The following is a 57,671-nucleotide window of genomic DNA, read 5'->3' on the forward strand; positions in this document are numbered from 1 at the left end:
CCGGCGGCAGTGGCCGCGATTCGCCGATCAGCGCCACCTCGTGCGGCGGTTTCGACGGCGCGTCCACCGGAGGCAATTGCGCCGCGGCGGCGCTGCCGGTGGCGAGCAGCAGGGTGGCGATGAGGGGAGCAAGGCGCATGGCGGGGGTTCCATGGTGAAGACGGGGAAGCTGAGAGAGTAGCAACGCACCGCTACCGTTGCAGCCGCCTGACTTTCGGCAGGGTTGGCGCGTGCGGTCGACGTGCTCGGCTATGCTGGCCTTTTTGCCCGGGAGGAATCCATGCGTCGACTGCTGCTTGCCGCCCTCGTTGCCTTCACCGTCGCACCGCTGGCGGCGGCCGCCGCGCCAGCATCGACGCCGCTCGACCTGGAAACCGTGATGGCCAACCCCGACTGGATCGGGCAGGCGGTGGAGTCGCCGTACTGGAGCGTGGACGGCCGCCACGTGTACTACTCGCTGAAGCGCGACGGCAGCCCGCTGCGCGACCTGTACCGGGTCGATCCGGCGACGGGCCAGGGCGTGAAGCTGGACCCGGCCGCGCTGGCGCAGGCCGACGGCCCGGCCGTGTTCGATCGCGCACACAAGCACGCCGCCTTCATCCTGCACGGCGACGTGTTCGTGGTGGAGCTGGCCAGCGGCCGACGCACCCAGGTCACCAGCACGCCGCAGCAAGAGTCCGCGCCGCGCTTTTCCGCCGATGGCCGCGCGCTGCAGTTCCGCGCCGGCATCGACTGGTACAGCCACGACCTGGCCAGCGGCGTCACCGCGCCGGCGGCGGTACTGAAGTTCGCCGACGATCCGCAGACGCAGCAGCCCGATGCGCTGGGCGAGCGGCAGCTGGCGCTGTTCAAGACGCTGCGTCAGCTCAAGGCCGACAAGCAGGCCAGGCGCGACGAGGAACAGGCGCTGGCTGCCGCCGATCCGGGCCGCGCGCCGCTGCCGTTCTTCCTCGGCGACAAGATCACCGCGGTCGACAGCGAGCTGTCGCCGGACGGCCGCTGGCTGCTGCTGGTCACCGCGCCGAAAGGCTACGAAGCGGGCAAGGCGCCCGAGGTTACCCACTACGTCACCGACTCCGGCTACGCCGAGCAGAAGGAAACGCGCGTGTACGTGGGCCGCAAGGACCCGGCGCCGCAGTCGCTGCTGCTGCTGGACCTGGCCGACCACCAGTCCTATCCGCTGGCCACCGATACGCTGCCCGGCATCAAGGACGATCCGCTGAAGGAGCTGCGCGCGCGCGCTATCGCCGCGCTCGAGAAGGCCGGCAAGGCCGACCAGGCCAAGGCGCTGAAGGCGCCCGAGCAGCGCGCCGTGCGCATCGTCGGCAGCGACGACGATGGCGGTGGCGGCGGCATCGCGTGGAGCGACGACGGCCGCCAGCTTGCCATCCAGCTGCGCGCGATCGACAACAAGGATCGCTGGATCGCCAGCGTGGACTTCGCGAAGCATGCGCTGGTGCCGCAACACCGGCTCACCGACAGCGCCTGGATCAACTGGAACTTCAACGATTTCGGCTGGCTCAAGGACGGCCGCACGCTGTGGTACCTGAGCGAGCAGACCGGCTGGTCGCAGCTCTACGTCAAGCCGCTCGACGGCAAGGCGAAGGCGCTCACCCGCGGCCAGTTCGAGGTGAGCCACCCGCAGCTCAGCGCCGACGGCCAGTGGTTCTACCTGCGCACCAACCAGGTCGCGCCGTACAGCTACGACGTCTATCGCGTGCCGTCCGCCGGTGGCGAGCTGGCGCGCGTGACGAACTACCAGGGCATGGACGCGTTCGCGCTATCGCCCGACGGCACGCAGCTCGCCGTGCTGCATTCCTCGCCGTACGTGCTGCCGCAATTGGCCGTCCAGCCGTCCGCCGGCGGCACGCCGCGCGAGCTGACCAACACGATGAGGGCGGCGTTCAGCGCGCACGACTGGATCGCGCCGCAGATCGTCGCGGTGCCGTCCAGCCATGGCGCCGGCACGATCTGGGCGAAGTACTACGGCCCGGCGGACGAGGACGCATCGCCGAAGCCCGCGGTGATCTTCGTGCACGGCGCGGGTTACCTGCAGAACGTCACGCTGTCGTGGTCGAACTATTTCCGCGAGCAGCTGTTCCACAACCTGCTGGTGAGCCAAGGCTATGTGGTGCTGGACATGGACTACCGCGCTTCGGAAGGCTACGGCCGTGACTGGCGCACCGCGATCTACCGCCAGATGGGCCACCCGGAACTGGAAGACCTGCTCGACGGCAAGGCGTGGCTGGTGAAGAACCACCACGTCGATCCGCAGCGCGTGGGCATCTACGGCGGCAGCTACGGCGGCTTCATGACCGAGATGGCGCTGCTGCGCGCGCCCGGCGAATTCGCCGCCGGCGCCGCGCTGCGCCCGGTCAGCGACTGGACGCTGTACAACCACGAATACACCTCGAACATCCTCAACGACCCGCAGCTCGACCCCGAGGCGTACCGCATCAGCTCGCCGATCGAGTACGCCGACCAGTTGCGCGACCCGCTGCTGATCCAGCACGGCCTGATCGACGACAACGTGCTGGCCGAGGATTCGATCCGCCTGTACCAGCGCTTCATCGAGCTGCACAAGAAGAACTTCTGGATGTCGCTGTACCCGCTGGAACGCCATGGCTTCGTGCACGCCGATTCGTGGTACGACGAGTACCGGCGCATCGACGAGCTGTTCGAGACTCATGTGAAGCCGGTGAAGAGCGCCCCGGCCGGGCACTGATGCCTGCGCGACGCGCGACGGGCCGGCGGCATTCCGATGCCGGCGGCCTTGTTGCATGATGGCCGTGTCGCCCGGACGCCACGTTGGTCGGCACATCCTCGGCCCGCGGAGCTGCTACTTTTGCCGACGCCGGTTGCCCGGCGCCCGGCACCGACGTGGCCGATAGCCACGCCGACTCGCCGTGGCGCCGCCGTTTCGCCGTTCATTCGGGCATCGGGTCATTCGCGATGCCGCTGAGGAGGAGGGTGCGGTCATGCAGGGCAAGTACGCGCGGGTGTCGGGTGTCGTCTTCGGCGTAGTCGCGGTGGTCCAGGCGTTGCGGCTCTTCAACCGGTGGCCGGTGCAGGTGGGGCCGTTTGCGGTGCCGGTGTGGTTTTCATGGATCGCGCTGCTGGTTGCGGGCGGTCTCTGCATCTGGGCGTTCCGGTCGGGGCGCCGGTAGCATGGCCGGGCATGCGGGCTCGGCGGTGAAGGTGTCGGTCTTTGTCGGCACCAGTCTCGACGGCTTCATCGCGCGCGTTGACGGAGCCCTCGACTTCCTTCCCCCGGGCGGCGGCGAGCCGCACGGCTATGAGGAGTTCATGGCCACGGTGGACGCGCTGGTGATCGGCCGCAAGACCTACGAGACCGTGCTGGCTTTCGATGCGTGGCCTTACGGCGCCAAGCCCGTCTGCGTGCTCAGCACCCACCTGCTCGCGCCGGCTCCCGCCGGGGCGGCGATCGAGCGCATGTCGGGTCCGCCGGTGGAGATCGTGTCGCGGTTGGCCGGGCGCGGCATCCGGCATGTCTACGTGGACGGCGGCATCACCATCCAGGGCTTTCTGCGGGCCGGGCTGGTCCAGCGCCTCGTCATCACGCGCGTGCCCGTGCTCATCGGCAGCGGGATCCCGCTGTTTGGCGCCGTCCCGCACGACATCGCACTCCGGCATGTCGCGACGCGGACATACGCCAGCGGCCTCGTGCAAAGTGAGTACGAGGTGGTGACCCAGCCTGATCCCGGTCGCTGAGCTCGCGTACTGTCGGGCGGGCGCGGCGGCCGTCGAGGTGTTGTTCGGGGTTTGTGCCGATACGGCGGGCAGGTCGAGTCCGTTTTTCGATTGCCGAGGGGAAAAACATGCGCAAGATGCTGTGGATGTTCGCGGTGTGCGGCCTGTTGCTGGCCGCTTGCGCCAAGCCGTTGCCGCCGGAGAAGGTGGCGTATGCCGGGCAGTGGCGATCGCCGACGATGTCGCTGCTGATCACCGAGAGCGGCAACGTGAACTACAAGCGGGCGGACGGCGGCATGAGCAAGTCCATCAACGGCCCGCTGCAGGCGTTCGAGGGCGACAATTTCGTGGTGGGCATCGGCCCGGTCAGGACCACCTTCGTGGTCTCGATGCCGCCGCATCAGGACGGCAGCGACTGGAAGATGACCGTCGACGGGGTGGAGCTGACCAAGGTGCCGCCGGGCGAGTGAGCCGGCAAAAAAACGGCCGCAGCGGGATCGCTTCGATCCAGCGCTGCGACCGGGGGACCGGCTGCATGCAAGCTCGCGGTAGGGCGACCTTGCAACCTCGAGGGGAGAGAGTTGCTGCCGGGTTACTTGGCGACCAGCGTGCCGGTCATGCCGGGGTGGAACTTGCAGAAGAACGCGAACGAACCGGCCTTGGCCGTGGTGCGCACGGTGGCGCCCGGTTTCAGGTCGATGTCGAAGCTGCCGTCGCGCGCGGTGGCGCTGTGTTCGAAGATGTCGTGATTGACCCACTCGATGATGTCACCGGCGCGTACGCCGGTGGGCATCGGGCCGAACACCATCTTGTCGAGCACGATCACGTGCACGGCCTTTGCTTGCGTGGTCGCTGACGCCGTGGCCGGGGTGGCCGCGAAGAGCGGCGCGAGGCTGCAGCCCAGGGCCAGCAAGCCGACAGCCAGAATCGTGCTGCGGAACATGGTGCGCTCCTTACTTCAGGCTGGCCGCCAGGTGTTCGGCGTGCATCTCGTGCTCGTGGAACAGCTTCGAGCCGGTTTCCAGCAGCGACTTCAGTTCCGCGTTCTGGGTGGACGGGATCAGCGTGCCATCGAGTGCGGCCAGCACCGCCTTGTGGAAGGCCACTTCGTTCTCCGCATAGGCCTTGTCGTAGGCCGCGCCGCTCAGCGCGGCCAGCTTGGTCTGTTCGGCGGCGGCGCCCTTGGCCAGCGACTGGCTGGTGGCGTTGTCGGCCGGGGTGACGCCGAGCTTCTTGGCCAGCGCCAGGGCCTGGTCGTTCACGGCGGCGTGGTCGCGCGCCATCTCCTCGGCGAACTGGCGCACCGCCTGGTTGTGCGACTTGTTCAGCGCCTGCTTGGCGGCGGTGACGTCGATCGCGCCGGCGGTGTAGGCGATGTGGGCGATCTGCGCATCGTTGATGGCCGGCGCCGGCGTGGCGGCCTGTGCACAGGCGAGCGAGCCGAGGCCGAGCGTGAGGGCAAGGGCAATCAGGGGCTTGTTCATGAACGGTGTCTCCTTGGGATGGGCGAGAGGCAAGCGGGGCCTGCCGGTGCCCATCTGATGCAGCAGCGGCGTACAGGTTCCGGCGCGTGCGCAAAGCATCGCGGGAACCTCGGCGGCGGTGCCCGCATCGGATCAGCCGTCACTCCCACGAAGCCGCCCGCATGCTCGAACTCGACCAGCTCATCCACCCCGCCGGCGCACCGGCGCCGGTCGCGGAAACCCCTCGTCCTACCCGTGCCGAGGCGGAAGCTGCCGTGCGCACGCTGATCCGCTGGGCCGGCGACGAGCCGGCGCGCGAGGGCCTGCAGGACACCCCGGCGCGGGTGGTGCGCGCCTACGAGGAATGGTTCGCCGGCTACCGGCAGGATCCGGCCGGCCTGCTCAGCCGCACTTTCGGCGAAGTCGGCGGCTACGACGAGCTGGTCGTGCTGCGCGATATCCCGCTGCAGTCGACTTGCGAGCACCACCTGGCGGCGATCCGCGGCGTGGTGCACATCGCCTACCTGCCGAACCGGCGCGTGGTGGGCATCTCCAAGCTGGCGCGGCTGGTCGAGGCATTCGGCCGGCGCCTGCAGATCCAGGAGCGGCTGACCGTGGAGATCGCCGACACGCTGGCGCGGGTGCTGCAGCCGCGCGGCGTGGCGGTGATCGTGCAGGCCAGCCACGAATGCCTGTCCTCGCGCGGGGTGCGCCTGCACGGCGTGGCGATGCAGACCCGGCGCCTGCTCGGCGAATTCGCGCAGGAGCCGCGGCGGGCCGAGATCCTGGCCACGCTGGCCGGCTGAGCCGGGAACCTCGGGCCGCCCCGATGCATCCGATCAGGTGTAAAAGGAGAAAGCCATGTCTGCCCATGCCCATGTCGAATCCGTCGATTACGCCGCGCTAGATGACCACGCGCTGGTGGCGCAGGTCCGCGCCGGCCATCGCGAGGCGTTCCGCCACATCATGCAGCGCTGCAACCAGCGTCTGTTCCGCGTGGCGCGCGCGGTGCTCGGCGAGGACTCCGAAGCGGAAGACGTGCTGCAGGAATCGTATATGCGTGCCTACCACAAGCTGGATTCGTTCCGCGGCGACTCGACCCTGTTGACCTGGCTGACCAGCATCGTGCTGAACGAGGCGCGCGGCCGCCTGCGCAAGCGCCATACCATGGTCGGGCTGGAACAGGTCGACGCGGCGCCGGACGACACCCACCAGATCGTGCAGTTCCCCTCGAAGTTCGGCAGCGAGGATCCGGCGATCTCGGCCGCGCGCACGCAGATTCGCCACCTGCTCGAACACGCCATCGACGAACTGCCGCCGGCGTTTCGCACCGTCTACATGATGCGTGAGGTGGAGGAGTGCTCGGTCGAGGAAACCGCCAGCCTGCTGGCGATCAAGCCGGAGACGGTGAAGACCCGCCTGCACCGTGCGCGCCGGCTGCTGCGCAGCTCGCTGCAGGGCACCCTGGCCGAAACCATGAGCGGGGCGTTCCCGTTCATGGGCCAGCGCTGCGCCCGCGTCGCCGATGCGGTGATGGCGCGGCTGGAGGCCGAACGATCGGCCTGACCCGTGCGGTTGGGTTGGGCGGGCACCGCCCGCCCTACGCCTGTGTTGTAGGAGCGCACTCTGTGCGCGATGCTCTTCGTCACGTGACGGAAAGCAACGCGCACAGAGTGCGCTCCTACGTAACTTCGGTCAGTGCGCGCCGGCGGGCGTAGTGATCCGCTGCAGCCGCTCGGCCAGCGTGGCGCGCGACAGCTCGCCCATGTGCAGGTCGCGCAGGCGGCCGTCGGCGTCGAGGAACAAGGTGGTCGGGTAGCCGCGCACGTTGTAGTGGTTCGACAGCTGCAGGTTGCCGTCGATCAGCACGTGCTGCAGCGCCAGCCGCTGCGCCTGCATGAACTGCTGCACCGCCGCCGCCGATTCGCCCTGGTCGGCGAACACGAAGCGCACCTGCGGCAGCGTGCGCTGCGCCTCGGCCAGCACCGGCATCTCGCGCCGGCATGGCCCGCACCAGGTGGCCCACAGGTTGATCACGGTGGGCTGGCCGCGCAGCGTTTCCAGCGGTACCTCGCGGCCGTCCAGGTCGCTCAGCACAAGGGCCGGCAAGCCGGGATGGCTAGCCGTGGCCAGTCGGTATGCGAGCAGTCCGGCGAAGGCCCAGGCCGCGACGCCGACCACGACGCCGGCGGCCAGCGGCCGGCGCAGTGGCGGCCGGCGCCAGCCGATCAACACCGCCGCCGCGAGCAGCCCGAGCAGGCCGGCGACCGCGTCGAAGCCCTGGTCGCGGATGTTCAGGATGCTCCACGGCTGCTGCGCATACTGCGGCCACCAGCCGGCCACGTAGGCGATACGTGCGGCCAGCAGGCCGAAGCCGAGCGCCAGGTACAACGCATTGCCGGCGTCGGCATGGCCGCGTCGGTGCAGGAAGCCGGCGGTGGCGAGCGCGGCGATGACGCCGAACAGCAGCGCCAGCACGGCTGACGAAAGTGCCAGGGGTCCGAGATTCAACGTGAGGGTTCCTTGCCCGGGCCGCCCCGGGATCGGCGAGCGCATGCAGGAAACCACCTTACCCGCTATCGCGCGCGGGCGGGTTCAGCGCAACGCCGCGGCCTCGCGCGCCAGCCGTTCGATGCCGGCCCAGTCGCCGGCGGCGAGCCGGTCGGCGGGGGTGAGCCAGGAGCCGCCGACGCACAGCACGTTCGGCAGCGCGAGGAACTCCGGCGCGCTGGCCAGGGCGATGCCGCCGGTGGGGCAGAAGCGCAGCTGCGGCAGCGGGCTGGCCCAGGCGGCCAGGAGTTTCGCGCCGCCAACGGGCACGGCGGGGAACAGCTTGAGATGCCGATAGCCGCGTTCGAGCAGAGCCATCGCCTCGCTGGCGGTGGCCACGCCGGGCAAGAGCGGCAGTTCGCTGTCGTCGGCGGCGTCGAGCAGGTGCGGCGAGCTGCCGGGTGACACCGCGAAGCGGGCGCCGGCCTGCGTTGCGGCGGCAAGATCGCGTGCGGTCAGCGCAGTGCCGCAGCCGACCACCGCGCCTTCGACTTCCGCGGCGATCGCGCGGATGGCGTCGAGTGCCGCAGTCGTGCGCAGGGTGACCTCGATGGTCGGGATGCCGCCGGCGACCAGCGCGCGCGCCATCGTCACCGCGGCCTTCACGTCGTCGATGATCACCACCGGGATCACCGGGGCCAACCGCATCAGGGCTTCGACTTGCTGCTGCTTTGCTTCGATGGCGTGGGTCACGTGAGACTCCATTTTCTTGGCCCCTCCCCCTGCGGAGCAGGGGGAGGCTGGGAGGGGGTTGTCCGGGGTGGCGGGGAAGGTCAAGAGCGAACCCCACCCCAACCCCTCCCCTGCGCTGCAGGGGAGGGGCAAAAGCTGCGGGCTTCGATGGCGTGGCTCACGTGAGACTCCATTTTCTTGGCTCCTCCCCCTGTGGAGCAGGGGGAGGCTGGGAGGGGGTTGTCCGGGGTGGCGGGGAAGGTCAAGAGCGAACCCCACCCCAACCCCTCCCCTGCGCTGCAGGGGAGGGGCAAAAGCTGCGGGCTTCGATGGCGTGGCTCACGTGAGGCTCCATTTTCTTGGCCCCTCCCCCTGCGGAGCGGGGGGAGGCTGGGAGGGGGTTGTCCGGGGTGGCGGGGAAGGTCAAGAGCGAACCCCACCCCAACCCCTCCCCTGCGCTGCAGGGGAGGGGCAAAAGCTGCGGGCTTCGATGGCGTGGCTCACGTGAGACTCCATTTTCTTGGCTCCTCCCCCTGCAAGGCAGGGGGAGGCTGGGAGGGGGTTGCTCAGGGTGGCGGGGAAGGTCAAGAGCGAACCCCACCCCAGCCCTCCCCTGCAAAGCAGGGGAGGGAGCAAAGGCTCATAGCACGCCGGCGCCGAGGTCGGCGCTGGCGGCGGCCTGGCGGAACAGGCCGAACAGCTCGCGGCCCATGCCGCTGTGTTCGTGCGACAGGTCGGCCATGTGCGGCAGGCGCGCGTCAAGCTCGTGCGCTTCCAGCAGGACGTCCAGACGTCCATTTGCCGCGTCCAGCCGGATCATGTCGCCGTCGCGGATCTTCGCGATGTTGCCGCCGGCCACCGCCTCGGGCGTCACGTGGATCGCCGCCGGCACGCGGCCCGAAGCGCCGGACATGCGCCCGTCGGTGAGCAGCGCGATGCGGTGGCCGCGGTCCTGCAGCAGCGCCAGCGTGGGGGTGAGCTTGTGCAGCTCGGGCATGCCGTTGGCGCGCGGGCCCTGGAAGCGCACCACCGCCACGAAGTCGCGATTCAGCTCGCCGCGCTGGTAGGCGCCGGCCACCTCGTCCTGGTCGTTGAACACGATCGCCGGCGCCTCGATCTGCAGCCGGTCCTCCGGCACCGAGGAGACCTTGATCACGGCGCGGCCGAGGTTGCCGTCGAGCAGGCGCAGGCCGCCGTCGGCGCGGAACGGCTCGTCCACGCCGCGCAGCACGCCGCGGTTGCCGCTCTGCTTCGCCACCGGCTTCCAGCGCAGCGTGCCGGCCTCGTCCAGGTACGGCACCTGCGCATAGCCCTCCAGGCCGGTGCCGAAGATGGTGCTGACGTCGCCGTGCAGCAGGCCGGCGCCGAGCAGCTGGTCGATCAGGAAGGCCATGCCGCCGGCGTCATGGAACTGGTTCACGTCGGCGTAGCCGTTCGGGTAGACGCGCGCCAGCAGCGGAATCACGCCGGACAACGCGTCGAAGTCGTCCCAGCGCAGTGCGATGCCGGCGGCCTGCGCGATCGCCACCAGGTGCAGCAGGTGGTTGGTCGAGCCGCCGGTGGCGTGCAGGCCGATCACGCCGTTGATGATGGCGCGCTCGTCGATGTGGTGGCCGAGCGGCAGGTAGTGCCCGCCCAGCGCGCTGTTGGCGGCGACCCGGCGCACCACCTCGGCGGTGAGCGCATCGCGCAGCGGCGTGTCCGGCGCGGTGAAGCTGGCGCCGGGCAGGTGCAGGCCCATGATCTCCATCAGCATCTGGTTGGAGTTGGCGGTGCCGTAGAAGGTGCAGGTGCCCGGAGCGTGGTACGAGGCCGCTTCCGCTTCCAGCAGTTCGGCCCTGCTCGCCTTGCCGTCGGCGAACGCCTGGCGCACTTTCGATTTCTGCTCGTTGGGGATGCCGCTGGGCATTGGCCCCGACGGCACGAAGGCGGCGCTCAGGTGGCCGAAGCTCAGCGCGGCGATCAGCAGGCCCGGCACGATCTTGTCGCAGATACCGAGGAACAGCGCGCCGTCGAACATGTCGTGCGACAGCGCCACCGCGGTGGCCAGCGCGATCACGTCGCGCGAGAACAGCGACAGCTGCATGCCGGCGCGGCCCTGCGTGATGCCGTCGCACATCGCCGGCACGCCGCCGGCGACCTGCGCGGTGAAGCCGGATTCGCGGGCGATCCGGCGGATCAGCGCGGGATAGCGCTCGTACGGCTGGTGCGCCGAGAGCATGTCGTTGTAGGCGGTGACGATGGCGAGGTTGGCGCGCTGGCCGCTGCGCAGCGCGGCCTTGTCCTCCGCGCCGCAGGCGGCGAAGCCATGCGCCAGGTTGCCGCAGGAAAGGTGCCCGCGCCGCGGCCCGCTGCGATCGACCGCGTCGATCCGCGCGAGATAGGCCGCGCGCGTCTCGCGGCTGCGCTCGCGCAGGCGTTCGGTGACTTCGGCGACGACGGGATGCAGCGTGCTCATGGTTCATTCCGGTTATGTGGGGGCGCACCCTGTGCGCGAACGGCGGGCGCAGCCCGCCCGCGATACGGCAAGGCAGCCGCAGGAGCGTCGCGCACGGGGTGCGCTCCTGCGGAGATGTCGCCGGTGGTGGTCACGGGCACCAGTACACCGCCACCGGCACGTGCTGCTGGGTCAAGACGGCGCGCACCGGGTAGTCCTGCGCGGCGCCCAGGCCGAGTCGCGCGTCGGCGAGCAGGTCGCGCTTCTTCTCGCCGCTGACCAGCAGGTACAGCGCGCGCGTCTGCAGCAGGGCGGGCAGGGTCAGCGTGATGCGCGGCTCGCCGGCGCCGGGTGCGCGCATCGGCAGCAGGCGCGCCGTGCCGTGCGGATCCAGCGCCTCGGCCAGGTGGTCGCCGCCGGGGAAGAACGAGGCGGTGTGGCCGTCCTCACCCATGCCCAGCACCACCGCGTCGAACGGCAGCGGCAGTGCGCCGATGCGCGCCTCGGCGCTGGCCAGTCCGGCCTCGGGGGTGGCGTCACCGGTGTACAGCGGCACGAAGGACGCGGCGGCGGCGGCGTGCTGCAGCAGCCGCGACTTCACCAGCCGCGCGTTCGAGCGCGCGTCGGTGTCCGCCACCCAGCGTTCGTCGACCAGGGTCACCTGCACCCTGGCCCAGTCGAGCTGCTCGTGCGAGAGGCGGTCGAAGAAATCCTTCGGCGTGTTGCCGCCGGAAACCGCCAGCACGGCGTGGCCACGTTCGGCCAGGCCGCGGCGCAGGCGTTCGGCGACGCGCTCGGCCAGCGCGGTGGCCTGCGCCTTGCCATCGGTGAAGCTGTGCGTGGTGACGTTCAGATGCGTAGTCATGGCGGCGGTCGCGGCGGGCACGCGGGCGTGGCCGGGCGTAGCGTGAGGGAGGGACTGCCAGTCTGCCGCGGGCCGAGGCAGCAGCAGGTGAACCGGGTCATTCACTGTCTTCGTTCCAGGTGCGGCCGTCGCGCTCGATCAGCGCCACCGCGGCGCTCGGCCCCCAGCTGCCGGCGGCGTACGGCCGCGGCGCCTCGCCGCTGTCGGCCCAGGCGGCGAGGATCGGGCCGGCCCAGCGCCACGCCGCTTCCACTTCGTCGCGGCGCATGAACAAGGTGGGGTTGCCGCGCACCACGTCGAGCAGCAGACGCTCGTACGCGTCCGGCTGCTGCACGCCGAACGCCTCGGCGAAGCTCATGTCCAGCGGCACGTGGCGCAGGCGCAAACCGCCGGGGCCGGGGTGCTTGATGGTCAGCCACAGCTTCACGCCCTCGTCCGGCTGCAGCCGCAGCACCAGCCGGTTCTGCGACAGCGTGCCGCTGTCGGCGCTGAAAATCGAATGCGGCACCGGCTTGAAGGTCACCGCAATCTCCGACACCCGGCTCGGCAGCCGCTTGCCGGTGCGCAGGTAGAACGGCACGCCGGCCCAGCGCCAGTTGGCGATCTCCGCCTTCAGTGCCACGAAGGTCTCGGTGTTGGAACGGCTGTTGTCCAGTTCCTCGGCGTAGCCGGGCACGCTGGCGCCCTCGGCCACGCCGGCGCGGTACTGGCCGCGCACGGTCAGCTGGGCGGCGTTGCCGGCGTAGATGGGCCTGAGCGAATGCAGCACCTTCAGCTTCTCGTCGCGCACCGCGTCGGGCGCCAGCGAGGACGGCGGCTCCATCGCCACCATGCACAGCAGCTGCAGCATGTGGTTCTGCACCATGTCGCGCAGTGCGCCGGCGCGGTCGTAGTAGGCGCCGCGATGGCCGACGCCCAGCGTTTCGGCCACGGTGATCTGCACGTGGTCGATGTGCGCCGAATTCCACAGCGGCTCGAACAGCGCGTTGCCGAAGCGCAGCACCAGCAGGTTCTGCACGGTTTCCTTGCCGAGGTAGTGGTCGATGCGGAAGGTCTGCGATTCACTGAACACCTTGCCGACCGCGTCGTTGATCTGGTTCGCGCTGGCCAGGTCGCGGCCGATCGGTTTTTCCAGCACCACGCGCGAGGCGCCCTGGTTGAGTTTGTATTGGCCCAGCCGGGTGCAGATGTCGACGAACAGTTCCGGCGAGGTGGACAGGTAGAACACGCGCACGTGCCCGGGCTGGCTGCCGATGAAGGCGGCGAAGTCGTCCCAGCCCTCGTCCTTGCGTGCGTCCAGCGGGCGGTAGCACACCTGCTGCAGGAATACGTCGAGCTGCGCCGCCGCGCACACGCCGATCAGTGCCTCGCGCAGCTGCGCGCGGTAGCCGGCGTCGTCCAGCGCCTCGCGGGCGATGCCGACGATGCGGCTGCTGGCCGGGATCTGGCCGTCGAGGAAACGGTGGAACAGGGCCGGCAGCAGCTTGCGCACGGCGAGGTCGCCGGTGCCGCCGAAGATCACCAGGTCGAACGGTTCGACCGATTGGGAGGAAGCAGTCACGCAATCACCTCGACTCGATGCCGGATGGCGGGCAGGGGCCGGATGGCGTGTCTTGCCCGGGTTTGCGCCGATGGTACCAGTGAAATACCAGATCGACCACGGGTCTGCATACGAATTCATCGCGGATCGTGGTGGAGTGGGTGGAGCGGCCGTACTTCGCCTCGTCATCCTCCGCGAAAAAAGGGGATTCGGGCGGTGCCTCCAGTGCGCGTGGGTCAACGGGTCCCCGCTTTCGCAGGGGTGACGAAGGGGAACGGTCCGGCCGGGGACACGTGATGCCCAAGGGGCACGCAACAGGAATCACCCCCCGGCTGGCGTCGGGCAGGCTTGCGGCCAGTGGTTCGCTATTGGTATCTTTCGACGCATGGAAGCCGCCCTTGCCCACGAATACCGCCGGATCTGCCACGACCCGGCCACGCACCAGCCGCTGGCCTACCTGCGCCTGCGCCAGGCGATCCGCAACATCATCGGGCACCGCGACATCGAGCCGGGCCAGGCATTGCCCAGCGAGCGCGACCTGTCGCAGACGCTGAAGCTGTCGCGGGTGACCGTGCGCAAGGCGATCGCCGGCCTGGTCGAGGAAGGCCTGCTGACCCAGCGCCACGGCGCCGGCACCTTCATCGCCGAGCGCATCGTCAAGCCGATGTCTCGGCTGACCAGCTTCACCGAAGACCTGCGCGAGCGCGGGCTGTCGCCGCGCTCGGAGTTCTTCGAACGCGGCATCGGCGAGGTCACGCCGGAAGAGTCGATGGCGTTGAACCTGTCGCCCGGCTCACTGGTGGTGCGCCTGCACCGCGTGCGCTACGGCCAGGACGAGCCGCTGGCGATCGAGCGCAGCGTGGTGCCGGCCAGCGTGCTGCCCGATCCGCTGCTGGTGCATGACTCGCTGTATGAGGCGCTGGAAAAACTCAACGCCCGCCCGCGCCGCGCGCTGCAACGCCTGCGCGCGGTGTCGCTGAACGCGCAGCAGGCGCGGCTGCTGCACGTCAATGCGGGCAGCGCGGGCCTGAACATCGAGCGGCGCAGTTTCCTCGACGACGGCCGCGTGGTCGAGTTCACCTGCTCGTGGTACCGCGGCGACATCTACGACTTCGTCGCCGAACTGCAGACCGACTGAAGGAACGCGATGGACGCCAGCGACACCCTGATGTACCAGGAAGCACACGAGTCGGCCGCGGTGGTCGCGCGCCAGTTCGCCGCCAACGAGGCGGTGGTCGGCGCGCTGGCGCAATCGCTGCGCGCGCAGCCGCCGCGCTTCATCGTCACCTGCGCGCGCGGCAGTTCCGACCATGCCGCGGCGTACGCGAAGTACGTGTTCGAGACCCAGCTGGGCATCGTCACCGCCTCAGCCTCGCCGTCGGTGACCTCGGTGTATGCGGCGCCGCAGCAGTGGCAGGGCGCGCTGTTCATCGCCATCTCGCAATCGGGCAAGAGCCCCGACCTGCTGCGCAATGCGGAGGCAGCCAGGCTCGCCGGCGCACGCGTGGTGGTGCTGGTGAACGTGGCCGATTCGCCGCTGGCGGCGCTGGCCGACACGGTGATCCCGCTGCACGCCGGGCCGGAACGCAGCGTGGCGGCAACCAAGAGCTACCTTGCCGCGCTGGCTGCGGTGCTGCACCTGTGCGCGCGCTGGCACGGCGACGCCGGGCTCGGCGCGGCGCTGCAGGCGCTGCCTGACGCGCTGCGCAGCGGCTGGGACGCCGACTGGTCGGCACTGGTCGACGGTCTGGCTAATGCGCGCAACCTGTTCGTGGTCGGCCGCGGCTACGGCCTCGGCGTCGCGCTGGAGGCGGCGCTGAAGTTCAAGGAAACCTGCGGCCTGCACGCCGAGGCGTTCAGTGCGGCCGAGGTGAAGCACGGTCCGATGGCGCTGGTCGGCCCGGATTTCCCGGTGCTGTGCTTCGCCCAGGACGACGACACCCTGGACGGCACGCTGGCAGTGGCGCGCGAATTCCGCAGCCGTGGCGCGCGCGTGCTGGTGGCTGCGCCGGGCATGAGCGGCACGGGCTTCCTGCCGCTTGCCGCCGGACTGCCCGCGCTGTGCACACCACTGCTGACCATCCAGAGTTTCTACCGCGCCGCCAGCGCGTTGGCGCTGCGCCGCGGCTTCAACCCCGACGTGCCGCCGCACCTCAACAAGGTCACCGAAACCGTCTGATTCCTTTCTCCTCCCCCTGCTTGCAGGGGGAGGTCGGGAGGGGGGGGCTTCGGGGGGGCGAGAAAGCCAGAGCACCCCACCCCAGCCCTCCCCTGCGAGCAGGGGAGGGGGCATGTCCGTCCTTCGTTCTCCATCGAGATGCCGCCCATGACCACCGCCTTCACCCACGCCCGCGTCCTCACCGCCCACGGCTGGCGCGACGACCTCGCCGTGCTGGTCGAGGACGGACGCATCACTGCGCTGCTGCCGAACGGTCACGCCGCGGTGCACGCCGCGCAGGCCGAGGACCTCGCCGGCGCGCTGCTGGTGCCCGGCTTCATCGACGTGCAGGTGAACGGCGGTGGCGGCGCGCTGTTCAATGCCGCACCCACGGTGGAGGCGATCCGCACCATCGGCGCCGCACACCGCCGCTTCGGCACCACCGGCTTCCTGCCCACCCTGATCAGCGACAGCATGGAGGTCATGCGCGCCGCGCTGGCCGCGGTGGAGCAGGCCTTCGAGGAAGGCGTGCCGGGCCTGCTCGGCATCCACCTGGAAGGCCCCTACCTGGCGCCTGCGCGCAAGGGAGTACACGATCCGAAGTGGTTCCACGCACCTGGCGAGGAAGAACTCGCCCTGCTGTGCGCGCCGCACCGCGGCGTGCGGCTGCTGACGCTGGCGCCCGAGCGCGTGCCGCACGAAACCATCGCGCGCCTCGCCGCCGCCGGCGTGCTGGTCAACGCCGGCCACACCGCTGCCGACCACGCCACCACCCGCGCGGCGCTGGCCGCCGGCGTACGCGGCTTCACCCACCTGTTCAACGCGATGACCCCGTTCGGCAGCCGCGAACCCGGCGTGGTCGGCGCGGCGCTGGACGACCCCGGCAGCTGGTGCGGCCTCATCGTCGATGGCTGCCACGTGCATCCAGCCAGCCTGCGCGCGGCGATCGCCGCCAAGCCGCGCGGCAAGATGCTGCTGGTCACCGACGCGATGCCGCCGGTCGGCGCGGCCGACCCCAGCTACGTGCTGAACGGCGAGACGATCACGGTGAAGGATGGCATCTGCCGGACCGCGGACGGCGTGCTGGCCGGCTCCGCGCTGGACATGGCCAGCGCCGTGCGCAACGCGGTGCAACTGCTCGGCCTGCCGCTAGACGAGGCGGTGCGCATGGCCAGCAGCTACCCCGCCGATTTCCTCGGCCTCGGCGCCAGCCACGGCCGCATTGCAGTGGGTTGCCGCGCCGATCTGGTGGTGATGGACGCCGACTGCCGTGTGCAGCACAGCTGGATCGGCGGCGTGGCCATGCAGGAGCCCGCATTGCCGAAATAGCCGTCCGAGGCTAAAGTGGCGCGGTTCTGGTGTCCCGACGGCTTGGCGCCCAAGGGATGAAACGGGAAGCCGGTGCGTGGTGCGTGCAGCGCACTGCAAGGCCGGCGCTGCCCCCGCAACGGTAAGCGAATCCGCGAACGGCGAAGGCCACTGTGCGCTGCACGGGAAGGCGCCGTTCGAGGCATGCGGAACGCCGCATGTCACTCGCCAGCCCGGAGACCGGCCCGAACGATTCTGGTGGCTCGCGGTGGGCGAGGCCGAACCACGTGTCGGTCGCTGCTGCCTGCTCGTCGTTCCGTCTTCCTCCCTGCCTGTCGCCAGCTCATTGAACCCATGAGCCGTGCGCGGGTGCGCGGCGTAGAGGAACGAACATGATGAAGAAGACCCTGCTGGCCGCGGCGCTGCTCGGCGGCACCATGGCCGCCCACGCGGCCGGCCAGCACGACGCGTCGGCGCTGGCGCCGGTGATCGTCACCGCCACGCGCACCGCGATCACCGCCGACGAGGCGCTGTCGTCGGTGACCGTGATCACCCGCGCCGACATCGAGCGGCTGCAGCCGCTGTCGGTACCGGACCTGCTCAGCGGGCTGCCCGGCGTGAGCTTCGCCAACGTCGGCGGCTACGGCCAGCAGACCTCGCTGTTCCTGCGCGGCAGCAATTCCACCCACACCCTGCTGCTGGTCGATGGCGTGCGGGTGGCCTCGGTCAGTGCGGGGCTGGCGGCGTTCGAGCAGATCCCGGTGGAGCAGATCGAGCGCATCGAGGTGGTGCGCGGCCCGCGTTCGAGCCTGTACGGCGCCGACGCGATCGGCGGGGTGATCCAGATCTTCACCCGCCGCGGTACGCCGGGCGGCGGCCTGCGGCCCTCGTTCAGCGTGACTACCGGCAGCAACCACTTGTTGCGCGGCCAGGCCGGGCTGTCCGGCGGCAGCGAGCACGCCTGGTACCACCTCGGCGTCGGCGCGCAGTACACCCGCGGCATCAACGCCTGCCGCATCGGCGCGGCCGAGGCGTTCGCCGGCTGCTTCGCCGACGAGCCGGACCGCGACGCCTTCCGCAACAAGAACCTCAGCGCCGGCGGCGGCTATCGCTGGGGCAACGGCGCCGAGCTCAGCGGCACCTGGCTGCGCAGCCTCGGCGAGATCCATTTCGACGGCAGCTACCAGAACCGCAGCCGCACCCTGCAGCAGGTCGCCGGCAGCAGTTTCAGCTTCAACCCGCTGCAGGCGTGGAAGACCACCCTCGGCGTAGGCCAGAACCTGGACCGCTACGACAACTACGAGAACCGCGATTTCGTCGGCTACATCTACTCGCGGCGCAACCAGGCGTCATGGCAGAACGACCTCAGCGTGGCCGACAACCAGTTGCTGACCCTGGGCCTCGACTGGCAGGGCGAGCACATCGACAGCGACACCGGCTTCCTCGCCAGTCGCCGCCACGACACCGGCGGCTACGCGCAATACCAGGGCACGTTCGGCCGCCACGAGCTGCAGCTGTCGGCGCGGCGCGACCACAACAGCCAGTTCGGCAGCCACGACACCGGCGCGGCGGCGTGGGGCTACCGTTTCGACAACGGTTACAAGCTGTCGGTCAGCTACGGCAGCGCGTTCCACGCGCCGACCTTCAACGACCTGTACTACCCGTACGGCAGCGGCAACCCGAACCTGAAGCCGGAAAAATCGCGCAGCGCGGAGCTGGGCCTGGGTCGGCAGCTGAGCGCGTGGCATTGGGCGGTGAACGCCTACCAGACCCGCATCGACCAGCTGATCGCGCTGGACAGCCACTACTTCCCGATGAACATCAGCAAGGCGCGCATCCGCGGCGTGGAAGGCCAGCTCGGCGTGAACCTCGCCGGCTGGCAGCTGCAGGGTTATCTCGGCTGGCTGCAGCCGCGCAACGACGACGGCGGCGCCAACGACGGCAAGCTGCTGCCGCGCCGGCCGGGGCGCAGCGCACGGGTGGACCTGGACCGCCGCTTCGGCGCTTTCGGCGTCGGCGCCACCGTCAACGCGGCCGGGCGCGGCTACGACGATGCGGCCAACCGTCATCCGCTGGCCGGTTACGCCACGACCGACCTGCGCGCCAGCTGGCACTTCGCGCCGGACTGGCAGGTCGAGGCGCGGCTGGCCAACGCGTTCGACCGCCACTACGAGACCGTGTGGTATTTCAACCAGCCTGGCCGCGGCGCGTTCCTGACCCTGCGCTACAGCCCCGTCGCGCGCTGAGCGCAGGTATGGCCAGTGGCGCAAGGCGGGGCGGTGCCTGCCGCGCGCCACCGCGGGGGAAGGACTTCAGGCACATACGCCGGAGCGCGCCAGCTGGCATAAAGCGGGAATGAGAGGAACTCTTGCCCGGCCCCGAAGCGCCGTTCCGGCCGCCCCGGCCTGCTGGCGCGCCCGGACGGCCGCTTGAACGTCTTCGCACCGCTGGTCCGCCGCCCGGTCGGCACCTCGCTGCTGGCGGTCGGCCTGATGCTGGGCGGCTTGTGGGCCTACCTGCTGCTCGGCGTGGCGGCGTTCCCGTCGATCGAGTTTCCCGGCGTGGCGGTGTTCGCGCAGATGCCCGGCGCCAGCGCGCAGACCATGTCCAGCACCGTGGTCGCGCCGCTGGAGCGGCACCTCGGGCGCATTCCCGGGGTGCGCATGATGGCCTCCAGCGCCAGCGAGGGCGGCGCGCAGATCCAGGTCATCTTCAACATGGACCGCAGCGCCGACAAGGCTGCGCGCGACGTGCAGGCGGCGATCAACGCGGCGGCGCCGGACCTGCCGCCCGGCATGCCCAGCCCGCCCGGCTACTTCAAGTTCGACACCTCGCAGATTCCGGTGCTGCTGGTCTCGCTGACTTCCGCCAGCCTGCCGCCGGACCGGCTGTACGACCTCACCGACACCTTGCTGAAGCCGGCGGTGGCGCAGATCCCCGGCGTGGCCCAGGTGCAGGTGGGCGGCGGTACGCCGCACGCGGTGCGCATCGTGCTGAATACCCGCGCGCTGGTGGGCATGGGTGTCACCGCCAACGACGTGGCCAATGCGCTGCGCGCCGCCAACGTCAGCTCGCCGCAGGGCATGCTCGGCAACGGCGTCACGCGCATGACGGTGAGCGCCAACGACGCGCTGCACACGGTGCAGGATTTCGCCGCGCTGGTGGTGGCCAGTCGCAATGGCGTGCCGGTGCGCCTGGCCGACGTGGCGACGATCAGCGGCGGCCAGGAAAACAAGTACGCCGCGGCGTGGTTCAACGGCCAGCGCGCGGTGGTGATGCAGATCAACAAGCGGCCGGAGGCGAACGCGGTAGCCACCGTGCAGGCGGTGCGCGCGCGCCTGCCGCAGCTGCGCGCCGTGCTGCCGGCCGACGCCACCATCACCCCGATCTTCGACTTCACGCCGACCACGCTGTCGGCGCTGCATGAGGTGCAGGTGGCGCTGCTGATGGGCATCGTGATGGTGGCGCTGGTGATGCTGCTGTTCCTGCGCCGGCTGCGGCCCACCGTGATCGCCATGTTCAGCGTGCCGCTGTCGCTGGCCGGTGCGTTCGTGGCGATGTGGATGCTCGGCTTCACCCTGAACATCTTCTCGCTGATCGCGCTGGTGCTGTGCGTGGGCTTCGTGGTGGACGACGCGATCGTGGTGATCGAGAACATCGTGCGCCACATGGAACGCGGCGAGCCGCCGCTGCAGGCGGCGCTGGCCGGCGTGCGCGAGATCGGCTTCACGGTGCTGTCGATCACGTTGTCGCTGATCGCGGTGTTCGGGCCGATGGTGTTCGGCAACAACATGTTCACCATGCTGATCCGCGAGTTCTCGGTGACCCTGATCGCCACCATCGTGATCTCCGCGCTGGTCTCGCTCACGCTGACCCCGGCGCTGTGCGGCGCCTGGCTGGTGCACGAGCCGGCGGGCACGCGCATGCCGGGCCGGCTGGAGCGCCTGGCCGAGCGCTTCGATCGCGGCATGCTGCGCAGCTACGAGCGCGCGCTGGATTGGGCCATGCGCCATCGCCGGCTCATGCGCTGGCAGCCGCTGATCCTGCTGGCGCTCACCATCGGCCTGGCGGTGGCGGTGGTGATGACCGCCGGCGGCGGCCTGATGCCGAAGGAGGATACCGGGTTGCTGCAGGCCAGCATCACCGCCGACGCCAACGTCTCGCCGCTGCTGCTGGCGCAGCGCACGCAGGAGGTGGCGGCGAGGATCAAGGCCGACCCCGCGGTGCGCGACGTCTCCGCCTTCCTCGGCGGCAACGATGGCGGCGGCGCGGTCGGCAACCAGGCCAGCCTGTTCGTCGACCTGAAGCCGCCGGGCGAGCGCCAGGTCAGCTCGCAGGCGGTGGTCGACCGGCTGGACAAGGTCTTCAAGAACGTGCCGGACCTGGACGTGTCGCTCTCGGTCAACCAGTTCATCGGCGGCGGTGGCGGGGGTTCGGGCGGCGGCAAGGGGCAGTATGCGTTCCAGCTCGACAGCGTGGACGGCGTGCCGCTGCAGCAGCCCACCCTGAAGCTGGCGCGGGTGATGCGCGGCATGCCGCAGTTCCGCAACGTCAGCACCAGCTTCGACAGCATCGGCAAGCAGCAGATGCTGCAGGTGGACCGCGACGCCGCGGCGCGGCTGCACGTGAGCCTGGCCCAGGTGGATACCGCGCTGGCCAACGCGTTCGCTCAGACCCCGGTCTCCACCATCTACTCGGACATCAACCAGTACCGCGTGGTGATTACCGCCGAGAGCGCCGAATCGCTGAGCCCGGCCACCCTGCTCGACACCTACGTGCGCAACGCGCAGGGCAAGATGATCCCGTTGTCCGCGCTGGCGCAGATCCGGCCGCACATCGCGCCGGTCGCCATCAACCACTTCGACCAGCTCGAATCGGCCACGATCAACTACAACCTGGCCAAGGGTATCAGCCAGGCCGAGGGCCTGAAGCTGGTCGAGCAGGCGATGTTCGCCGCGCAGCTGCCGCCCGGCGTGCAGAAGAAGTACAGCGGCGACAACAAGAACCTGGTCGACGCGATGAACAACGCGCTGATCATGCTGCTGGCGGTGATCCTGGTGATGTACGTGGTGCTGGGCATCCTGTACGAGAGCCTGATCCATCCGCTGACCATCCTTTCCACCCTGCCGGCCGCCGGCATGGGCGCGTTCCTGGCGATGCTGGTGACGCATACCCAGCTGACCCTGATGTCGGTGATCGCGGTGCTGATGCTGATCGGCATCGTGAAGAAGAACGCGATCCTGATGGTGGACTTCGCGCTGGTCGCCGAGCGCGACCACGGCATGCCGCCGCCGGCGGCGATCCGCGAGGCGGCGCTGGTGCGCTTCCGCCCGATCACCATGACCACCCTGGTGGCGATGGGTGCGGCGCTGCCGCTGGCGATCGGCTTCGGCTACGGCTCGGAGATGCGCCAGCCGCTGGGCATCGCCATCCTCGGCGGCCTGCTGGTGTCGCAGCTGCTGACCCTGCTGAGCACTCCGGCGATCTACCTGTGGCAGCACGACCACCGCGAGCGCAAGGCGGCGCGGCGGCAACTGCGCGCCGAGATCAGGCGCCAGCGCCTGCTGCAGCAGCAGATGCCGGCCCTGCCGAAATAACCCCCGGTTTCGCCGACCCCGTAGGAGCGCACCCTGTGCGCTCCTACAGAAAGGCCGATACCCCTGTCTTCCGGCAGGGTGTGGACTTCAGGCACATACGCCGGGGCGTGCCGAAAGGCATAAAGTGGGCATGCACGGACTGCCCGCCACTTCCCCGACCTCCCCACGCCCGCCGTGCGCGCGGGCGGAAGCACCATGAACATTTTCGCTCCGCTGATCCGCCGCCCGGTCGGCACCTCGCTGCTCGCGCTCGGCCTGATGCTGGCCGGGCTGTGGGCGTACCTGCTGCTCGGCGTGGCCGCGTTGCCGTCGCTGGATTTTCCCGGTGTCTACGTGGTGGCCAGCCAGCCCGGCGCCAGCGCGCAGACCATGGCGAACACCATCCTGGCGCCGCTGGAGCGGCACCTGGGCCGCATTCCCGGCGTCGACGAGATGTACGGCAACGCGAACGAGGGCTCCGCCTCGGTGATGGTGCGCTTCACCATGGACCGTACCGCCGACAGCGCCGCGCGCGACGTGCAGGCGGCGATCAACGCGGCCGCGGTCGACCTGCCCAGCGGCATGCCGTCGCCGCCGCAGTACTTCAAGTTCGACACCTCGCAGATCCCGATCCTGTTCCTCACCCTGACCTCGACCGGGTTGCCGCAGGACCAGCTGTTCGACCTCACCGATACCTTGCTCAAGCCGGCGGTGGCGCAGATCGACGGCGTGGCCCAGGTGCAGGTGTTCGGCGGCACCCCGCACGCGGTGCGGATCGAGCTGGATACCGCCGCGCTGGCGGCCAAGAACCTCACCGCGAACGATGTGGCCAACGCGCTGCGCGCGGCCAACGTCACCTCGCCGCAGGGCATCCTGAGCAACGGCCGCACGCAGATGACGGTGAGCGCCAGCGACGGCCTGCAGACGCCGGCCGAATTTGCCCGCCTGCTGATCTCGGTGAAGAACGGCACGCCGGTGCGCCTTTCCGACGTGGCCAAGGTCTATGGCGGCCAGCAGGATGAATACCAGGCGGCGTGGTTCAACGATGCGCGCGCGGTCGGCATGCAGATCAGCAAACGGCCGGAGGCGAACGCGGTGGCCACGGTGGAGGCGATCCGCGCCAAGCTGCCGCAGCTGCGCGCCTCGCTGCCGCAGAACGTGACGATGACGCCGGTGTTCGACCTCACCCAGACCACCAAGTCGGCGCTGCACGAGGTACAGGTGGCGCTGCTGATCTCGATCGTGATGGTGGTGCTGGTGATGCTGGTGTTCCTGCGCCGGCTGCGCCCGACCCTGATCGCCACCTTGAGCGTGCCGCTGTCGCTGGCCGGCGCGTTCGTGGTGATGTGGACGCTCGGCTACACGCTCAACACGCTGTCGCTGGTGGCACTCGTGCTGTGCATCGGCTTCGTGGTGGACGATGCGATCGTGGTGATCGAGAACATCGTGCGCCACATGGAGCGCGGCGAGCCGCCGATGCAGGCGGCGCTGACCGGCGTGCGCGAGATCGGCTTCACGGTGATCTCGATCACCTTGTCGCTGGTGGCGGTGTTCGCGCCGCTCTTGTTCGGCAACAACATGCTGGTGATGCTGCTGCGCGAGTTTTCGGTGACGCTGACCGCGGCGGTGGTGATCTCCGCGCTGGTCTCGCTGACGTTGACGCCGGCGCTGTGCGCCTACCTGCTGACCCACGAGCCGGAGCGCAGCAAGCCGCCGGGGCGGATCGAGCGGGCGGTGGAGAACTTCGACCGCAAGCTGCTGCACGTCTACGAGCGTTCGCTGGACTGGGCGATGCGCCATCGCCGGCTGATGCGCTGGCAGCCGCTGACCCTGCTGATCCTCACCGGTGTGCTCGGCTTCGCGGTGGCGAAGACCGCCGGCGGCACCTTCATGCCGGACGAGGACACCGGCCAGCTGCAGGTCGACATCCGCACCGACGCGAACATCTCGCCGGCCGAACTGACCGCGCGCACGCTGGCCGTGGCGAAGATCATGCAGGCCGATCCGGCCGTGCTCGACCAGCTGACCCTGCTCGGTCGCAATGGTGAGGGTGCGGTCGGCAACAATGCGCAGATGTTCGTCGACCTGAAGCCACGCGGCAGCGGGCCGGGCCAGCGCGACGAGGGCATCAAGCAGGTGGTCGAGCGGCTGTCCAAGCAGTACGACAAGCTGCCCGACGTGAAGGTCTCGGTCAGCGCCGCGCAGTTCCTCGGTGGCGGCGGCAGCGGCGACGGCGGTGGCCAGTACGAGTTCCAGCTGATCAGCACCAACGGCGGCGACCTGCAGCCGTGGGCGCTGAAGATGGTGCAGCAGCTGCGCACGATGAAGGAGTTCCGCGACGTCGGCAGCAACTTCGACCAGGTCGGCAAGCAGCAGCTGCTGCGCATCGACCGCGAGGCGGCCGCGCGCCTGCATGTGGGCATCGGCACCATCGACTCGGCGCTGTACAACGCGTTCGGCCAGCGCCAGGTCTCGCAGATCTACTCCGACATCAACCAGTATGCGGTGGTGCTCAGCACCGGCGCGGCCGAGCGGGTGAGCCCGGAATCGCTGCTGGACGTGCGCGTGCGCAACGAGCAGGGGCGGATGATCCCGCTGTCCGCGCTGGCGAAGATCGAGCCGAACATCAGCCCGCTGCGCGTGCGCCACCACAACCAGCTCGAGGCCGCCACCATCAGCTACAACCTGGCCAAGGACGTCACCCAGGACGTCGGCGTCAAGCTGGTCGAGCAGGCCGCCTACGCCGCGCGCCTGCCGGCCGGCATGCGGGTGGATTTCACCGGCGCCAACCAGCGCCTGAAGCAGGCCCAGTCCAACGGCATGGTGCTGCTGCTCGGCTCGATCCTGGCGATGTACATCGTGCTCGGCATTCTCTACGAAAGCCTCGGTCACCCGCTGACCATCCTCTCCACCCTGCCGGCCGCCGGCGCCGGCGCGTTCCTCGCCATGCTGGTGACGCAGACGCAGATCTCGCTGATGGCGATCATCGCGGTGCTGATGCTGATCGGCATCGTGAAGAAGAACGCGATCCTGATGGTGGACTTCGCCCTGGTCGCCGAACGCGAGCGCGGATTGCCCGCGCCCGAGGCGATCCGCGAGGCGGCGCTGGTGCGCTTCCGCCCGATCACCATGACCACCCTGGTGGCGATGGGCGCGGCGCTGCCGCTGGCGATCGGCTTCGGCATCGGCTCGGAAATGCGCCAGCCGCTCGGCATCGCCATCGTCGGCGGCCTGCTGGTGTCGCAGCTGCTCACCCTGCTGAGCACGCCGGCGATCTACCTGTGGAATCACGACCGCAAGATCCGCAAGGCGGCACGCAGGGAGCGCAAGGCGCGCAAGGCTGAGAAGAAGCGCTTGAAGGCGCTGGGCGAGGTGCAGACGGCGAGTTGAGCGGAGCGTGTTGCCGGGGCGATGTGCATGCATGTCTGTGTGCTTCAAGCATCCGCTCACTGGCTGGACAGGTCGGTAAAGTGGATTATCCAAAAGCGTGATGCTCATCCCATTGCATGCCGACCTTGGTGGTTAACATCGCAAGCATTTGCGGTTCAACCTTGCCCCCGTTACCCGAGCGCAATGCCGGGTACGAAGGGGAAAACATGAGGAATCGTTGGCAAGGGATCTGCCTGTGGGCAGTCGTACTGGTTTCGTCCGCGTCGTTGTGCCACGCGCAATCGACGGTTACGCCCGAAGACGAATACAAGAAGCTGATCCGCGTCAGCGAGGACATCCAGCCGCTGGGCGAGAACCCCTTCGGCGAGCAGGTGAGCCTGTACAACGGCAGCCTGTCGTTCGAGCAGACCGACGTCAGCCTGGCCGGCAACGGCCCTTTACTCCAGCTGACGCGTTCATATCACCTGAGGGAGGCGAAGGAGTCCGAATCGATCGACGGCGCCTTCTCCGACTGGGACATCGAGATTCCCCGCATCACCACGATGACGGCCAACCAGGCCAACGTCACCGGATGGCAGATCAACCAGTCCAACAGCAACGCGCGGTGCACGCTGTTCGGGCGGCCTCCAACGGTCGCTGCACAAGTGGGAGGGGCGGATTGGGAGCCGATGACCTGGTGGGCCGGCTACCAGCTCGTCGTACCCGGCAGCGGCAGCCAGGACCTGCTCAAGCGCACGGGCGAAAACACCCTTTCGCCGGATATGGGCGGAATGACATTTCCCATCGTCACCCGGCAGAACTGGATGATCCGTTGCGGCGTGCAGACGGACGACGGCGTCAGCGGCGAAGGTTTTACGGCTGTTGCGCCGGACGGCACCCAATACACGTTCAACCATCTCGTCTACCGCTGGGCTCCCAACATGAACCGGCCCTATGGCTCCGGGCCGATGAGCCTGCAGTCGTTCGGCGTGCAGCCGATGGCGGCATTGGATGATTTTCTGCGCCGCCGGCAGGCGTCGATGCTGGTCACCCGGGTCGAGGACCGCTTCGGCAACTTCCTCACCTACAGCTATGACGGGCCGAACCTCACCGCCATTACCGCCAGCGATGGCCGCGCGCTGAACCTCGCCTACGTGCCGGGTACGTCGCGCATCAGTACGGCTACCTTGCAATCCTCGAGCGGTCCGCGAACCTGGTCCTACCAGTACGGTACGGACATTTATCACGTACTGAACAAAGTCACGCTCCCCGACAACACGTCATGGTCCTTCGCCATGGCCGATTTCCTTGCCTCGGATATGGACCCGGCGGGCGGCACCTGCTCCACGGCGGCGCAGTTGTCCACGAACACCTGGACCGGCAGCATCACGCATCCCTCCGGTCTGGTGGGCAGTTTCCAGGTCAAGGGCGTGGTCCATGGACGATCGTATGTGCCCCGCTCATGCAACGGCACCGGTAACGACGCGCCGGGAAGTACGGCAGAGATTCCGCGGGTGTACTACCAGTTGACGCTGATGCAGAAGACCTTCAGCGGTGCGGGTGTCCCTGCCGAAACGTGGCGATACAGCTATTCGCCAGCCAACGAAAGCTGGTTGCAGGACTGTGCTGGCGGCTGCGTGTCCACCATCTGGACGGACGTGGTGAACCCGATGGGGCAGGCGACCCGCTACACCTTCAGCAATCGCTTCGACGCCACGGAGGGGCAGCTGCTTTCCACGGATTTCTACAGCGGTGCCGTAGGCACGACGCTGCTCCGCTCGGAAGACAACGACTACGCAGGGATTCCACTGGCCACCGAAGCGTGGCCATGGCCGTGGCCCGAACGCTATGGCAACGTCCTCCAATCCCGCATGAACCGGGCACAGGTCGAGCTGTTGGCACCGCAGACCCAGCGCACGATCACCCAGGATGGCGACAGCTACACATGGCAAGCGGAAGCCTTCAATGAGTTTGCCCAGGTGACGCAAGCCAAGCGCTCCAGTAGCGCCGGTCAGACGCTGAAGCGGGAGCAGACCACTTATCTCAACGATCTGCCGCACTGGGTGCTGAGCTTGCCGCTGCAGGTCACCAATATCACCAATGCGGCAAACCCGGAGATCGAGAGCACCAACACGTACGACCTGGGTGCGGTGACGCTCAAGGAGCGCTGGCGCTTCGGCCAGAAGCTGATGAGCTACACCTTCAACGGTACCGGGCAACTGGCCAGCTTCACCGACGGCAACACCAAGACCACCACGCTGGGCAACTACAAGCGCGGCATCCCGCAGGCGATCGGCTACCCGGACGGCACCAGCCAAGGCCTGGTGGTGGACGACTTCGGCCAGATCACGTCGATCACCGACCAGGCCGGCCGCACCACCGGCTACGGCTACGACGCGGTCGGCCGGGTCACCAGCATCACCTACCCGGCCGGCGACGAGGTGGCCTGGCTACCGAAGACCTTCGCCTACGACTTCGTCACCAGCGCGGAGCGGGGCGTGTCCGCCAACCACTGGCGGCGCACCACGACCACCGGCAGTGCGAAGGCGGTGACGTACTTCGATGCGCTGCTGCGCCCGGTCGTCAGCGACAGCGCCATCGGCAGTGCGGTGCAGGCGAGCACGCTGACCACCTACGACGCGAAGGGCCAGAAGACCTTCGTCTCATACCCCAGCGCCACCGCGCTGAACTTCACCGCGACCCCGGGTGCGGCCGGCATCAAGGGCAGCGCCAGCAACTACGACGCGCTGGGCCGGCTAATCCAGACCCGACAGGATTCCGAGCTGGGTACGTCGACCAGCAGCACCGCGTACCTGTCCGGGGCCCGGCAGCAGGTCACTGACCCCAAGGGCAACGTCACCACCAGCAGCTACCAGGTGTTCGACCAGCCGTCCTATGACGCAGTCATCAAGGTGCAGGCACCGGCGGGCATCACCCAGACGATCGTGCGCGACCTCTACGGCAACCCGCTGTCGATCACCCAGTCGGGCCTGTACGGGACGGAGAGCAACAGCGTCACCAAGACGCTGACCTACGACAGCTACCACCGCCTGTGCCGTACCACCGAGCCGGAAAGCGGCAGCACGGTGATGGCCTATGACGGCGCCAACAACCTGGCGTGGAGTGCCGACGGCCTGGCCATCACCGGCGCCGGCTGCGGCCAGGAGCAGGTGGCGGCGGGGGCGAAGACCACGCGCACGTACGATGCGATGAACCGGGTGAAGACGGTCCTGCCGCCGGCCGGCACGCAGAGCACCAGCTACGGCTACGACGCCGTGGGCCGGATGATCTCGGCCAGCTCCGGCATCAGCGCCTGGAGCGCCACCTACAACTTCCGCGGCCTGCTGACCGGCGAGAGCCTGCAGCTGACCGGCCAGAACGCCTGGGGCATCGGCTACGCGCACGACGCCTACGGCAGCGTGAGCCTGATCCACTATCCCGACGGCGAGAACGTCAGTTATGCCCCCGACGCGCTGGGGCGGGCCACCCAGGTCGGCAGTTACGCCACCGGCCTGACCTACTTCCCCGATGGCGAGGTGAAGGACTTCGTCTACGGCAACGGCGCGGTGTACGCGGCCGAAAAGAACACCCGCCAACTGGTGAGTAACTTCAGTTACGGCCAAGGCGCCACGCCGGTGGTCAGCGAGGACTACGCCTACGACGCCAACGGCAACATCACGACGGTGGCCGACCTGGCCAGCGGGCCGCGCAACAAGTCGTTTGGCTACGACGCGCTGAACCGGTTGACCAGCGCCAATGCCGCCGGCCTGTGGGGCACCCAGAGCTACACCTACGACGCGCTCAACAACCTGCGCACGCTGCAGACCGGCAGCCAGGTTTCCACCTACCACTACGACGCCAGCAACAAGCTCGCCAGCATCAGCAACGGCGCCACCACGCTGACCAGCTACCTCTACGACACCCGCGGCAACGTCACCGGCAAGAACACGACCACGCTGGTGTTCGACCAGAAGAACCAACTGACCCGGGTCACGGGCATCGGCGACTACGCCTACGACGCGGCCGGGCGGCGGGTGATGAAGACGCCGACCGGCGGCGGTGCGCCGACGTACTACTTCTACAACCAGGCCGGGCAGCTGATGTACCAGGTCGAGCCCGGCAAGGCCCGCACCACCAGCTTCGTTTACCTGGGCAGGAAACTGGTGGGCGACAACGAGACCCTGGTGCTGGTCGCGCCGGGGGCGGTGAGCTTCGACGCCAACCCCAACAACGGCAGCTACACGGTGAGCTGGGGCGCGGTGCCGGGAGCGACCAGCTATCTGCTGCAGGAGAGCGCCAACGGCGGCGCATGGACCACCGTCTACAGCGGCAGCGCGGCCAGCAAGGCGCTGAGCGGCAAGGCCGGCGGCAGCTACGTCTATCGCGCCGAGGGCTGCGTGGGCGCCACCTGTGGTGCCTTCACCAGCTCGGCCACGCTGGGCGTGACTCCGACACTACCCGTCGTGACGGTGCCCAGCGGCACCATCAACGGCACCTACACGGTGAGCTGGACGGCACCGGCCAGCGCCACCGGCTACGACGTGCAGGAGCGGGTGAACGGCGGGGCCTGGACCACGATCGCCAGCAACACCGCGGCGACTTCCATCAGCCGCCCGGGCACCAGCAGCGGCAGCTACACCTACCAGGTCTCGGCCAGGAACGCCTACGGCAACCGCGGCTGGGCCGCGTCCGCGGCGGTGACCGTGGACACGACCTACGGGGTGGTGCCGACGGCGCCGGCCAGCCTGAGCGTGCCTGCCAGCAGCAGCACCGGCAGCGCCACGCTGAGCTGGAGCGCGGCGAGCCTGGCGACGAGCTACACGCTGCAGCAGAGCGGCAACGGTGGGGTCAGCTGGAGCACGGCCTATACCGGCAGCGGTACCAGCGCGGCTCTCGCCGGACTGGCCGACGGCAGCTACGTCTACCAGGTGCAGGCCTGCAACACCTACGGCTGCAGCGCGTGGAAAGCTGGAAGCACCACGCTGGTGGTGACCCACCCGCCGACGACGGCGCCGACGATAAGTGCGCCGGCCAGCAGCGCCAGCGGCAGCTATACGGTGAGCTGGAGCGGCATCGCCGGACCGGTGAGCTACACCTTGCAGGAACAGGTCAATGGCGGCGCCTGGACCACGGTGCAGACCAATGCCTTGACCAGCTGGAGTACCAGTAGCCGGGGCAACGGCAGCTACGGTTACCGGGTGCAGGCGTGCAACGCCGGCGGCTGCGGTCCCTGGAGCAGCACCGGGACCACCACGGTGCTGCTGCCGCCGGCGGCGCCGGTCAGCATCACCGTGCCGGCCACCAGTAGCGGCAGCATCGCGGTGAGCTGGGCAGCCAGCGCCACGGCGACCAGCTACACGCTGCAGCAGCGCCTGGGCACGGGCAGCTGGGGCACCGTCTACACCGGCGCGGCGACCAGCAGCACGCGCACGGTGACGGCCAGCGGCAGCTACACCTACCAGGTGCAGGCGTGCAACACGGGCGGTTGCAGCGCGTACAAGGTCAGCAGCGCGGTAACGGTGACGATCCCGCCGGCGACGGCGCCCGCCCTCAGCATGCCGGCCACCAACAACACCGGCAGCTACACGGTGAACTGGGGCGGCGTGAGCGGCGCGACCAGCTACACGCTGCAGGAGCAGGTGAACGGCGGGGCCTGGGCGACGGTGCAGGCCAGCGGTGCCATGAGCTGGAATGCCAGCGGCAAGGGTAGCGGCACGTACGGTTATCAGGTGCAGGCGTGCAACGTCGGCGGCTGTGGGCCGTGGAGCAGTACCGGCAGCATCACGGTCACGGTGATCCCGGCCACACCGGGCACGCCCAGTACGAGCGTCAGCGGTCCGTCCTACAAGCCGGTGGTAAGCGTGAGCTGGGGAGCGGTGAGCGGCGCCACGAGCTATCAACTGGAAGAGACGCATCCGCAGGATGGCGTGGACATCGTCTACAACGGCTCGGCCACTTCGTGGAGCCAATTGATCTTTGCCACGGGGACGGTGCAGTTCCGGGTGAAGGCGTGCAACAGCGCGGGCTGCTCGGCGTTCAGCGGGTACAAGGGCGTCACGCTGAACTCGGGGCTGGACCTGCCGCTGGCCGAGCCGGTGGATACCGCCACGGAAGAGCAGGAGGCGACACCATGATCCGGCACATGCAATGGCTGGCGCTGTTGGCCCTGTTGCTGGTGACCTCGCTGGCGCAGGCGGGCACGAAGCACTATTACTACACCGACCCGCAAGGTACGCCGCTGGCGAAGGCGGACGCGCAGGGCAACGTCGTGGCGCGCTACGAGTACACGCCGTACGGGGTGCCGGTGACGAGCGTAGGGGCGCCGCCGGACGGGGTGGGGTATACGGGGCATGTGAACGACTCGGAGAGCGGGTTCGTGTACATGCAGGCGCGGTATTACGATGCGGAGGTGGGAAGGTTTTTGAGTGTGGATCCAATGAGACCCACGCCAGGAGATGGTTTTAGTTTTAATCGCTATGTGTATGCAAGCAATAACTCGATTAATATAATCGATCCTAATGGCATGGATGGTATTCCCTTCGGGAATTGTTCAAAAAACCCGAACTGTTCGGTGGAATATAGTAGCAGAGGTGGCGGGGATGGCACGCAGAAAATGATAGGGCAGGACTCGTTCACGAGCATTGCTGTGTTGGGTCAAAAGGTGGGAATTCAGTATAGCAATGAGATTACTTTGCCCGATCGAGCGACAGCCAGCGACGCGCTTGTAGCTGCAGCAACACTTATAAATCAAAAAACTTCATCCTTGACAGTGAATGAAATAAATTCGATAAAGCAGATCACTAATGTACTTGTCACAGGATCAAAGGCAAAACTTGGTGCCTATGGAATGCACACAATGGCCTTGTCAATAGGTTACATAAAGGCTGTTTCTGCAGCGTGGCTGGCGTCACTATTTGGCCATGAAGGGCAGCATCATCTGAATGGAGAGCGGTACTCTGGATCGAGTGCCTGGAGAGATGAATATACTGCGAGGCTAACTCAACTCGGAATTGGTAGAAAAGTCGGCTTTACTCGGGCCGAGACTAAGTACCTGGAAAGTCAAACTGATCCCATAAGCAATGAAAAAGCTATGCAAATGCACATGGAGAGGGGCTATGAGTACTGAAATTCACTACAGTTATCGAGGCACAAAGCTATTTTTTGCTTCACTTCTCCAGCTTATTTTATTTATGTCACCTGCGTTTGCTAAAGATAATAGTTGCCTGCAACGGCCGACTGAGTCTTTTGCTCAAAGACATAGTCAGGCCTTTATCGCCACAAATCAGGTGAAATATAGCATGAGTCAATCTATTACTTTATACGCAGGTATAAGAAACAATAATAGTGATGATCCTATTTATGTATATAAGGAGATGGCATGGGGATTTGGCGGCGGGCTAGTTTTGCATATTTGGGATGCTCAGCACAGAGTAGTAAATCCCAGATTTCGTGATGATACGATGCTACCACCATCGAGTGGTTTAGATAATAAGAGTATGTTCATTGAGTTGAGGGCTGATGAGATTTATGGCGTGAGTCGAACACTGTCGTTGGGTGATTTAGTAAGATCCTCTGGACGGTATTCTATTCAGGTGGAATACCGAAGTCCGTTGGCCTGTTCATTTGTTGATGCCTCGATCAGGGAATTGCCTGCTCTATGGCATGAGGACAAAAGTATGTTTTCTAACATAATTGTAATCGAGGTTGGGCCTTAATTTAAGGTGGGTTGAGAGGCGGAAGCCAAACCCTCTGTTGTAAATTAAAGGGGACAATTAAAGGGACAATTAAATGGGACGGAGGTAATTAAATCACGCTCGTTGATTTTGGCCGCCCGCGTGGGCGGCAGGCAACGGGCCGTCCCAGCGTCTTTTCGACCATACGCTGAAACCGCTCGTCACCCAGTGCACGCTCCTGATTCACGTGTTGCCGGATGCGCGCAAGATCATCGTCGGTCATGCCTTCCCGCAACCATGTTCGATAGATCGCGTGGCGTTCGTCGGGAGTGGAGGCCAGCGCTAGGGATGCGGCGTGATCAGTGGATGGCGAATTCGATTCTGAAGTGCCGCCCATGTGTGCGATGCGCGCCGCTGCCGGAAGACCCTGCAGCCAACCGATAGGCTCTCCGGCTGTACACCCTCCGCGGACTTGCTAAGGTTGAGCCCTTTCCGACGAAGGGACCGCCCATGCATTTGCGCCCGGCTGCCTTGCTCGCTTCATTCGCCTTGTGGGCCACGCTGGCCTCGCCGCCCTTGACCGCGGCCGAACTGGCCATTCCGCCGATCCAGTACCAGCAGCGGACCTTGCCGAACGGCCTGCAGGTGCTCAGCGTGGAGGATCACGCCAGCCCGAACGTGGCGGTGCAGGTGTGGTACCACGTCGGTTCGAAGGACGACCCGCAGGGGCGCTCGGGCTTCGCGCACCTGTTCGAGCATCTGATGTTCAAGAGCACGAAGCACATGCACGCCGAGCAGTTCGACCGGCTGACCGAGGACGTCGGCGGCGCCAACAACGCCTCCACCGGCGACGACGTCACCAACTACTTCGAGGTGGTGCCGAGCAACCACCTGCAGACCCTGCTGTGGGCCGAGGCCGAGCGGCTGTCCAACCTCAACGTGGACGAGGCGAACTTCAAGTCCGAGCGCGCGGTGGTGCAGGAGGAGTACCGCCAGAGCGTGCTGGCCAACCCCTACGGCAAGCTGTTCAACGCGATCGACCCGCACTCGTACACGGTGCACCCGTACAAGCGCCCGACTATCGGCAGCATCGAGGACCTCGACGCGGCCACGCTGCCGGACGTGATCGCGTTCCACAAAACGTTCTACCGGCCGGACAACGCCACCCTGATCGTCGCCGGCGACTTCGACCCGAAGCAGCTCGACGCCTGGGTCGACCAGTATTTCGGCTGGATCCCGAAACCGGCTACGCCGATCCCGCAGGTCACCGCGCAGGAACCGAAGCGCAGGAAGAACCTGCGCTACACCGTCACCAGCGAGACCGCGCCGCTGCCGGCGGTGGCGATCACCTGGCTGATCCCGCCGGCGGCCGACACGGCCGACCGCATCCCGCTGCAGGTCGCCGCCGCGCTGCTGTCGCAGGGCGATTCTTCGCGGCTGTACCAGTCACTGGTGTATCGCCACCAGGTCGCCCAGCAGGTCGGCGCCGATGCCGACGGCCGGATCGGCCCGGGCCTGTTCACCGCCTACGCGATCCTCGCCAGCGGCCACCGGCCGGCCGAAGCGGAGAAGCTGCTGCACGAGGAAATCATCTGGCTGGCCACCCAGCCGATCCCCGCGGCCGAGCTGGACAAGGTGAAGACCCAGCTGCTGACCGCCGAACTGAAGCAGCGCCAGACCGCGCAAGGCCTGGCCTTCGCGCTGGGCCAGGCGGCGCTGATCGACGGCGGCGCGGAACACGTCAACACCGACCTGGCCGCGTTGCAGAAAGTCACCGAACAGGACGTGCACCGGGTGCTGCAGAAATACGTGACCGGCGCCCGCAGCGTCACCATCGACTACCTGCCGCAGGCCCCCAAGGCCGCGAAGGCTCCGGGAGCAGCGAAATGAACCGCCGCAAGAACGCCTGCCGTTTGGCCGTCTTTACGGCCGCCATGATCGTCGCCAACGCTGCGCTGGCCGCCGACTTTCCCGCCACGCCGCCCGTGCCGGGCCCCGCGCCGCAACTGAGCGTGCCGACGCCGACCGTGCAGACCCTGGCCAACGGCCTGCAGGTGGTCAGCGTGCGTCGCGCCGGCCTGCCGTTGGTCACCGCGCAGTTGATCGTGCGCAGCGGCGGCGAGATGGACCCGCCGCCGCTGGCCGGCCTGGCCGACCTCACCGCGAACCTGCTGAGCAAGGGCGCGGCCGGCAAGAGCGCGCCGCAGATCGCCGCCGCCGCCGAGGCGCTGGGCGGCTCGCTGGATGCCGCCGCCGGCTGGGACGAAAGCGCGGTCGGCATCACCGTGACCACGCCGAAGCTGCCGCAGGCGCTGGACCTGCTGGCCGAGGTGGTGCGCCGACCCGATTTCAGCGCCGAGGAATTGAAGCGGGCGCAGGCGCAGGCGATCGACGACCTGCGCCTGCTGCTGAGCCGGCCCACCGCGCTGGCCTCGCTGGCGGCCAGCCGCGGCGTGTTCGGCAACGGTGCGTATGGCCATTCGCGCGGCGGCACGCCGGCCTCGCTGGCGCGGATCGGCCGTGCCGACGTGCAGCGGCTGCATGCCGCGCTGTACCGGCCGGACAACGCGATCCTGGTGTTGGCTGGCGACATCGCCCCGGCGCAGGCGCAGCAACTGGCGCAGGCCAGCTTCGGCGACTGGGCCAGGCCGGCCACGCCGCTGCCGGCGCGGCCGGTAGGCAAGGCGGCCAGCCACGTGCCGGCGGTGCTGCTGATCGATCAGCGTGGCGCCGGCCAGGCCGGCGTGGTCGCGGCGCATGCGGCGCCGCCGCGCAGCGATGGCGACTACTACGTGGGCACGGTGGCCAACGCGGTGCTCGGCGGTTCGTACTCGGCGCGGCTGAACGAGGAGATCCGCATCAAGCGCGGCCTGTCCTACGGTGCCAACAGCCGGCTGCAGCCATTGCGCGATGCCGGCCTGTGGCTGGCCTCGGCGCAGACCAAGAACCCGTCCGCGGCGCAGGTGGTCGAGCTGATGCTGGGCGAGTTCAAGCGCCTCGGCGGCAGCCGCGTCGGCGACGACGAACTGGCCGCGCGCAAGGCCACCCTGATCGGCGGCTACGGCCGCAGCCTGGAGACCACCGCGGGGCTGGCCGAACAGGTCGGCGAACTGGCCGTCTACGGCGTGCCGCTGGACGAGATCGGTCGCTACGTCGCCAAGGTGCAGGCGGTGACGCCGAAGCAGATCGAGAAGTACGCGGACAAGCACCTGGCGGCCGGTGCCGCTACGGTGGTGGTGGTCGGCGACGCCGCGCAGTTCGCCGCGGACGTCCGCAAGGCGCATCCGCAGGCCGCGCTGCTGGAATCGACCGCGCTGGACCTGGACAGCCCGACCCTGCAGCCGGTGGTTGGCAAGTAGTTTTTCTCCAACGCGGGTGGCACCCGAACCCCGGCCATCGTGCCGGGGTTTTTACATGGTGCGGGCAACAATCCGTTGCCGAAATCGCACCAAAGGAAAGCTGCGCCGGGCGCCGGCCATTTGTAGACTATGCGGTACATAAAAAGAAACCTGCCGCGAGGTTGCCCCATGTCCCTTCGTCCCCTCATCCGCAGCGCGCTCGCGTTCGCCCTGGTCACCGCCGCGCTGCCAGCGACGGCCGCCCGCTTCGAGCTGCAGGCCGGCCGCAGCTATTCGAACAGCCACGGCGCGAACACCGCCTTCATCGAGGCCGTGTTCGACGAGCACCGCATCGGCCATACCCGTTTCAGCTGGTCGCCGGATGTCTCGCTGGGCTGGATCGACGGCCGCGACCTGGCCCGCTACCGCGGCGACCGCTACGACACCCGCGACCAGGCGTGGTTGCTGGCCGGCGGTGTGCGGTTTCACTACGGCGACGCCGGCGACTGGTACCGGCCGCTGTTCTTCAGCTTCCAGCCGGCGTTGAACACCGGCCGCACGCAGGCACTGAGCAGCGCCTACGAATTCGTCAGCACGCTGGGTTGGCAAGGCCGGCACGTCAGCTTCCAGATCCGCCACGTCTCCAACGGCCGCCTGCACAAGCCCAACCGCGGCGAGACGATGGCACTGATCGGCGTCGGCTTCGATCTCTGAGCGGACTCAGTGCCCGCCGGAAACGCTGCGCGCCTTCGGCGTGAACGGCGGCTTGGCCAGCCAGATCACCAGCACCAGCGCCAGGAAGATCCAGCCCAGTGCGTGGAACACCTCGTTGAACGAGATCTGGTAGGCCTGCTGGGTGATGATGTCGTTGAGCACGCCGGCGGCGGCTTGCTGGTTGCCCTGGCCGATCTGCTGCATCGCGGCCTGCGTGGTCGGGCTGTAGGCGGTGATGTGCTCGGTCAGCTGCTCGTGGTGGGTCACCGCGCGGCGCTCCCACAGCAAGGTGGTGATCGAGGCGGAAAAGCTGCCGCCCAGCGTGCGCAGGAAGGTGGCCAGGCCGGAGCCGGAGGCGATCTCGTTCTGCTGCAGGTCCGACAGCAAAATGGTCAGCACCGGCATGAAGAACAGCGCCACGCCCAGGCCCTGCCACAGCTGCACCATTGCCACGTGGTAGAAGTCGATGCCGATGAAGAAGTCCGCGCGCATGAAGCAGGTCAGACCCATCACCACGAACGCCGCCGCGGCCAGCAGGCGCAGGTCCATGCGTGGCCCGTACTTGCCCACCACGAAGGTCAGCAGCACCGGGATGACGCCCAGCGGCGCGCTGGCGTAGCCGGCCCAGATCGCGGTGTAGCCGAGATTGCGCTGCAGCCACAGCGGCACCATCAGCGCGATCGCGAAGAACGCCGCGTAGCCGAGGATCAGCGCGATCGTGCCGACGGTGAAATTGCGGTGGCGGAACAGCTTGAGATCGACGATCGGGTCCTTGTCGGTCAGCTCCCAGATCAGGAACACCGCGATGCCGACCGCCGAGACGATGCTGGTGACGATGATGAAGCTGGAGTTGAACCAGTCCTCGTCGTTGCCCTTGTCCAGCACGATCTGCAGCGCGCCCACGCCGATGATCAGGCTGACCAGGCCGACGTAGTCGACCTTCGGCCGCTCGGTCTGCTCCACCTTCGCGCGCAGCTGATTGGCCACCACCATGCTGGCGAAGATGCCGATCGGCACATTGATGAAGAAGATCCACGGCCACGAATAGTTGTCGGTGATCCAGCCGCCGAGGATCGGCCCGGCGATCGGCGCCACCACCGTCACCATCGCCAGCAGCGCCAGCGCCATGCCGCGCTTGGCCGGCGGGTAGATGCCGATCAGCAGGCTCTGCGTGATCGGGTACATCGGTCCGGCCACCGCGCCCTGCAGCGCGCGGAACAGGATCAGCATGCCCATGCTTTGCGACACGCCGCACAGGAACGAGGTCAGCGCGAACAGCAGCGTGCAGGCGGTGAACAGCCGCACCTCGCCGAAGCGGCGGCTGAGGAAACCGGTCAGCGGCAGCGCGATGGCCATGCTCACCGCGAACGAGGTGATCACCCAGGTGCTCTGGTTGCTGCTGACGCCGAGGTTGCCGGCGATGGTCGGCAGCGACACGTTGGCTATGGTGGTGTCCAGCACCTGCATGAACGTGGCCAGCGACAGGCCGATCGTGCTCAGGGCCAGGTTGGGCGGGCGGAATTCGGTGGTCATCGGTGCCGGTCGGAGGTGGGAGGCTTTGCTCCTCCCCCTGCAAGGCAGGGGGGGGTCGGGAGGGGGTCGCTCTTGGCGCGAGGATCAGAAGATCAAGAGCACCCCAACCCTCCCCTGCGACCGAAGGGAGTCCCTTGCGGGCGAGCAGGGGAGGGAGCCACGGGCGTTACTTGGTGCGGGCCATGTTGGCGTGGACGATCTGCGCGATCGTCGCGTCGGCCTTGGCCAGCTGCCGCTGGTAGACGTCGGTGCTGAAGGCGGGCCGGGTCGGCGACTGCTGCGAGAGCATCGGGCCGCTGCGGTCGTGCAGGCCCACCTCCACGTCCAGCGACATGCCGATGCGCAGCGGGTGCTTGTCCAGTTGTGACGGGTCGTCGAACACGATGCGCACCGGGATGCGCTGCACGATCTTGATCCAGTTGCCGGTGGCGTTCTGCGCCGGCAGCAGCGAGAACGCGCTGCCGGTGCCGACGCCCAGGCTCTGCACCTTGCCCTTGTACGCCACCTTGCTGCCGTACACGTCGGATTCGATCGTCACCGGCTGGCCGATGCGCATGTCGGTGAGCTGGGTCTCCTTGAAGTTCGCGTCCACCCACACGCCGCGCAGCGGCACCACCGCCATCAGCGCGCTGCCCGGCTGCACGCGCTGGCCGACCTGCACCGAGCGCTTGGCCACGTAGCCGTCCACCGGCGCGACCAGGGTGGCGCGCTCGTCGTCGAGGAAGGCGGCGCGCAGGCGCGCGGCGGCGGCCTGCACGTCGGGGTGCGAGGCGACCACGGTGTCGTCCACCAGCACCTTGCTGGTCTGGTACTGCTGCTGCGCCGCGATCAGCGCGCTCTCGGCGCTGGTCAACGCGTCGCTGGCGTGCGCCAGTTCCTCGGCCGAGATCGCGCCGGACTTGGCCAGCGCCACGCGCCGCTGGTAGTCGGCGCGCGCCTTGTCCACCGCGGTCTGGCGCGCGGCCACGTCGGCCTGCGCGCCATTCACGCTGGAGTACAGGCCGCGCACCTTGCGCACGGTGGCGGCGAGGTTGGCCTTCGCCTCGGCCAGCGCCACGTTGGCGTCGCTGGGGTCGAGCTGCACCAGCACGTCGCCGGCGTGCACCAGGTCGCCGTCGTCGGCGCCGATGCTGACCACGGTGCCGGGCACCTGCGGGGTGATCTGCACCACATTGCCGTTGACGTAGGCGTCGTCGGTGCCCTCGTACCAGCGGCCATCGAGGAAATACCACAGCGACCAGCCGACGGCGGCCAGCAGCATCACGCCGCCGAGCAGGCGCAGCAGCAGGCCGCGCGGGTTCTTCTTCGGCGGCGGTACGGCGCCCGGTGCGCCTGCGGCCGCGGTGCCGCTGGAATCAGGAGTGGTCTGGCTGGACATGGGGTTGCCTCAGGAACGGGATGGGGTGGAAGACGAAGTGGCGGACGCGTCGGCCCCTGGCTGGTAGCCGCCGCCCAGGGCCTGGATCAGCTGCACCGAGAGATCGGCCTGCTGCGCCTCGAGCGCGGCGCTGCCGCGTTCGGCGGCAAGGAGCTGCTGGCGCACGCTGAGCGCCTCCAGGTAGCTGCCGATGCCGGCCCGGTAGCGCTGTTCGGCGAGGTCCCAGGCCTGTTGCGCGGCATCCTGCGCACGCTGCTGCGCGGCGATCTGGGTCCGCAGCGACTTGAGTGCGGAGAGTTCGTCGGCGACCTGGTTGAGCGCGCCGACCAGGGTCTGGTTGTACTGCGCCACGGCGAGGTCGTACTGCGCATCCCTGGACGAAAGATTCGCGCGCAGACGGCCGCCGTCGAAGATCGGCAGGCTGAGCGACGGCCCGACCTGGTAGAAGCGTCCGGCCAGGCTGAGCGGGTTGGCGCCGCCCATGCTGACCAGGCCGGCCATCGCACCGATGCTGATGTCCGGCATGAAGGCGGTCTTCGCCGCCTTGATGTCCTTGCCCGCCGCCTCGACGCGCCAGCGCGCGGCGACCAGGTCGGCGCGATGGCCGACCAGCTCCAGCGGCAGGTTCGCCGGCACCGCCAGCGCGGCCGGCGAAAGCGGTCGCGGCCGTTCGATCTGCAGGCCGCGGTCCGGGCCCTTGCCGAGCAGCGCCGCCAGTGCGGTGCGGCCGGCGTCGACCGCGCGTGCGGCCTGCGCCACGGCCTGTTCGGCGCTGGCCACCTCGGCATCGCCCTGCTTGAGCTGGATCTGGTTGTCGATGCCGGCGGCCACCCGCTGGCGGGTCAGCTCGCGCGCGGCGCCGGCGCGCTTCAGCTCGGCATCGGCCAGCTCCTGCTGGGTGAACGCGTAGCCGAGCTGCACATAGGCGCGGGCCACGTTGCCGGACAGCTCGATGCGGGCGGCGCGGGCGTCCACCTCGGCGGCGCGCGCCTGGCCCACCGCGGCCTCCCACGCGGCACGCTTGCCGCCCCACAGGTCCAGATCCCACTTGAAGCTGGCGTAGCCGTACTTGGCGATGGCGAAGTGCGCCTTGTCGCCGAGCAGCGCGGCCGGCGGCCGCGCACCGGCGAGCGCGGCGCCGCCGCTCACGCTGGGGCCGCGCGCGGCGTCCGCGATGCCCGCCTCGGCCTGTGCCGTGCGGGCCCGCGCATCGGCCACGCCCAGACCCGGGTTGTCATGCAGCGCCTCGGCGATCAGCGCGTCGAGCTGGGGGTCGCCCAGCCCGCTCCACCAGTCGGCGGCCGGCCAGCCGGCGGGCGACACCGGCACGCCGGCCAGGCTGCGCCCGGCCTTCAGGGAGGAGGGGGCGGTCAGGCTGCCGTCCGGATGCAGGCCACCGCTGCTGACGCAGCCGGCCAACGCGACGGTCAGGGCGGCGGCAGCCGCAAGTCGATGCAGACGCATGGAAGGGGGTCCAGGGAAGTGGGGTCAGTTCTTGTCGCGCAGCGCGTGCAGCACGCGCTCCAGGTAGTCGTGCAGTTGCGCCTGCTCGGTCTCGTCCAGCGAGCGTTGCGCGGCGGTCAGCACGCGTTCGTTGCAGTCGACCAGCTGCTTCCACAGCGCGTCGCCGGCGTCGGTCAGCTCGATGCGCAGCGCGCGGCGATCCTGCGCGTGCCGGCAGCGGCGCAGGTAGCCCTTGCGCTCGAGCTGGTCGAGCTGGCGGGTCATCGCGCCGCCGTCCAGTTCCACCGAGCGGGCCAGCTCGGTAGCCGACATCGGACCGAGCCGGGCCAGCCGCTTGAGGATCAGGAACTGGGTGAAGCTCAGGTCCAGCCCCTTGGCCGCCAGCTCGCCCTCCATCGCGCGCACGATCTCCGCCCGGACGAGGCCGAGCAGGATGCCGAGGCTTTCCTTGGGGGTGGTGAATGCCAGCGACTCGATGTTCATGGCCGCGCATTCTATTGCCCTGGCTATATTTGTCAATGCAAATATATGTGAGTTTGGTTTTGCCTGGGCAAGCGTTCAGGCGGCGCGGGTGTGGCGAGCCCGCAACTCGTCCTGCACCAGCGCGCGCAGCGCCGGATCGCGGATGGCGAACAGTTCGAACACGCGCAGTGCCTGCAGGGCCGGCAGCAGCGCCAACAGCTGCGGCTCGGCATCGCGCCGCGCCGGCTCCGGGGTGGCCGGGTCCAGCATCAACCGGGCGTGCGCAACGAAATCGGCGAGCGCGTCGCTGCGCGGCGCGTGGGCGGTAGTGGGGACGGGGGGTAGCGGCATGACGATCTCCTGCTTGGGTGATGCAAGGACGCCGGTGCCCGGCGTGTCGTGACAGGGCGCGATGTGGCGGCAGACCGCGCAAGGGCGATAATCCCCGCGTCTGCCTCTTCAGGAAACGGAATCATGGCTTCCATCCCGACACCGCCCCGGTCACCACGCGACGGAAGGAAGTGACCATGCATCGCCCCAAGGTGCAGGCTTTCTTCGACGAAGCCAGCCATACCTTCAGCTACGTGGCATGGGACCCGGCCAGCGGCAGGGCGGCGGTGTTCGACAGCGTGCTCGACTACGACGCGGCCTCCGGCCGCACCGGCCACGCATCCGCCGACGCGCTGATCGCCTTCGTGCGCGCGCAGGGCCTGCAACTGGACTGGGTGATCGACACCCACGTGCACGCCGACCACCTGTCGGCGGCGCCGTACGTGCAGGCGCAGCTCGGCGGCCGGCTGGGCATCGGCGAGCACATCCGCGACGTGCAGGACACCTTCGGCCAGCTGTTCAACGCGGGCCCCGGCTTCCGGCGCGACGGCAGCCAGTTCGATCACCTGTTCGCCGACGGCGAGCGCTACCGGGTCGGCGGCATCGAGGCGCAGGCGCTGCACACACCCGGCCACACGCCCGCCTGCATGACCCACCTGGTCGGCGACGCGGCCTTCGTCGGCGACACCCTGTTCATGCCCGACTACGGCACCGCGCGCTGCGACTTCCCCGGCGGCGACGCGCGCACGCTGTACCGCTCGATCCAGCGCCTGTTCGCGCTGCCGGACGCCACCCGGGTGTTCCTCTGCCACGACTACAAGCCCGCCGGCCGCGACGTGTTCGTGCACCAGACCACCATCGGCGCCGAGCGCCGCGACAACATCCACGTGCGCGACGGCATCGGCGAAGATGAATTCGTGCGCATGCGCAGCGCGCGCGACGCCACCCTGGCGGTGCCGGCGCTGCTGCTGCCGGCGGTGCAGGTGAACATGCGCGCCGGCCAACTGCCGCCGGCCGAGGGCAACGGCATGCGCTACCTGAAGATTCCGCTGGATGCATTTTGAGCGGGCGTCGGCACCGCCACGGGCGGGGTAGGAAATGATCTACGTACTGCTCAGCGTGGTGTGCAGCGTGCTGGTGTCGGTGCTGCTGAAGCTGGCGCGCCGCACGGAGGTCGACGTGGGCCAGGCGATCGCCTGGAACTACGTGACGACCAGTGTGCTCACCGCGTGGCTGCTGCAGTCGCCGCTGGCCACGCTGCGCGCGCCCGGCGCGCCGTGGCTGGCGCTGGTCGCGCTGGGCGTGCTGCTGCCCACGATCTTCCTGGCGCTGGCCGCATCCGTGCGCCACGCCGGCATCGTGCGCAGTGACGCGGCGCAGCGGCTGTCGCTGCTGCTCTCGCTGCTGGCCGCGTTCGCGCTGTTCGGCGAACAGCTCACGGTACCCAAGGGCATCGGCATCGCGCTCGGCCTGCTCGCCCTGCTGGGCATGGTCTGGCGCAGCGGGCAGGGCACGGCGGAACACGGCGCTGCCGGTTGGCTGTATCCGCTCGCGGTGTTCGGCGGTTTCGGCGTGATCGACGTCCTGTTCAAGCGCGTGGCGCTGGCCGGCGTGCCGCTGGGTGCGTCACTGCAGGCGATGTTCGCGCTGGCGCTGGTGGTCGCATTCGCGCTGCAGCTGTGGCGGCGCGTGCGGGGGCACACCCGCTTCACCGCGCGCAACGCGCTGGCCGGCCTGCTGCTGGGCCTCGCCAACTTCGGCAACATCCTGTTCTACCTGCGCGGCCATCGCGCGCTGCCGCAGCATCCGGCGCTGGTGTTCGCCAGCATGAACCTCGGCGTGGTGGCGCTGGGCGCGCTGCTCGGCCTGCTGGTCTTCCGCGAGCGGCTGAGCCGGCTCAACCTCGCCGGCGTGGTGCTGGCGTTGCTGGCGATCGGGGTGATTGCGCGGGGGTGATGTCCGCATCACGATAACGAACTCTATGACGGAGACCAATAGACCATGCAACGCGGAGCTTCTCTTGTTGCGGTTGTTATCGTCTTGGTCTTCGGTCTGCTTCCTGTGGTGCATAGCGCCGAGCAGGTCAGGGGCTATATCTACGACGGGACCGGCAAAGCCAGCAGTCTATCCATCGTCATCGATGTCATCACTCACGATGTGGAGATACAGGGTACGGCGCGCGCGCGCATCAATACCTCACGTAGCGAGATGACCAGCGCCTATGAGGATTGCGGCAACGACGCCTTTTATTGCCTAACCGGCCTGCTCGAGATCGTCATTCCCAAAGCCATGCCAATGAAGCAGTGGAAATACCACGGCTTGTCCTGCCGAAGTGTCGCGCAACCAGGAGGCGACGCCTACCGCATCACCTGTCGGTCACCCAAGTACCGTGGGCGGCCCACCTATACGTATTCGCTCTCGCGTGGCGTCGTGTCTATCGAGAGTTCCCCCATAGGGGGTACTTACGAATACAAGTTACGTGGCAAAAATGGACTGTTTTCGTCGGAAATTGGAAGATTAAAGGGAGCGAGAATTACAGGGGACGGAGCCAACTAAATGCCGCTCTTTGCGCTTGGTCGACCACCAGGCCGACAAGCTGCGGGTCGACCCAGTGTCTTCTCTACCATGCGCTGGAAACGTTCGTCCCCCAAGACGCGTTCCGGATTCACATGCTGTCGAACGCGGGCGAGGGCGCCGTCGACAATTCTTTCCTGCAACCACATCCGGTAGGCCGTGCATTGCGTGATTCCTTGGTTTCCTGACGAGCAGATCCGCCGCTCACGCCGCGCGTGCATAGCCTGTAACGGTGCTTGGTAGACGATGACTCGCTACGGCAATTGCACGTAGCAGGTACAGGCAGCAATATGAGCGCCGTAGTGGCGGGCACTGCCCGCCGCTCTTGATGTTGCCGTCGCGTAAAGCACGGCGGCACTGTCCGCCATGCGCATGCATGGTCTCGGTATCAGCCCGCCGGCTTGCGCCGTTTGCTGGGGCCGCGCGTGCCGGGTGCGGTCTGCCGCGGCGCGGTGGAGCCGCGCACCACCAGTTCGGGGCTGAAGCCCTCGTTGCGGCTGTCGACCGGCTCGCCGTTGGCCGCGCGCTGCAGATCGCCGATCAGGCGCTGCGCGGCGTGGCGGGCAATGTCCTCGGTGGCCTGGCGCGCGGTGGTCAGCGCGGGCCACGACTGCTTGGAGAACGGGCTGTCCTCGAAGCCGGCGATGGACAGTTCGTACGGCACGTTGATGCCGTCCGAGTGCGCCGCGGCCAGCACGCCGGCGGCGATCTCGTCGTTGCAGCCGAAGATCGCGCTGGGGCGGTCCTTCAGCGCCAGCAGCTTGCGCGCGCCGCGGAAGCCGTCGTCGAAGGTGTAGTCGCCGGGCACGATCAGCTTGCGGTCGAGCGCGATGCCGTAGTCCTTCAGCGCGTCGGCGTAGCCCTGGTAGCGCTCCTGGCTGGAGCGGTGCCCGCTGCCGCCCGACAGGAAGCCGATGCGCTGGTGGCCGAGCTGGATCAGGTGCTCGGTGATCGCGTAGGCGGCGTCGCGGTCGTCCACGTACACGCAGGGGTAGCCGTCGCGCGGGTCCTCGCGCGCCGAGAGGATGCGGATGAACGGCACCTGCGCCGCGCTCAGCGCGCGGATCAGTTCCGGCTGCTCGGACATCGGCGGCGCCAGCACCAGCCCGGCCAGCCGCGCGCGCTGCGCCAGCTCGCGCAGCTCGTCGGCCAGTTTCGGCGAGGCGGAGTCGCAGGGGTGGATCTGCAGGCCGTAGCCGCTGGCGCGGCAGGCGGCCAGCACGCCGCGCTGCAGGTTGATCACGTAGTGCGCGTTCGGGTTGTCGTAGACCAGTCCGATCGCGTAGGCGCGCGTGCTGCGCAGGCTGCGCGCGGAGGGGTCGGGACGGTAGCCGAGCGCGTCGATCTCGCGCTGCACCTTCGCGCGCGTGCGCGGGTGCACCGAGGGCTCGTTGTTGATCACCCGCGAGACCGTCTTCAGCGAGACGCCCGCCCGTTCCGCGACATCCTTGATGGTGGCGCTGCGCACCCGCTGAACCTCGTGTTTCGAAAGGATTGGTCGCCGGTCGCGCCATGGTGCCGGCGGCGCCGCACGCATCGGTGCGGCGGCGCAGGCATCCTAGCTTATGGCCGGGCCTTGGCGAACTCCCGGCTCACGGTGCCTGCCGCTGGCCGGTGCGGTGGCCGGCCAGCCCGTAGTACAGGATGTACAGGTAGCACGGCACCACCAGCGCGGTGAAGGCGAGCTGGAAATCGACGTGCTGCTTCAGGTGCACGAACAGCTGCGGCACCACCGCGCCGCCGGCGATGCCCATGATCAGCAGCGCCGAGCCCGCCTCGGTATGGCGGCCGAGCCCGTTGATCGCCAGCGGGAAGATCGCCGGCCACATCATCGCGTTGGCAAAGCCCAGCGCCGCCACGAACGCCACCGAAACGTAGCCGTGGGTCAGCCAGGCGCCGAGCGCGAAGACCACGCCCAGCACGGCCGATACCGCCAGGTAGCGCTGCTGCGTGATGAAGCGCGGGATCAGCGCCAGGCCGGCCAGGTAGCCGGCCAGCATGCCGATCAGCGTGTACGAGGTGAAGTGCTTGGTGGCGTCCGGCGGCAGGCCGAAGCCCTGGCCGTAGGTGCCGATCGCGTCGCCGGCCATCACTTCCACGCCGACGTAGAGGAACAGGCACAGCACGCCCAGCCACAGGTGCGGGAAGCTGAAGATGCTGCCGTCGCGGTGGCCGATCGCCTGCTCGCTGTTGGCGCCGGCGGGCTTGATCTCCGGCAGCGACGAGCGCGCGATCCAGAGCGCCAGCACCACCAGCAGCGCCGCCATCACCATGTACGGCAGATGCACCTTGCCGGCGAAGGTGGCGAGCAGGGCCTCGCGCGCCTGCGGCGTCGGCGCCGATTCGACCTGCTGGCCGAACGTGCCGATGCCGCTGAGCACCAGCGCGCCGAACACGAACGGCGCGATCGCGCCGGCCAGCTTGTTGCAGATGCCCATGAAGGCGATGCGCTGTGCCGCGCTGTCGATCGGGCCGAGGATGCTGATGTAGGGATTGGACGCGGTCTGCAGCAGCGACAGCCCGGCGCCGATCACGAACAGCCCGGTCAGCGCGCCCGGGTACAGCCGCATGGTGGTGAACTGGCCGAACAGCACCGCGCCGATCGCCATCACGAACAGGCCGAGCGCCATGCCCTTCTTCATGCCGGTGCGGCGCAGCACCGAGGACGACGGCAGCGCCAGGAAGAAATACGACAGGTAGAACGCCATCGGCACCAGGAAGGCGTTCACGTCGTCGAGATCGAAGGCCAGCTTGACGAAGGTGATCAGCGGCCCGTTGAGCCAGGTGACGAAGCCGAAGATGAAGAACAGCACGCCGATCACCAGCATCGGCCCGAGATGAGTGCGGTCGGACGGCGCCGCTGCCAGCGTGGTTGCCATGGATGGTTCTCCCCGGAGTCGCCGTGCCGCCCGGCCGGGTGGCCGGGGCAGACGGGAATGTCTCTTTAATTGCCGAAAAGTGCAACGTTGTCAACAGATCGCCCGCAACGGCCTCGGTGCGCGCCCGTGGCGGCGGCGTCGAGGCGGTCATGCGGCAGCGTCGTTGCGGCATTGCAACAGGCATTTCGTTTGATGCCGTTTCATACGAATACACCTCTGTCAAAGCCGTTTCGGCAGCCTCGTAAGGCGCGGCTCAGGAGTGCCATGACAGCTATTTTGCGTTGCCGCATCGAACGTTCCAGGAGTGACGGCGAACCAGGTTGACAACGTTGTCATTCCGACTGCAGACTCCGCCCGAATCAGGCCGCGCCGGCGCGATCGGGGCGGGCCATGACTGGCCACGGGAGAGGACAGTGGGGGAAGTCGCCAAGCAGCGTCAGGCCGCGGCCGCTGCCGATACGTCGGCGTCGGAGTGGGCCGGTGCGTCCGGACCGGGTCCGCAACAGCCGTTCCTGGCCGCCGACGTCGGCGGCACGCATGCGCGCATTGGCCTGGTGGTCGGCGACGCGAACGGCCCGCGTCCGGTCAGCGTGCTGCATTACCACCGCTACGGCTGTGCCGAATGGTCCGGCCTCGCCGCGATGCTGCAGGATTTCGTCGGGCAGCTGGCCGGCACGCCGCACGCGGCGCTGCGCGACGAGCTGCGCCATTGCGCGGTGGCGTGCGCCGGCTACGTGCTGGACGACGCGATCGTCAACGGCAACCTGCCGTGGCCGGTGTCGATCCGCGAGATCCGCGATGGCCTCGGCATCCGGCAGTTGGTGGTGATCAACGATTTCCAGGCGCTGGCCTACGCCACCCAGTTCGTCGCGGCCGAGGAGACCCGTCCGATCATCGACGCGACGCTGCCGCCGGCGTCCGGGCCGGTGCTGGTGATGGGTCCGGGTACCGGGCTGGGTTCGGCGGTGCTGCTGCCGGGCCGGCCGCGGGCGCAGGTGCTGGCCACCGAGGCGGGGCAGGTGTCGCTGGCGCCGGGCAACGAGCGCGAGATCGAGATCCTGCGCCTGTTCCGTCGCGAGCGCGCGCACGTGTCGTTCGAGGATGCGCTGTCCGGCCCGGGCCTGCTCAAGCTCTATCGGGCGTTGTGCGAGCTGCGCGGCAGCCCGGCGCGGCTGCTGACGCCGGCGCAGGTCACCGGCGCGGCGCTCGCCGCCGGCGACCCGGCGGCGAGCGAGGCGCTGGAAGTGTTCTGCGGCCTGCTCGGCAGCTTCGTCGGCGACCTGGTGCTGCTGTACGGCGCCTGCGGCGGGGTCTGCCTGGCCGGCGGCATCCTGCCGCAGATCCAGCCGTTTCTGCTGTCCAGCAGCTTCGCCGAGCGCTACTTCAACAAGGGCGTGATGCGCGCCTACCTGCAACAGGTTCCGGTACGACTGATCGAACACGGCCAGCTTGGTGTCATCGGCGCCGCAAGCTGGTTTCTGGATGAACGCCCGGGAGCGTGAGATGGACACAGTCCGGCAACACGGCGCCAAGCCAAACCACTGCACAACGTCCGCGACCGTCGTCATGCCGGTCTTGATTCGAGCCAGCCTCTGAGGGGAGGAGATCATGAACTACCGCAAGACATTGCTAGCCGCGAGCATCATCGCCAGCCTGTGCGTATCCGGCGTGCTGTACGCCCAGGATGCCGCGCAGAGCGACACCGCCACCCAGAGCCGTGCCGACAAGACCAAGGCGAAGGAACTGGGCACGGTCACCGTCGTCGGCATCCGCGACAGCGAGGCCGAATCGCTGGCGCTGAAGAAGGATTCCGCCTCGCACGTCGAGATCGTCACCGCCGAAGACGTCGGCAAGCTGCCGGCCAAGAACGTGGCCGACACGCTGCAGCGCCTGCCCGGCGTCAACATCAGCTCGTCCAGCGCCAGCGAGGGCGGCTTCGACGAGAGCGACCGCGTCAGCCTGCGCGGCACCGCGCCCAGCCTGACCCAGACCCTGGTCAACGGCCACGCCGTGGGCACCGGCGACTGGTTCGTGCTGAGCCAGGTGCAGACCGTGGGCCGCAGCGTGAGCTACAGCCTGCTGCCGGCAGAGGTCGTCAGCCAGGTGGTGGTGCACAAGACCTCCGAGGCCAGCATCGTCGAGGGCGGCAGCGCCGGCTCGGTCGACATCATCACGCGCAAGCCGCTGGAGTTCGCCAAGCCGGTCACCGCCGAGGCCTCGATCGGCGGCGTGTATTCGGACCTGCCCGGCGACACCAAGCCGCAGTTCAGTGGCCTGTTCAACTGGAAGAACGACGCCGACACCGTCGGCGTGCTGGTGCAGGGCTTCTACGAGAAGCGCAGCCTGCAGCGCAACGGCCAGGAGGTGGTGGGCGGCTACCTGCCCACCACGGTCGGCGGCAACACCGTGTACTACCCGAACGAGATCGGTGCGGTGCTGTTCACCCAGGAGCGCGAGCGCAAGGGCGGCGTGATCGACTTCCAGGTCAAGCCGACCGACAACCTCACGCTCGACCTCAATGGCTTCTACTCCAAGCTCAAGGCCGACAACTACAACCGCAACTACATGATGTGGGCCAGCAGCGCGCTGGCCAACGGCGGCGTGCTGACCGCCAACGCGATCAACAACAACGTGGTCACCAGCGGCTCGATCGCCGGCGGCACCGGCGCCTACGGCGTGTACGACCAGATCTCGCGTCCCGGCGCGGCTTCCGAGTCGAAGTACCTCACGTTGAGCGCCGACTGGCGCGCCACCGATCACCTCGACCTCAAGGGCCAGCTCGGCACCACCCGCGGCACCGGCTCCAGCCCGACCCAGGACGTGATCGAGCTGGGCACCGCCGGCGGCGCCGGCGCCAGCTGGGACATGCGTGGTCTCGGCAAGCCGATCAACTGGACCCTGGGCGGCGACAACACCTCGCCGTCGGGCATCCTGCCGGCCGCCGGCTGGATCTTCGGCGGCCAGGGCATCAAGGTGAAGGACAAGGAGGACTGGGCGCAGTTCGACGGCGAGCTCAGCTTTGACGACGGCGCGCTCAGCTCGCTGCAGTTCGGCGCCCGCTACGCCAAGCACACCCGCGCGAACCCGTTCGAGGTGGCGCAGGGTCCGAACTGGGCCTCCGACTGGCAGAACCCGGCCGCCTATCCGACCGGCACCTACAGCACCTACCCGGGCGGCTTCAACAGCTCGCTCGGCGGCAGCTTCCCCGGCCCGATCTGGTACTGGACGCCGGCCCAGCTGGCGCAGATCGACGCCCAGTTCGCCAACCGCGACCCGGTCGGCCGCTTCTACTTCAACGACATCTACAAGGTCGAGGAAAAGGATTCGGCCGCCTACCTGCAGCTGAACTTCGAGTCCGGCATCGCCAGCGGCAACGTCGGCGTGCGCTACGTGAAGACCAAGGAGAACATCGGCTACTCCAGCACCGCGCCCGACGCGGAGGCGACCACGGTGACCGGCCCGATCACCGGCTCGGCCTTCGGCGACTACTACTGGAACACCTATCGCCACGACTACGGCAAGTTCCTGCCCAGCGCCAATCTCAAGCTCGCGTTCAGCGACGACCTGCTGCTGCGCCTCGCCGCGTCGCAGACCATGACCCGACCCGACTACTCGGCGCTGGCCGGCTACGTGTCGGCCGACGACCTCACCCACACCGGCAGCGGCGGCAACCCGAAGCTGAAGCCGCTGGTGTCGAGCAACTTCGACGCGTCGCTGGAATGGTACTTCGCGCGACGCGGCCTGCTGTCGGCCGGCGTGTACGCGATGAACCTGAAGGACTACGTCAACTTCGGCAACGAGGTGCGCACCTTCAAGGACATGCAGGCGTCCGCCGCCGCGGGCCACGACGTGTTCAACGACTACCTGATCAGCGTGCCGCGCAACGTCAACGGCCAGGTCCGCGGCGTGGAGCTGAACTACATCCAGCCGATCGGCGACAACTTCGGCGTGCAGGCCAACTACACCTACGCCGACGCGCATGCTTCCGGCGACAAGCCGCTGCAGGGCGCCTCGAAGAATACCTACAACCTCTCCGGCTACTTCGAGAACCAGCGCTTCAACGCCCGCATCAGCTACACCTACCGCTCGCAGTTCTACGCCGGCGTCAGCCGCACCGACACCTACTTCCAGCAGGGCATCGGTAACCTCGCCGCCTCGTTCGGGGTGAAGCTCACCGACTGGATGTCGCTGTCGCTGGACGCGATGAACCTCAACAGCCCGAAGCTGAAGTACTTCACCCAGAACGCCGCCTACGGGAAACAGCCATATGCGTTCTACGACAACGGCCGGCAGTACTACCTCAACCTGCGCTTCAAGCTCTGACGCCGAAGTTCGACCCAGGCCATGGATGGCCTGATCCTCCCCAACCGGGCCCGGACCGTGCGTTGCCGGGCCCGCTTTTTTGCTAGCGTGTTCCACCTGCCGCGACGGAGACCGCCGATGACCCGCCGTTTGATCCTGTTCGGCTGCGCGACCCTGGCACTGGGCCTGGCCGGAATCGTCCGTGCTGCCGAACCGCCGGTGCCCGCCCTGCTGCCGCTGCCGGCGCAGCTGCGCGTCGAGGCCGGCCGCTTCACCGTCGATGCGAACACGCCGATCGTGCTCGCCGACGATGCCGCCTCGACGAGGCGCACCGGCGCCTGGCTGGCCGACCTCGTCGCGCACACCCGCGGCCTGCATCTGCCGCTGAAGCACGGCGCACCGACCGCGCGCGCGATCGTGCTGCGCCGCGACCCCACGGCGCCGGTGGTGGAGCGCGAAGGCTACGCGCTGGATATCACGCCCGACGGTATCCGCGTCAGCGCACGCGACGACGCCGGCCTGTTCCACGGCGCGGTGACCCTGTGGCAGCTGCTCACGCCCGATGCGAAGCAGGGCGCGGTCGAAGTGCCGGCGCTGTCCATCCGCGACCAGCCGCGCTTCGCCTGGCGCGGCCTGATGCTGGATTCCGTGCGGCATTTCCAGAGCGTGGCCGAGATCGAGAAGTTGCTCGACCAGATGGCCCAGCACAAGCTCAACGTGCTGCACTGGCATCTCACCGACGACCAGGGCTGGCGCATCCAGATCCGGCGCTATCCCGAGCTCACGGCGATCGGCGGCTGGCGCACGCCGCCGGACGCCGGCCACGACGGCGAGCCGCGGCGTTACGGCGGCTTCTACACCCAGGACCAGGTCCGCCGCGTGGTGGCCTACGCCGCCGCGCGCTGCATCACCATCGTGCCGGAGATCGACATGCCCGGCCATGCGCAGGCCGCGGTGGCGGCGTATCCGCAGCTCGGCGTCACCGGACGGCGGCCGCCGGTGTCGATCGACTGGGGCGTCAACCCGTACCTGTACAACGTCGACGACGCCACCTTCACCTTCATCGAGCACGTGCTCGACGAGGTGATGGCGCTGTTCCCGTCGCGCTACATCCACGTCGGCGGCGACGAGGCGATCAAGGACCAGTGGCAGGCCTCGCCGGCGGTGCAGGCGAAGCTGCGTGCGCTGGGGTTGAAGGACGAGAACGCACTGCAGGGCTGGTTCATCGACCGCGTCGGCCAATACCTCGACCGGCATGGCCGCAAGCTGGTCGGCTGGGACGAGATCCTCGACGGCGACAACCTGCCCGCCGACGCCACCGTGATGTCCTGGCGCGGCACCGATGGCGCGATCAAGGCGGCGCTGATGGGCCACGACGTGGTGCTGTCGCCCGCGCCGCAGCTGTACTTCGATCACGCGCAGGGCGATCTCGCCGACGAATACGCCGGCCGCCTCGGCGTGGAGTCGCTGCAGAATGTGTATGCCTTCCCGACCGTGCCGGCCGTGCTCGGCGCGGCGCAGGCGCGGCACGTGCTGGGCGTGCAGGCCAACGTGTGGACCGAGCACATGCCCACCATGGCGCACGTGGAACATGCCGTGTTCCCGCGGCTGGCCGCGCTCGCCGAAGTCGCCTGGTCGCCGGCGGGCGCGAACCACTGGCCGGGATTCCTCGCCCGCCTGCCGGCGCAGTTCGCGCGCTACCGCGCGCAGCGCGTCGCCTATGCCGACAGCGCCTTCGCGGTGGACATCGCGGCGGACCGCAACGTCGCGCTGGCCACCGGCCGGGCCACGGTGACGCTTTCCGACCAGGCCGGCTTCGGCGCCATCCACTACACGCTGGACGGCAGCGTGCCCACGCCGGCCTCGCCGCGCTACGGCGCGCCGTTCACCGCGGCATTGCCGGCGACCGTGCGCGCCGCCAGCTTCGCCGCCGACGGCAGCGCGCTGGCCGCGCCGCGCGAGCGCGTGCTGGATCGCGCCCAGCTGCTCAGCCTGCCCGGCACGGAGCTGGAGAACTGTCCCGGCAGCAACTTCCGCCTGCGCCTGCAGCCGGCGCCCGACGCTGCCAGCACGCAGCCGGTGTATGCGGTGAACGTGTTCGACACCTGCCAGCTGTTTCCCGTCACGCACATGGATGGCGTCGCCGCGATCCATGTCGAGGCGGTGCGCCTGCCGCGCAATTTCGCGTTGGCGCACGAACAGAAACTGGTGGTGACGCGCCCGCACGCCACGCCGTTCGGCGAGCTGGTGGTGCATGCCGACAGCTGCGACGGCGCCGTGCTGGCCAGCATGCCGTTGCCCGATCCCGCGCGCGGCCCAAGTCGGTTCGAACTGCGCGCACCGCTGCCCGCGTCGAGCGGCGAGCGCGGCCTGTGCCTGATCTACACCGCGCCCACCGACGGGCCGCTGTACGCGATCGGCCGCGTGACGCTGACGCCATGAGTTGCGCTTTGCGAGCGGACTCGGCCTGCTCCCTCCCCTGCTCGCAGGGGAGGGTTGGGGAGGGGTTCGCTTTTGATCTTTGCGGCGACCCTGCGCCACCCCCTCCCTGCCTGCATTCGGGCCATCCATGGCCCCACCCTGCGGGCGGCGGGCGCCGTGCAAATCGGCAGTCCTGCCGATTTGTCCCCTTGCAGGGGGAAGTGTTCCCGCTCTTTTGTGCTTTCTCGCTGCATGAAACGCCTCGCCTCCCTCGACGCCCTGCGCGAATGCACCGTGGCGGCGATGCTGCTGGTCAACGACGCCGGCGACTGAGCCCACGTCTACTGGCCGCTGGAGCATGCGGCATGGCACGGTTGCACCCCTACCGACCTGGTGTTCCCGTTCTTTCTGTTCGTGGTCGGCGTGTCGGTGGCGCTGGCGATCCTGCCGCGGCTGGAGCAGGGCGCCGCGCCGTCCGCGCTGACCCGCGCCGCGCTGTGGCGTGCGCTGCGCATCCTCACACTTGGCGTGGCGATCAACCTGCTGGCGGCGTGGTGGCTGCCGCTGGCGCACCTGCGTTTTCCCGGCGTGCTGCAGCGGATCGCACTGTGCTTTGCCGGCGTGGCGCTGTTCGCGATCCACACGAAAGCGCGCACGCAGTGGTGGACGATCGCGGCACTGCTGCTCGGCTACTGGGGCTTGCTCCTGCTCGGCGGCTCGCTGGAGCCGTGGAGCAACCTCGCCAGCCGCATCGACAGCGCGATGTTCGGCGGCCACGTCTACCTGATCGACCCGGCCAGCGGCCGCGGCCACGACCCGGAAGGCCTGCTCTCCACCTTGCCGGCGCTGGCCGGCACCCTGCTCGGGCTGCGTATGGGCTGCTGGCTGCGCCGCGAACAACTGCGCAGGTTGCTGTTGGCCGGCGCCGCATGCCTGCTGCTTGGCGCGCTGTGGTCGTGGTGGCTGCCGTTCAACAAAAACCTGTGGACGCCCTCGTTCGTGCTGTGGGCCAGCGGCTGGGCGGCGCTGGCGCTGCTGGCGTTCCACGTACTGATCGACCGCTGCGGCTGGCCGGCATGGGGTCGCCGCTTCGGCATCAACGCCATCGCCGCCTATGCCGGCTCCGAACTGCTGCAGATCGCGCTGCCCGCGCTGGGCTGGCAGGAGCCGATCTACCGGCACGGGTTCGCCGACTGGATGACGCCGCGCTTCGGCCCGTACATACCGTCGCTGGCGTTCGCGCTGGCGTTCGTGGCGCTGTGGTGGCTGATCGTGTGGGCGATGGACCGGCGGGGCATTTACCTCAAGCTTTAGGTGCATCGCGCTGACAGCGCGGCTAGTGCCTGGTAAAGAACGCGCACGACGCGCGCGTGTCACCTGCCGCCATACATTACAAGCGCGAAATCTTCCTATGGACGGTCAACGCCTGCGCGCGAACAATCACCGCCGCTCGACGCCGGAAGCAGCGCGAAGCCGGCGATCCGGGTCATTGGTCGCATCGCCAGGGAGGGCGCGGTTTGTCACGGGGACTGTTTCGCCAGGAAGTCATCGACGCTCAACGCGGCGACTGGCTGGGATCGATCATCGTCGCCGCGCCATTGTCGCGTTGGTGGCTGACTACGCTGGCGTTGGCCGCGGCCGGCAGCATCGTCGCGTTCCTGTGCCTTGGCCATTACACGCGAAGTGAAACCGTCACCGGGCAGTTGGTGCCGAGCGCGGGCCTCCTCAACGTGGCAGCACCCGGCGCCGGCACCGTCACCCGCCTGCGCGTGCATGACGGCCAAGCGGTGAGAGCCGGCGACGTGCTGCTGGAACTTTCCAGCGAGCAGGACAGCGCCTCGCTGGGCGACACCCACGCCCTGGTCGGGGAGCAGCTGGCGACGCAGCGCGCGCGGTTGCAGGATGACCTGGCCAACCAAGCGCAGTCGGCGCACCAACAGGATGAGGCGTTGCAGGCCAAGGCGGTCCTGCTGCGTGCACAGCTTGCACAGGTCGCCGGGCAATTGGACCTCCAGCGCCAGCAGGTCGACGGCAACCGGCAGATGCTCGAGCGTATCGAGCTGCTGGTCGCCAAAGGTTACGTCTCGGCAGTGCAGATGCAGCAGCAGAAGGCAGCACTGCTGGAGGCGCAGACGCAGTATCGGGCGCTGGTGCGCCAGCGGCTCGACACCCGGCAGCAGCTCGATGCCGTCCAGCAGCAGCTGGCCCAGCTGCCGCTGGACGAGGCCGCACGGCGCAACGACACCGAGCGCCAGCTCGCCAGCATCGCCCAGTCGATGGCGCAGAACGAGATGCAGCGCGCCGTGGTGCTGCGCGCGCCGCGCGACGGCGTGGTGTCCGCCGTATTGCTGAAGGAAGGGCAGATGGTTGGCGCGGGGCAAGCGCTGCTGTCCATCCTGCCGGCCGGTTCCACGCAGCAGGCGCAGCTGCTGGTGCCCAGCCGCGCGATCGGCTTCATCGAACCGGGCAGCCAGGTGGTGTGCGCTACCGGGCCTTCGCCTACCAGAAGTTCGGTCAGCAGTACGGCCGCGTCGCCGACATCTCGCGCAGCGCGCTGACGCCGGTCGAGGTGGAGGCGCTGGTCGGACAACAGCCGCACGAACCCGTGTATCGCGTAAAGGTGACGCTGGACAGCCAGCAGGTGTTGGCCTACGGCCGTCCCGAGCCGGTCAGGCCGGGCATGGCGCTGGACGCCGACATCCTGATGGAGCGGCGTCGGCTGGTCGAGTGGGTGTTCGAGCCGCTGTATGGCATGGCGCACCGCCTGGCGGGGAGCGGTGGACATGGCTGACGGTACCGGCCAAGGGAGGCCGGCGAAGCCGCCGCGCGAGCATCGCATGTCGCTGCAATTCGGTTGGCGCCGCAGCCTGCCGATGTCGCTGCAGACCGAGGCCGCCGAGTGCGGTGTGGCTTGCCTGGCGATGGTGGCCGGTTTCCACGGCCACGACGTCGAC

42 protein-coding genes, 1 pseudogene and 1 riboswitch (2 of these 44 running past the window's edge) are annotated in these 57,671 nt (G+C 68.5%); of the genes and pseudogenes, 28 read left to right on the forward strand and 15 right to left on the reverse strand.

Features of this window, described 5'->3' with window-relative positions; all coding sequences use genetic code 11:
* Positions 1 to 139 carry the 5' portion of a prolyl oligopeptidase family serine peptidase gene (locus R5H19_RS07485; protein WP_318158366.1) on the reverse strand. 2,024 nt of this gene lie to the left of the window's left edge, so 139 of the gene's 2,163 nt are visible here — the first part of the coding sequence; it begins with the start codon at positions 137 to 139; the stop codon falls past the left edge of the window.
* Positions 140 to 280: 141 nt separating this feature from the next.
* On the opposite strand from R5H19_RS07485, the gene R5H19_RS07490 reads away from it, so the two are divergent.
* From R5H19_RS07490 to R5H19_RS07505, 4 genes are all read left to right on the forward strand, one after another.
* Positions 281 to 2,725: a prolyl oligopeptidase family serine peptidase gene (locus R5H19_RS07490; protein WP_318158367.1), complete on the forward strand. Its 2,445-nt coding sequence runs from the start codon at positions 281 to 283 to the stop codon at positions 2,723 to 2,725.
* 253 nt (positions 2,726 to 2,978) lie between these two features.
* The gene (locus tag R5H19_RS07495) at positions 2,979 to 3,167 is read left to right on the forward strand and encodes a hypothetical protein (RefSeq protein ID WP_318158368.1); all 189 of its coding nucleotides are present in this window, start codon (positions 2,979 to 2,981) and stop codon (positions 3,165 to 3,167) included.
* A 1-nt stretch (position 3,168) separates the two neighbouring features.
* The gene (locus R5H19_RS07500; protein WP_318158369.1) at positions 3,169 to 3,732 is read left to right on the forward strand and encodes a dihydrofolate reductase family protein; all 564 of its coding nucleotides are present in this window, start codon (positions 3,169 to 3,171) and stop codon (positions 3,730 to 3,732) included.
* Between the two features lie 107 nt (positions 3,733 to 3,839).
* Positions 3,840 to 4,181, forward strand: coding sequence for a hypothetical protein (locus R5H19_RS07505; RefSeq protein WP_318158370.1), 342 nt, complete (start codon positions 3,840 to 3,842; stop codon positions 4,179 to 4,181).
* A gap of 122 nt (positions 4,182 to 4,303) precedes the next feature.
* On the opposite strand, the gene R5H19_RS07510 is transcribed toward R5H19_RS07505, so the two are convergent.
* Positions 4,304 to 4,654, reverse strand: coding sequence for a cupredoxin domain-containing protein (locus R5H19_RS07510; protein ID WP_318158371.1), 351 nt, complete (start codon positions 4,652 to 4,654; stop codon positions 4,304 to 4,306).
* A 10-nt stretch (positions 4,655 to 4,664) separates the two neighbouring features.
* Positions 4,665 to 5,195, reverse strand: coding sequence for a DUF4142 domain-containing protein (locus tag R5H19_RS07515; protein ID WP_318158372.1), 531 nt, complete (start codon positions 5,193 to 5,195; stop codon positions 4,665 to 4,667).
* A gap of 161 nt (positions 5,196 to 5,356) precedes the next feature.
* Between R5H19_RS07515 and folE the strand changes: the two genes are divergently transcribed.
* Together folE and R5H19_RS07525 are read left to right on the forward strand one after the other, a co-directional pair.
* Positions 5,357 to 5,980, forward strand: a complete 624-nt coding sequence (gene folE, locus R5H19_RS07520) for a GTP cyclohydrolase I FolE (protein WP_318158373.1) — start codon at positions 5,357 to 5,359, stop codon at positions 5,978 to 5,980.
* 55 nt (positions 5,981 to 6,035) lie between these two features.
* Entirely contained in the window at positions 6,036 to 6,740 is a 705-nt protein-coding gene (locus R5H19_RS07525) for an RNA polymerase sigma factor (RefSeq protein ID WP_318158374.1), read from the forward strand.
* Between the two features lie 129 nt (positions 6,741 to 6,869).
* On the opposite strand, the gene R5H19_RS07530 is transcribed toward R5H19_RS07525, so the two are convergent.
* The 5 genes from R5H19_RS07530 to zwf form a co-directional block, all read right to left on the reverse strand.
* Complete coding sequence (locus R5H19_RS07530; protein WP_318158375.1) at positions 6,870 to 7,685, reverse strand: TlpA disulfide reductase family protein; 816 nt, start codon at positions 7,683 to 7,685, stop codon at positions 6,870 to 6,872.
* An 84-nt stretch (positions 7,686 to 7,769) separates the two neighbouring features.
* On the reverse strand, positions 7,770 to 8,429 hold the full coding sequence (eda, locus tag R5H19_RS07535) for a bifunctional 4-hydroxy-2-oxoglutarate aldolase/2-dehydro-3-deoxy-phosphogluconate aldolase (protein WP_318158376.1): 660 nt from the start codon (positions 8,427 to 8,429) through the stop codon (positions 7,770 to 7,772).
* Between the two features lie 607 nt (positions 8,430 to 9,036).
* A complete protein-coding gene (gene edd, locus R5H19_RS07540) occupies positions 9,037 to 10,854 on the reverse strand; it encodes a phosphogluconate dehydratase (RefSeq protein ID WP_318158377.1) in 1,818 nt (605 codons plus the stop codon).
* Between the two features lie 130 nt (positions 10,855 to 10,984).
* Entirely contained in the window at positions 10,985 to 11,698 is a 714-nt protein-coding gene (pgl, locus tag R5H19_RS07545; RefSeq protein ID WP_318158378.1) for a 6-phosphogluconolactonase, read from the reverse strand.
* Between the two features lie 97 nt (positions 11,699 to 11,795).
* Entirely contained in the window at positions 11,796 to 13,259 is a 1,464-nt protein-coding gene (zwf, locus tag R5H19_RS07550; RefSeq protein WP_318158379.1) for a glucose-6-phosphate dehydrogenase, read from the reverse strand.
* Between the two features lie 364 nt (positions 13,260 to 13,623).
* Here zwf and R5H19_RS07555 point away from each other — a divergent pair, with 364 nt between their 5' ends.
* From R5H19_RS07555 to R5H19_RS07610, 12 genes are all read left to right on the forward strand, one after another.
* The gene (locus R5H19_RS07555) at positions 13,624 to 14,376 is read left to right on the forward strand and encodes a GntR family transcriptional regulator (protein ID WP_318158380.1); all 753 of its coding nucleotides are present in this window, start codon (positions 13,624 to 13,626) and stop codon (positions 14,374 to 14,376) included.
* Between the two features lie 9 nt (positions 14,377 to 14,385).
* A complete protein-coding gene (locus R5H19_RS07560) occupies positions 14,386 to 15,417 on the forward strand; it encodes an SIS domain-containing protein (protein WP_318158381.1) in 1,032 nt (343 codons plus the stop codon).
* Positions 15,418 to 15,564: 147 nt separating this feature from the next.
* Positions 15,565 to 16,725, forward strand: a complete 1,161-nt coding sequence (nagA, locus tag R5H19_RS07565; protein WP_318158382.1) for an N-acetylglucosamine-6-phosphate deacetylase — start codon at positions 15,565 to 15,567, stop codon at positions 16,723 to 16,725.
* A 10-nt stretch (positions 16,726 to 16,735) separates the two neighbouring features.
* Positions 16,736 to 16,968, forward strand: a riboswitch (cobalamin riboswitch).
* 131 nt (positions 16,969 to 17,099) lie between these two features.
* A complete protein-coding gene (gene btuB, locus R5H19_RS07570) occupies positions 17,100 to 18,950 on the forward strand; it encodes a TonB-dependent vitamin B12 receptor (protein WP_318158439.1) in 1,851 nt (616 codons plus the stop codon).
* 183 nt (positions 18,951 to 19,133) lie between these two features.
* Positions 19,134 to 22,301, forward strand: coding sequence for an efflux RND transporter permease subunit (locus tag R5H19_RS07575; protein ID WP_318158383.1), 3,168 nt, complete (start codon positions 19,134 to 19,136; stop codon positions 22,299 to 22,301).
* A 195-nt stretch (positions 22,302 to 22,496) separates the two neighbouring features.
* Complete coding sequence (locus R5H19_RS07580) at positions 22,497 to 25,670, forward strand: efflux RND transporter permease subunit (RefSeq protein ID WP_318158384.1); 3,174 nt, start codon at positions 22,497 to 22,499, stop codon at positions 25,668 to 25,670.
* Between the two features lie 206 nt (positions 25,671 to 25,876).
* Positions 25,877 to 31,783, forward strand: coding sequence for a hypothetical protein (locus tag R5H19_RS07585; RefSeq protein ID WP_318158385.1), 5,907 nt, complete (start codon positions 25,877 to 25,879; stop codon positions 31,781 to 31,783).
* Positions 31,780 to 32,775 carry an RHS repeat-associated core domain-containing protein gene (locus R5H19_RS07590; RefSeq protein WP_318158386.1) on the forward strand — a complete coding sequence of 332 codons (996 nt, stop codon included), beginning with the start codon at positions 31,780 to 31,782 and terminating at the stop codon, positions 32,773 to 32,775. Before R5H19_RS07585 ends, R5H19_RS07590 begins: the two co-directional genes overlap by 4 nt.
* Positions 32,765 to 33,364: a hypothetical protein gene (locus R5H19_RS07595; RefSeq protein ID WP_318158387.1), complete on the forward strand. Its 600-nt coding sequence runs from the start codon at positions 32,765 to 32,767 to the stop codon at positions 33,362 to 33,364. The genes R5H19_RS07590 and R5H19_RS07595 overlap by 11 nt, the downstream gene beginning before the upstream one ends.
* Positions 33,365 to 33,832: 468 nt before the next feature.
* On the forward strand, positions 33,833 to 35,212 hold the full coding sequence (locus tag R5H19_RS07600) for a pitrilysin family protein (protein ID WP_318158388.1): 1,380 nt from the start codon (positions 33,833 to 33,835) through the stop codon (positions 35,210 to 35,212).
* Positions 35,209 to 36,681, forward strand: coding sequence for a pitrilysin family protein (locus tag R5H19_RS07605; protein ID WP_318158389.1), 1,473 nt, complete (start codon positions 35,209 to 35,211; stop codon positions 36,679 to 36,681). Before R5H19_RS07600 ends, R5H19_RS07605 begins: the two co-directional genes overlap by 4 nt.
* Positions 36,682 to 36,849: 168 nt before the next feature.
* A complete protein-coding gene (locus R5H19_RS07610) occupies positions 36,850 to 37,374 on the forward strand; it encodes an acyloxyacyl hydrolase (protein ID WP_318158390.1) in 525 nt (174 codons plus the stop codon).
* Positions 37,375 to 37,380: 6 nt separating this feature from the next.
* Here R5H19_RS07610 and R5H19_RS07615 read toward each other — a convergent pair whose 3' ends face one another.
* The 5 genes from R5H19_RS07615 to R5H19_RS07635 all read right to left on the reverse strand — a co-directional run bounded on the left by R5H19_RS07615 (position 37,381) and on the right by R5H19_RS07635 (position 42,562).
* Positions 37,381 to 38,907, reverse strand: a complete 1,527-nt coding sequence (locus R5H19_RS07615) for a DHA2 family efflux MFS transporter permease subunit (protein ID WP_318158391.1) — start codon at positions 38,905 to 38,907, stop codon at positions 37,381 to 37,383.
* 166 nt (positions 38,908 to 39,073) lie between these two features.
* Complete coding sequence (locus tag R5H19_RS07620; protein WP_318158392.1) at positions 39,074 to 40,285, reverse strand: HlyD family efflux transporter periplasmic adaptor subunit; 1,212 nt, start codon at positions 40,283 to 40,285, stop codon at positions 39,074 to 39,076.
* 9 nt (positions 40,286 to 40,294) lie between these two features.
* The gene (locus R5H19_RS07625; protein WP_318158393.1) at positions 40,295 to 41,749 is read right to left on the reverse strand and encodes an efflux transporter outer membrane subunit; all 1,455 of its coding nucleotides are present in this window, start codon (positions 41,747 to 41,749) and stop codon (positions 40,295 to 40,297) included.
* A gap of 24 nt (positions 41,750 to 41,773) precedes the next feature.
* Complete coding sequence (locus R5H19_RS07630) at positions 41,774 to 42,232, reverse strand: MarR family transcriptional regulator (protein WP_318158394.1); 459 nt, start codon at positions 42,230 to 42,232, stop codon at positions 41,774 to 41,776.
* A 75-nt stretch (positions 42,233 to 42,307) separates the two neighbouring features.
* A complete protein-coding gene (locus R5H19_RS07635; RefSeq protein ID WP_318158395.1) occupies positions 42,308 to 42,562 on the reverse strand; it encodes a hypothetical protein in 255 nt (84 codons plus the stop codon).
* A 176-nt stretch (positions 42,563 to 42,738) separates the two neighbouring features.
* Here R5H19_RS07635 and R5H19_RS07640 point away from each other — a divergent pair, with 176 nt between their 5' ends.
* The 3 genes from R5H19_RS07640 to R5H19_RS07650 are packed head-to-tail and all read left to right on the forward strand — an operon-like array spanning position 42,739 to position 45,097.
* Positions 42,739 to 43,605 (forward strand): MBL fold metallo-hydrolase, encoded by an 867-nt coding sequence (locus R5H19_RS07640; RefSeq protein ID WP_318158396.1) that lies wholly within the window; start codon positions 42,739 to 42,741, stop codon positions 43,603 to 43,605.
* Between the two features lie 34 nt (positions 43,606 to 43,639).
* A complete protein-coding gene (locus R5H19_RS07645) occupies positions 43,640 to 44,497 on the forward strand; it encodes an EamA family transporter (RefSeq protein ID WP_318158397.1) in 858 nt (285 codons plus the stop codon).
* Between the two features lie 45 nt (positions 44,498 to 44,542).
* On the forward strand, positions 44,543 to 45,097 hold the full coding sequence (locus R5H19_RS07650; protein ID WP_318158398.1) for a hypothetical protein: 555 nt from the start codon (positions 44,543 to 44,545) through the stop codon (positions 45,095 to 45,097).
* A gap of 406 nt (positions 45,098 to 45,503) precedes the next feature.
* Here the strand turns inward: R5H19_RS07650 and R5H19_RS07655 are convergent, their stop codons facing one another.
* Both R5H19_RS07655 and R5H19_RS07660 read right to left on the reverse strand, forming a co-directional pair.
* Positions 45,504 to 46,583, reverse strand: coding sequence for a LacI family DNA-binding transcriptional regulator (locus R5H19_RS07655; RefSeq protein ID WP_318158399.1), 1,080 nt, complete (start codon positions 46,581 to 46,583; stop codon positions 45,504 to 45,506).
* Between the two features lie 124 nt (positions 46,584 to 46,707).
* Positions 46,708 to 47,994 (reverse strand): sugar MFS transporter, encoded by a 1,287-nt coding sequence (locus R5H19_RS07660; protein WP_318158400.1) that lies wholly within the window; start codon positions 47,992 to 47,994, stop codon positions 46,708 to 46,710.
* Between the two features lie 413 nt (positions 47,995 to 48,407).
* On the opposite strand from R5H19_RS07660, the gene R5H19_RS07665 reads away from it, so the two are divergent.
* From R5H19_RS07665 to R5H19_RS07695, 7 genes and pseudogenes are all read left to right on the forward strand, one after another.
* Positions 48,408 to 49,496, forward strand: coding sequence for a glucokinase (locus R5H19_RS07665; RefSeq protein ID WP_318158401.1), 1,089 nt, complete (start codon positions 48,408 to 48,410; stop codon positions 49,494 to 49,496).
* Between the two features lie 106 nt (positions 49,497 to 49,602).
* Positions 49,603 to 52,317, forward strand: a complete 2,715-nt coding sequence (locus R5H19_RS07670; protein WP_318158402.1) for a TonB-dependent receptor — start codon at positions 49,603 to 49,605, stop codon at positions 52,315 to 52,317.
* A gap of 117 nt (positions 52,318 to 52,434) precedes the next feature.
* Complete coding sequence (locus R5H19_RS07675; protein ID WP_318158403.1) at positions 52,435 to 54,738, forward strand: family 20 glycosylhydrolase; 2,304 nt, start codon at positions 52,435 to 52,437, stop codon at positions 54,736 to 54,738.
* 231 nt (positions 54,739 to 54,969) lie between these two features.
* Positions 54,970 to 56,031, forward strand: a pseudogene (locus tag R5H19_RS07680) (DUF5009 domain-containing protein).
* A gap of 203 nt (positions 56,032 to 56,234) precedes the next feature.
* A complete protein-coding gene (locus R5H19_RS07685; protein ID WP_318158404.1) occupies positions 56,235 to 57,275 on the forward strand; it encodes an HlyD family efflux transporter periplasmic adaptor subunit in 1,041 nt (346 codons plus the stop codon).
* Entirely contained in the window at positions 57,197 to 57,508 is a 312-nt protein-coding gene (locus R5H19_RS07690; protein WP_318158405.1) for a hypothetical protein, read from the forward strand. Before R5H19_RS07685 ends, R5H19_RS07690 begins: the two co-directional genes overlap by 79 nt.
* 46 nt (positions 57,509 to 57,554) lie before the next feature.
* A protein-coding gene (locus R5H19_RS07695) for a peptidase domain-containing ABC transporter (RefSeq protein ID WP_318158406.1) crosses the window boundary here: on the forward strand, positions 57,555 to 57,671 show its beginning. The gene runs 1,962 nt beyond the window's last position; the window shows 117 of its 2,079 coding nt (coding positions 1-117); the start codon lies at positions 57,555 to 57,557; its stop codon lies beyond the right edge, outside the window.

Source organism: Rhodanobacter sp. KK11, from assembly GCF_033345435.1.
Lineage (GTDB): Bacteria > Pseudomonadota > Gammaproteobacteria > Xanthomonadales > Rhodanobacteraceae > Rhodanobacter.

Bases quoted from the DNA above. Each gene is read 5' to 3' on its own strand.
- R5H19_RS07595 (WP_318158387.1), top strand. From the start codon at position 32,765: ATGAGTACTGAAATTCACTACAGTTATCGAGGCACAAAGCTATTTTTT.
- R5H19_RS07590 (WP_318158386.1), top strand. From the start codon at position 31,780: ATGATCCGGCACATGCAATGGCTGGCGCTGTTGGCCCTGTTGCTGGTG.
- R5H19_RS07585 (WP_318158385.1), top strand. From the start codon at position 25,877: ATGAGGAATCGTTGGCAAGGGATCTGCCTGTGGGCAGTCGTACTGGTT.
- folE (WP_318158373.1), top strand. From the start codon at position 5,357: ATGCTCGAACTCGACCAGCTCATCCACCCCGCCGGCGCACCGGCGCCG.
- btuB (WP_318158439.1), top strand. From the start codon at position 17,100: ATGAAGAAGACCCTGCTGGCCGCGGCGCTGCTCGGCGGCACCATGGCC.
- R5H19_RS07675 (WP_318158403.1), top strand. From the start codon at position 52,435: ATGACCCGCCGTTTGATCCTGTTCGGCTGCGCGACCCTGGCACTGGGC.
- R5H19_RS07645 (WP_318158397.1), top strand. From the start codon at position 43,640: ATGATCTACGTACTGCTCAGCGTGGTGTGCAGCGTGCTGGTGTCGGTG.
- R5H19_RS07640 (WP_318158396.1), top strand. From the start codon at position 42,739: ATGCATCGCCCCAAGGTGCAGGCTTTCTTCGACGAAGCCAGCCATACC.
- R5H19_RS07630 (WP_318158394.1), bottom strand. From the start codon at position 42,232: ATGAACATCGAGTCGCTGGCATTCACCACCCCCAAGGAAAGCCTCGGC.
- R5H19_RS07500 (WP_318158369.1), top strand. From the start codon at position 3,169: ATGGCCGGGCATGCGGGCTCGGCGGTGAAGGTGTCGGTCTTTGTCGGC.
- R5H19_RS07560 (WP_318158381.1), top strand. From the start codon at position 14,386: ATGGACGCCAGCGACACCCTGATGTACCAGGAAGCACACGAGTCGGCC.
- R5H19_RS07625 (WP_318158393.1), bottom strand. From the start codon at position 41,749: ATGCGTCTGCATCGACTTGCGGCTGCCGCCGCCCTGACCGTCGCGTTG.
- R5H19_RS07510 (WP_318158371.1), bottom strand. From the start codon at position 4,654: ATGTTCCGCAGCACGATTCTGGCTGTCGGCTTGCTGGCCCTGGGCTGC.
- R5H19_RS07525 (WP_318158374.1), top strand. From the start codon at position 6,036: ATGTCTGCCCATGCCCATGTCGAATCCGTCGATTACGCCGCGCTAGAT.
- R5H19_RS07620 (WP_318158392.1), bottom strand. From the start codon at position 40,285: ATGTCCAGCCAGACCACTCCTGATTCCAGCGGCACCGCGGCCGCAGGC.
- R5H19_RS07600 (WP_318158388.1), top strand. From the start codon at position 33,833: ATGCATTTGCGCCCGGCTGCCTTGCTCGCTTCATTCGCCTTGTGGGCC.
- R5H19_RS07610 (WP_318158390.1), top strand. From the start codon at position 36,850: ATGTCCCTTCGTCCCCTCATCCGCAGCGCGCTCGCGTTCGCCCTGGTC.
- R5H19_RS07505 (WP_318158370.1), top strand. From the start codon at position 3,840: ATGCGCAAGATGCTGTGGATGTTCGCGGTGTGCGGCCTGTTGCTGGCC.
- R5H19_RS07615 (WP_318158391.1), bottom strand. From the start codon at position 38,907: ATGACCACCGAATTCCGCCCGCCCAACCTGGCCCTGAGCACGATCGGC.
- R5H19_RS07515 (WP_318158372.1), bottom strand. From the start codon at position 5,195: ATGAACAAGCCCCTGATTGCCCTTGCCCTCACGCTCGGCCTCGGCTCG.
- R5H19_RS07635 (WP_318158395.1), bottom strand. From the start codon at position 42,562: ATGCCGCTACCCCCCGTCCCCACTACCGCCCACGCGCCGCGCAGCGAC.
- R5H19_RS07650 (WP_318158398.1), top strand. From the start codon at position 44,543: ATGCAACGCGGAGCTTCTCTTGTTGCGGTTGTTATCGTCTTGGTCTTC.
- R5H19_RS07660 (WP_318158400.1), bottom strand. From the start codon at position 47,994: ATGGCAACCACGCTGGCAGCGGCGCCGTCCGACCGCACTCATCTCGGG.
- pgl (WP_318158378.1), bottom strand. From the start codon at position 11,698: ATGACTACGCATCTGAACGTCACCACGCACAGCTTCACCGATGGCAAG.
- R5H19_RS07495 (WP_318158368.1), top strand. From the start codon at position 2,979: ATGCAGGGCAAGTACGCGCGGGTGTCGGGTGTCGTCTTCGGCGTAGTC.
- R5H19_RS07580 (WP_318158384.1), top strand. From the start codon at position 22,497: ATGAACATTTTCGCTCCGCTGATCCGCCGCCCGGTCGGCACCTCGCTG.
- R5H19_RS07605 (WP_318158389.1), top strand. From the start codon at position 35,209: ATGAACCGCCGCAAGAACGCCTGCCGTTTGGCCGTCTTTACGGCCGCC.
- eda (WP_318158376.1), bottom strand. From the start codon at position 8,429: ATGGAGTCTCACGTGACCCACGCCATCGAAGCAAAGCAGCAGCAAGTC.
- R5H19_RS07670 (WP_318158402.1), top strand. From the start codon at position 49,603: ATGAACTACCGCAAGACATTGCTAGCCGCGAGCATCATCGCCAGCCTG.
- nagA (WP_318158382.1), top strand. From the start codon at position 15,565: ATGACCACCGCCTTCACCCACGCCCGCGTCCTCACCGCCCACGGCTGG.
- edd (WP_318158377.1), bottom strand. From the start codon at position 10,854: ATGAGCACGCTGCATCCCGTCGTCGCCGAAGTCACCGAACGCCTGCGC.
- R5H19_RS07555 (WP_318158380.1), top strand. From the start codon at position 13,624: ATGGAAGCCGCCCTTGCCCACGAATACCGCCGGATCTGCCACGACCCG.
- R5H19_RS07490 (WP_318158367.1), top strand. From the start codon at position 281: ATGCGTCGACTGCTGCTTGCCGCCCTCGTTGCCTTCACCGTCGCACCG.